Origin of the sequence: Chelativorans sp. J32, from assembly GCF_000518985.1 — a bacterium.
In the GTDB taxonomy this organism is placed as follows: Bacteria; Pseudomonadota; Alphaproteobacteria; order Rhizobiales; family Rhizobiaceae; genus Chelativorans.
On record NZ_JAEQ01000009.1, the window covers coordinates 1 to 57,671 of the forward strand.

The window sequence follows — 57,671 nt, forward strand, 5'->3', positions numbered from 1 at the left end:
GGACCCGCCGTCGAAAGCGCCTGAAGCCGCAGCGTGATCGCAATCTCGCCGCGGCCTGCCACCGACAGGTTCTCGAAGCGCAGCTGCCGCCCGGCGACCACCGGCGTCACCTCCGCATCACCCACCCGCGCCGAGCCTTCCACATAGCGGAAGCCGGCCGGGATCGTGTCGACCACCGTCAGGCCCGAGGCCAGGGAGCCGGCATTGTTGGTCACGCGGATGGTGAACGGCGCCTGCTCGCCGCGCCGGATGAAGCGAAGATTCGCAACCTTCGTCACCGTGATGTCGCTCACCGCGACAGGCAGGGCCAGAAGCGCAACCGCCTCTTCCGATTCCACCTGCGTGCCCGTGACGCGCGTGCCATTGCGTAACCGATGGCGCTCGCAATATTCTCCACCCCTCCTTCGATGCCGGCGCCGTTATCGATATCGACCTGGCTAAGCGCGTAGGTCGCAGTGAAGATCTGTTCGGCGCCCGGATTGATGGTGGCACTTTCCGGCACAAAACCAGACAGGCTGTTCGCGGCCGGCCGCTTGCCGAATGTGGGGCCGCCATCCTGCGGCGAGACATCCGTCAGCGGGATGTTGCCGGTATTCCTGACGCGGATCTGATAGGTGATCCTGTCTCCCACGCTCGCCGAGCCGTCGCCATCCAGGTCCTGATAAGAGCCCGTTTTCTCCGCCTCGAGGGCGGGCCTTTGCGGCTCGATAAGCGCGCAAGCTTCGGAAGGGCAGTCCGGCTCCGGCCCCCCCGGCTCCCTGGCGATATTGCGCAGCGGCTGGTCCGGATTGAGCGTGTCGGCGACCCTTGCCGAGACGGTGAGGACGAGCACGCCCGGCGCACCGCCGGCACGGGCGGGAACCTGGAGGCCGGACCAATCGACGGTACCGCCACCCGGAGTTCCCCCGGAATGGACGCCTCCCAGATCGGCGCTTTCAAAGACAAGATCCTCGCTCAGCACATCCTGGACGGCATAGCTGTCGGTGAAGCCGCCTTCGTTGGTCAGCGTGATCTCATAGGTGAGCGTCTCGCCGATCTCGGCGACATTGTCGGTCGGCCCGCTCTCGTCGATAAGCCTCTTGGCGATGCTGACGTCCGGTGGCAGGACCTCGTGGCTTGTCGAGCAGGTCGTGCATGCCGGACCGGGATCGCCCCCGCCCGCGGCGATGATGCTGTTGGAAAGCGTGCCAATCGCCTTCTCATCCACTCCGGCCGTATAAGACACAGTGTAAGTGCCCGCAGGCGTGCCTGCCGGAAGCGTGAAGGTGCGGGTCTGGCCGCTGCCGCCTGCGGTGAATGTCCCGGCATCGGTGACAGCTTGAAAGATCAGCCCGTCGCCCAGCGTATCCGTCAGCACGAGATCTGCGGTGGTGGCCGAGCCCGTGACGGTGACGCTAAGCGTGTAGGTGATCGTCTCGCCCGCTCCGATCTGGGTGCCGTCGGCCGGATCTGCTCTCTTCTCGGCTGCTATCTCGAGGAGAACCGGATGCTCGGTCGAGCAATCCGTACACTCAGGATCGGGATCGCCTCCCCCAGCCGCCGTGACGCTGTTTTCCACCCCTCCTGCCGCCCGCTCGTTCACCGCAGCGGTATAGCTTACCTCATAGGTGCCCGCCGGCGTTCCGGCAGGAAGAGTGAAAGTCCGCTCTTGGCCAGTGCCTCCCGCGGTGAAGGGACCGGCACCGGTGACGCTGCCGAAGGTGAGCCCCTCGCCCAGCGTGTCCGTCAGCACCAGATCGGCGGAGGTGGCAGAGCCCGTTACGGTCGCCGTCAAAGTGTAGGTGACGGTATCGCCCGCCTGAAGCTGGGTCCCGCTGGCCGGGTTGGCCCGCTTTTGCGCGACAATGTCGAGAAGAAGCGGATGCTCGGTCCGGCAGTCCGTGCATTGTGGCGTGCCATTGCCACCACCGCCGGAGGCCGCAACATTGTTTTGGATCGTGGCGGCGGCCTGATCGTTGACGGTCGCCGTATAGCGCACGGTGTAAGTGCCTGCAGGCGTACCCGCCGGCAGGGTAAACACCCGATCCTGGTCGCTGCCCGTCACCACGAAGCTGCCGGGTTCCGTCACCGCACCGAAGGTCAGCCCATCGCCCAGCGTATCCGTCAATACGAGATCTTCCGCAAATGGCCGAACCCGTCAGGGTGGCGGTCAGCGTGTAGGTGATCGCATCACCTGCCTGGACCTGTGTCCCATTGGCCGGATCGGCTGTCTTCTGGACCGCGATGTCCAAGAGAAGCGGATGCTCGGTCGAGCAATCCGTGCATGCTCCTGTACTCACCTGCACGTCGTTGCGGACTGAACCCGCCGCCTGCTCATTGACGATGGCCGTATAACTCACCGCATAAGTACCCGCCGGCGTGCCCGTTGGAAGCGTGAAGCTACGTTGCTGCCCGCTGCCCGCCGCGGTGAAGGAACCCGCATCCGTGACGGAGTCGAAAGTCAGCCCTGCGCCGAGTGTGTCGGTCAGAACCAACGGCTCGGTTGTGGCCGATCCGGTCACGGTCGCTGTCAGAGTATAGGTGATCGTGTTGCCGGCCTGGACTTCGGTGCCACTGGCAGGACTGGAGGTTTTCTGGGTTGCGATGTCCAGATGCAGCGGATGGCGAACGGTGCACTCGGCGCATTCGGGACTGGGATCGCCGCCGCCATTCGTGACGACGACCGAGTTGCCTATTGCTCCACCGGCCTGGTCGTTGATGACCGCCGTATAGGTTACTGAATATATGCCGGCAGGCGTGCCGGCGGGAAGCGTGAAGATGCGTTCCTGTCCGCTGCCACTCGCGGTGAAGGACCCGGCATTGGTGACCGCGCCGAAGGTCAGCCCGGCTTCCAGCGTATCCGTCAGCACTACCTCCTCGGTCGTGGCCGATCCGGTCACCATCGCGGTAAGTGTGTAAGTGATCGTCTGTCCCGCCTCGACCAACGCGCCTTCGGCGGGATCCGAGCTCTTCTCCACCGCGACATCCAGGAGCAGGGGATGCTCGGTCGAGCAGTTCGCGCACTGCGGATCGCTGGCCCCGCCGCCATTCGTCACGGCAACATTGTTGGCGATCGTGCCGGCGGCTTCGTCGTTCACGGTAGCCGTGTAGCTCACCGTGTAGGTGCCCTCCGGTGTTCCCGCGGGAAGCGTGAATATGCGCTGCTGCCCGCTGCCGCCGGCGGTAAACGAGCCCGTATCGGTGACGGATCCGAAGGTGAGCCCGTCACCAAGTGTGTCCGTCAGCACCAGATCGGCGGTCGTGACGGAGCCGCTGACAGTGGCCGTCAGCGTGTAGGTGAGGATATCGCCTGCCTTGACCTGGGTTCCGGCGGCCGGAGTGGAGGTCTTTTGGACGTCTATATCCAGAAGAAGCGGATGCTCGGTCGAACAATTTGCGCAATCCGGGTCCGGATTACCGCCATCCTGCGTGACCGCGACGGAATTGCCTACTGTTGCGGCGGCCTGGTCGTTGACGATGGCCGTGTAACGTATGACGTAACTGCCCGCGGGCGTTCCTGCTGGAAGTGTGAATGTGCGGGTCTGCCCGGTGCCACCTGCGCTGAAGGAGCCCGGTTCCGTGACTGCGTCGAAAGTCAGCCCTGCGCCCAGCGTATCCGTCAGCATCAGATCATCGGTGGTGGCCGACCCGGTCACCGTGGCCGTAAGCGTGTAGGTGATCGTCTGTCCCGCCGCCACCTGGGCCCCGTTGCCCGGGTCGGATGTCTTCGCCACGGCGATTTCCAGCAGGACCGGATGGGTGGTCGAGCAATTTGTGCATTCCGGCTCGGGATCGCCACCGCCTGCCGTCTGGACGGTGTTCGTCACCGTGCCGATCGCATCGGCGTCTACCGTGGCGGTGTATGTGAGCCGGTAAGTTCCAGGAACGGTGTTTTCCGGCAGCGTACAGGTCAGAACCTGGCCGCTCGTCGTGCAGCTGAATGGTCCGGGTGCGGTTATCGCGCCGAAGGTGAGGCCGTCGCCGAGCGTATCGGACAAGGTGAGCTCGGAGGTGGTCGCAGACAGGCCCACGGTGGTGTCGATCGTGAAGGTGATCGTCCCGCCCGGCGGCACATCCGTCCCGCTTGCGGGCGTAGCGCTCTTGGCCGTGCTGATGACAGGGGCGGGCTGGATTGTGACGGTGTAGGCCGCACAGTGGTCCGCATCGGTGCAGCTGTCGCCAGGCGTAGGCGCCACGCCGCCGTTGTAGGGATCGCGGCCGCCGCCGACGCTGGCGTGATTGATCGCCTCCCCCAAGGCAGTCTCTGTGATTTCGACCGGCAGATCGATCTGCGAACTGTCGCCTGCCTGGCCGCTGGCCGCGATGAGCTGGCTGGACGTGCAGGTGACGAGCTGGCCGGCAAAGCCGCAGGCCCAGCCATTGCTGTTATGAATGCCGGTCCAGGCGGGCACTATGCCGTCGGGCAGCTGATCCAGAACCGTGATCTCGGCGGGCGGCGGATTGTTGTCTGCGGTGCCGGTGGCGACGGGCGCCTCGTTGGTCACGGTGAGATTGTAGATTGCGCCGCTCTCGCCCACCCGCCATGAATCATTCTGGGCATTGCTCCCCTTGGTGACCGCAAGGCTCGGGCCGACGATCGTAAGGAAATGATCTTCGACTTCGCCGTCCGGCGCGGTTCCGGTAGGCTGCTGGATCGAAGTCAAATCGTTGGAATAGCGCAAACGCACGACGGAGCCGCCGGCGGTAAGGGTCTGCGGAATGTCCCAGGTAAGGACCGCCTCACCGCCGATGCACTGCGATTGCTGTGATCGCTCATCAGGATCGAAGGCGAGGTTGCGGTTGAAATCGATCCAGCCGAAAATGAAGCCATTTCCCGAGCACAATATCGTCTCAGTCAACTGCTCGCCGGCCTGGAGCACAGTGATGGTGTAATTTTCCGGCCAGGCATCTCCTCGCCACCGCTTTCGCCGCTTGCGTCCGGGCTGTATCGAGATTGTTGTTCGGTGTTGGGCCCCCGCGTTCCGAGATAATCGGTATTGGGCGGCATCAGGCCTCCAGCCTGATAGGAGCTCGTGTTGAGATCGATCTGGCTGCCATTGGCTGGAATATTATCCGACTGAAACTGAAGGTCGGCGACCATGTGCATGACGTCGCCATATTCCTCCACGGCGTCGCCGAAATCGGCATAAGGCGCGAGGAGGCCGATGGCGATGGCCGTGTTGCCGCCGCCCACGATATCGAAATCCATCGAGACGTTCGAAGACGGATTGTTGAACGCCAGGAAGGTAACCGCAGCTGTGTTGTTGTCGTTGCCGGGCCCGAAACGAATGGTCTGGCGGCCGTCCGACTGGGTGCTCTTGACCGCATAATAGGGGCCGGCACCCACATTTTTCTGCATCTCGACCGCAAACCAACGACCATCCGCTGTGGCCTGCACATACTCGGCACCGCTGTTGATCGATTCCGCGTCCGCCATCACCAGGCCTTTCAACGGGAACGGCTGCCCACCAAGCGTGGCAGTACAGTTCACCCTGAAGCTTGCCTGGCCATTGCTGACCATGATGCCGCTGATCAGCTGGTTCGCGCTGCCGGTGCCACCGTAATTATAGAGATTATCCAGGCTGTCGCCGGTCCAATCGCCCGGTCGATAAGACCTCAGCGGATTGCCCGTTATGTTGCTCAAGCCGCATGTGACACCAGATTGATGCCACCGGCAACTGCAATATTTGCGGATGTACTAGAGCCATTGTTGAGGGACTGCCCGGGCGTCCCGAGAGGTCCGCCGCCACCCCAGGTCAGCCACAGCACCTGGTCACGATAAGGACTGGTACCGCCGGTGGCGTATTCGGCTGCATATGCGGGCAGACCCAAGCCTGCGACAAAAAAATCAAACACCAGAGACCAATGGTGAAACGGAGAACCTGCGCGAAACGACAAGTATACGCTATTCGCGGACTCAGAGAGTCGCGAGCAAAAGTTGCCCCGATCATAACAATGCCCCCAGCACCTCACCCCACTACATGAGGTGCGCCGAATCAAATGGTATAGATGGGTGCTTGCTATACGCGCATAAGCTGCAACACAATATCGCGAGCGACATAATCGTGGACAAAGGAGCTATTGGCGCGCGATGACACACTGGGAGGCTGTCTCACACCAGCCGAAGCTATCAAAGCTGTGCAGCCGTCGCCTGGACGACAAAAGCGCCAGCTGCGAGATCTTTTTAGCAGCAAGACAGAAACGCCGCATGACCGAAATGTCGCGCAGAATGTGGAAGATCTGCCTTAAGATGCTTAGCCGTAGAGTTGCTGCCGTCCTCCACGCCGGTGTCGGCAGATGCCTAGCCTGCGGCGCTTCAGCTCGCGGCAAGCTCCTGCAAGCGACGATAAGCGGCCGCAAATCCCTTCAGAGAAATATCCGTTCTGACCGGCTGACCGGTGTTTGCCATCATGAGAACGCGGGCGGTCTCCGCATTTTCAAACTGGCCGATGACGTCGGCCGGCATATCGAGCTCGACCACGCATCCGGTCGGAAAGCAGGTCCGGAATGCTCCACGCACGACTTCCGTCTCGCCTATCTGTATGCGCACGCCCTCCGAGAGGAGCAGCCCGAAGGGAAGAACAAGCGTTGCCTTGGGGGCCGCCTCGGGTTCCTTCGAGATCGCAAAGAGCAGCACGCGCTGGCGCGTTTCCTGCTGAAGCAGTTCCTGCGACATCTGGCAGGCGCGCAGTGTTCTCTCTCCCTGGACCTGGTTGACACACTGCACCGTCCACGCGTCGTAAGTTTCGGAAAGAGTGGTCGGACGTTGCGTAGTGGTCGGACGTTGCATATCGAGCGGCTCCTGCGCAAAGGCATTGGTGATGAGGAAACTACCGACCAGCGCCGGCAATAAACGTCGAATGAGAGTTCTGTGGGTCATGGCTCTTCTTCCTGAGGCAAATGGCGGCACCCGCGAACAGCTTCCGTCCTCCTCTCTTTATCGGATTCGAGGCCATGGCGAGACGAGATAACGCTCCTGCCGAAGAGTTGTCACCAGCGTACGCGGGGACACCTATGATCGCGCTGACCGCACGACTGTCGCCGAGTTCTGGAAATTCGCCTTCATGAAAGCCTCCCATGGACGAATATTTCTCATCGGCGAAGCCGAGGAGCCGCCAATCCCCTCCCCAAGATGCGTCGTTTTGGTTGGCAAACGCAGTATCCCATCCATAGACGCGTCTAGGTCCGGTTCGTGCGGCTGCCGTCGTCCGACAACCTAGATCATTGTCGTGCCGCGAATTCGATCATCGTGCCGGCGCCGAACGAGCTATTGATGCCGCTATCGGCCAGAGGGCCTGCCTCACCGGGCCCGAGCTGATGCCATCACGCCCGCTCTTGGGCCGCAAGCCCGGCGAGCCCCAGGCGGACTACCTCCAGGCCTCGCTCCACGATTGCCGCACGCCATTCCGGCTCGGCAGGGTAATAGGCGTAGAGCATGTTCTTCTTCACCTTGCCCGAGAGCGGATGTTCAGGAGAGCCATAAAGGTGGAGCCAGCCATCCATGCGGACGGCATCACGCACGACCTTCTCCTCGCGTGTGCCGAATTCGAGCCCGACGGGCGTCCAGACCAGCCATGGAGCCGCGCGCTTGTAGCCGTCGAGGATCGAAGCCTCACTGCCTGCATAATCGGTCTTCGGGCTCTTCGTATGCGCCACGTGGCCATACCAGGAGGATGCACGCCGTCCCTCATCGCTGTCAGGAGCTTCGCCGCTCAGGCACTCCCCGACACCGAAGGGACCAAGACCGGTGTGGATGTCGATGAGGCCCGCCCAGGTCGCCTCGGAAAGATGCTCCTTCGCGATACGCTCCACCGTCAGCGCCGACCACGAGGGCTTCAGGCCCCCATAAAAGAGACCGTCGGGATGCTTGTACTGGCCGCGCTTGATTGCCGTCCTGAAGACTTCCTTGCCGTGCGTCTCCTTATACCGCTCCATCACGGCATCGGCTTCGGCCATAGCCTCAGGCGTGATCTCCCGCGGGACGAGCGCGGAGGCGAGATCGTCATAGCCCGGATTGTCCAGCTTGCCCGGGTTCTCCCAATTGAGGAAGTGCCGGTTCAAATCGATATTGTCCTCATTGAAACGGCGGTTCCAGGAAAAACCCCAGGGGTTTATGGCGTGCACCAGGAGAAGCGCCACACCTTCGGGCGGTTGGGGCGCGTTTGAGGAAGCAAGGGCCGCGATCTGTATGGCCGATCCAGTATAGCCTTCAACGCCATGCAAAGCCGATTCCACGACAAGCACCCGGTCGGCATGCTCCGGTCCGATGCGAGCCACATCCGTGAAAAGCGCCTCTCCCTCGGCTCCCCTCAGCGGGTGTGGATAGGAGATAACCGGTGCCCCTCGTGCCTCGCAGGCCGCGAGAAATTTCTGCCGTGCGTCTGCATAGGAATCGGAAAAGAAAGCATTTAAGTTCATGCTGGACACCAAGATCTTCCTTCCGTAATATTTCATGCTTAAAGTAAGTAAGCCGCTCAGGCAACATAATGGGGAGCATCAGATGAGATCAATGGCGCTGCGCGCTGTGTTCGTCCTGGCGGCGAGCGCTGCGATCCACCTTACCTCGTTCTCGGCGTCTGCCTTGGCGGGGCCAAGCGACGATACGCTGCGCGTGCTCATCACACGCGAGACTGATTTCATCGATCCGATCCATACGAACAGCACGGAAACCGATCTATTCGGCGTGCTGGTTTACGACACCCTCATTCATGCAGACCGGGCGACCGGTGAGCACAAGCCATCTCTGGCGGCCAAGTGGACCTGGATTGACGACCGCACGATCGACTTCGAGCTTCGTGAAGGCGTCACCTTCCACAATGGCGAGCCGCTCGATTCCGCGGACGTGGTCTATACGTTTAAGATGCTGATGGACAAGAACAACAAGTTCCGCCAGCAGGAGAACGATTTCGGCAATATCGCCTCGGCAGAGGCAACGGGCGATTATTCGGTCCGCGTCACCTTGCGCGAGCCCGATCCGACATTCGAAAACATGCTGGCTTCACGCATCGTCATCTGGCCGAACGAATACACGAGCGAGCACGGCCACATGATCCATGCGACCAAGCCTGTCGGCACTGGTCCCTATGCGCTCGAAAGCCTGCAGCAGGGCTCCGAATATGTTCTCAAGAAGAATGAGAACTATTTCGCCGGCCCGCGTCCCGCCCCCACGATCGGCCATATCCAGGTGCGCGTCATTCCCGAGGTTCAGACGCAGATTGCCGAACTCATGGCGGGGGCGGCCGACATGGTGCTGTTCATGAGCGCTGCTGATGCGGCGGCCCTCCAGGGTTTCCCAGGCGTCAAGGTCGCGACAGGTCCGGCCACCCGCATGTTCTTCCTCAGCATGAACGCCGCTGGTGGATCTGAAGACAATCCGCTACGCAATGTCGATGTCCGCCGCGCCATCTCTTACGCGATAAACCGGCAGGAGATCGCGACCAATCTCATCAGCCCGGATGCGCCGGTTCTGCACAGCCACTGCAACCCCACGCAGGCGTTTTGCATCACCGACGGCGTACCCGGTTACGAGTTCAACCCGGAAAAGGCACGCGCGCTGCTTCAAGAAGCAGGCTATGCGGACGGCGTTCAGCTCGCCATGATGGCGGAGGTAAGCCTGCGCCCGGTGGCAGAGGCGATCCAAGGCTATCTTGCGAATGTCGGCATTACGATGAGCCTGGACACCTATCCTCTCCCCGCATGGCGCGAAAAATACATCGGTGGCGAGTCCCAGATGAGCATCGTCGGCTGGGGGGGCGGGGCGACCGCAGCGGATGCCAGTTACTCTCTCGGCATCTTCTTCAACCAATCCTCGACGGATTATGCGAAGGACCCGCAAGTCACGGAATGGAACGAGCAAGCCATTCATTCCATGGATCCGGCGAAACGGGAGGAACTCTATCGCCAGAGCTTCTCGCGGATCAACGAACAGGCTTACACGCTTCCCCTTTACGGCTCCGTTGCGACCTATATCTCCGCGGAAACGGTGGAGTTCGAGCCTCCGTTCATGGACTTTCCGGACCTCTCGCTCGCCGGCTGGGCAGGCAACTAGCTGGATGAGCCAGCGGGAACGCGGCATGAGTGAGGGCCGCCTTTCCGGAAGCATGCATGCTGCAGGAGCCCGGCACAGGTCCTGCAGCCAAGCATAGAGCAAGAAACTGCCGATACTGGGCTGCTCGCGCATAATGCTATCCTTTCTACGCAGCAGACTTACCGTCTCCTTTCTGGTCCTCTTGACCGTTTCCCTGGTGGGCTTTGCCCTGCTGCGGCTGTCGGGAGATCTGGCTGCGACCCTTGCCGGCGAGACGGCGACACCAGAACAGATCGAGGAACTGCGTCATAGTCTGGGCCTCGATCGCCCGCTTCTCGTCCAGTATTTTGACTGGCTCTTGAATGCATTGGGCGGAAATCTCGGCGAATCCTTCTTCACCCGCGAGCCGGTTTCACAGCTTTTCCTGGCGCGGGTCGGCACGACGCTGACGCTTGCCGTGGCAGCGCTCATCCTGTCGATCCTCATCAGCCTTCCCCTCGGCGTTTTGGCTGCGATCCGGCCGAACAGCTGGCTGGACCGGCTCGTCTCCGCCATATCTCTCAGCGGGCAGGCTTTGCCGAGCTTCTGGCTGGCTCTGATGATGATCAGTGTCTTCGGCGTCACGCTCCGCTGGCTGCCGATTTCCGGCTCCAGCACGCCGGCGCATTTCATCATGCCGACGGTCGTGCTCGCCATTGGCGCGATCCCGGCGCTTACACGCCTCACGCGCTCCGGCATGCTCGAAGCGCTCGAGCAGGATTACATCCGCACGGCCCGAGCCAAGGGGCTCCTGAATTTTCAGGTCCTGACGAAGCATGCTCTTCTCAATGCACTCCTGCCCATTGTCTCGCTCTCGGCCGTTCAGCTTGGCACGCTCCTTGGCGGCTCGGTGATCGTCGAGTCGGTCTTCGCCATAGACGGGATCGGCCTGCTGACCTACCGGTCGATCCAGAGGGGTGATTTCCCCGTCGTCCAGGCCATGCTTGTCTTCGTCTCCACTTGTTACATCCTGCTCACGCTACTTGCCGATGTGATGAACGCGTGGCTCGACCCGCGCCTGAGGCTCAAATGAGTTTGGACGCCACACCTCTTTCCGAACCCTCGCAGACCGGGCTGCGGCTTCGCCGTGCACTCGGCCATGGCGGGTTCATGGTGGGCGCTGTCATTCTCATCCTTGCTGGGCTCGTTGCACTCCTGGCGCCTCTCATCGCGCCACACGATCCCTTCGCTCAGAACCTGGGGCTGCGCCTTCTTGCGCCGATCTGGAGCGAAGGTGGTTCGGCAGAGCATCTTCTTGGCACCGACCATCTCGGACGGGATTATCTGAGCCGCCTCATCTATGGCACGCAGGTCTCGCTTGTGGTCGGGCTTTCGACCATGCTGATTTCGGGCGTGATCGGCATCACGCTAGGCTTCATCGGCGGCTATTTCGGCGGCCGGGCGGACAACGTGGTCATGTATATCATCAATTCGCGGCTGAGCATGCCCGGCCTCCTTGTGGCTCTCGCCGTCATCGCACTTGTCGGCGGCTCCTTCCTGACGATCGTCCTCGTCCTCGGTTTTCTGTTTTGGGACCGATATGCCGTGGTGGTGCGCACCGCCACACAACAGGTGCGCGACAGCGATTTCGTCGCCTCTGCACGCGTGGCCGGCGCCTCCCCGTTCTGGATCATCTGGAACGAGATCCGCCCGAACGTCATGCACCACATCCTGGTTGTCGCCACGCTCGAAATGGCGCTCGCCGTCCTTGCCGAAGCGAGCCTCTCCTTCCTGGGTCTTGGCATCCGTGCGCCCACCCCCTCCTGGGGCTTGATGATCGCCGAGGCGCGGAACTTCCTCTTCATGAAACCGTACCTTGTTTGGATTCCGGGCATGGCGATCTTCGTCCTTGTGCTCGCAATCAATCTTTTGGGCGACGGACTACGCGACATTACCGCGCCGGAGGGCCGGCGATGACCGCTCTGATCGAGATCGAAAACCTGCGCGTGGATATACCGGGTCCTTCCGGCACGCTTCGGGCCATACGAGGAGTGAGTTTGGCGATCGAACCGGGCGAGGCCTTCTCCATTGTCGGCGAATCCGGTTGCGGAAAATCCCTGACGGCCATGTCGATCCTCGGGCTGCTCCCGCGCAAAGCCATCGTCTCAGCCGAGCGCATGAGGTTCGACGGCAAGGATCTGATGCAGCTTTCTGAGCGTGAGCGCGCCGATATCCGCGGTGCGGAGATCGCCGCCATCTTCCAGGAACCCATGACGGCGCTCAATCCGCTGCTCTCCATCGGCGAACAGATGGCGGAGGTCTTCATGCGCCACGGCAGGGGCGGCAGGAAGGACGCGCTCAAGCGCGCCGGCGAGCTTCTGGAGCGCGTCGGGGTTCTGCCCGTCGACAGGCGCCTGAAGCAGTATCCGCACGAAATGTCGGGCGGCCTGCGCCAGCGGGTGATGATCGCGATGGCGCTGATGTGCAGGCCCAAGCTCCTGCTGGCAGACGAGCCCACCACGGCGCTGGATGTCACGACCCAGGTGGAAATCCTGTCATTGCTCAAGGAACTGCGCGAAGATCTTGGCATGGCGCTGCTCTTAATCACCCACGATCTCGGCGTCGTCGCCCATGTCGCCGACCGCGTTGCCGTCATGTATGCCGGCGAGGTGGTCGAAACAGGTGGCACGCACGACGTGCTGATGAACGCCTCGCATCCCTATACCGCAGCCCTTCTGCGCTGCCTGCCTGAGCAGGCGACGGGCGGCCGACCGCTCGTTCCCATACCAGGAGTCGTTCCGGCGCTCTTTGGCGAGTTGGAGGGTTGCATGTTCCGGAATCGTTGCGCGCTGGAGCGCCGGGAATGCGCGGACCCCATCCCGCTTCAAACGCGGGGCTCCGATCATGCTTATCGTTGCCGGATCCCGCCCTCTCGCATCGGCAGCGAAGTCGCATGACGCCGCTTCTCGAAATTGACCATCTGAGCATGGCTTTCCGCCAGCGGAGCGGCTTTCTTTCCAAGCCTCGGCTGATCCCCGCCGTCATCGACTGCTCTGTATCCGTGAGCAAGGGAGAGGTTCTCGGCATCGTCGGCGAATCCGGCTCCGGCAAATCCACGCTTGCCAAACTGGTGCTGCGCCTGCTGACGCCCGATACAGGCCAAATCCGTATCGATGGGAGCGCTATCGACACCGTTGGCCCGCGGGAATTTGCAGAACTCGTACAGCCGGTTTTCCAAGACCCCTATTCCTCTTTGAACCCGAAGCAGCCGCTTTCGAGCATAATCGCCATGCCGCTCGCTGTGGGCGGTGTTCGCAGGGCAGAGCGGGAAGCGCGGGCACGCGATATGCTCGACCGCGTCGGTCTTCCCGCGCGTCTTTTCCGCAGCTACCCCAACCAGCTTTCGGGCGGCCAGCGCCAGCGTGTCGCCATCGCGCGGGCGCTGGTATCAAGCCCCCGGCTGCTCGTCTGTGACGAGCCCACCTCCGCGCTGGACGTGTCTGTACAGGCACAGATCCTGGAGCTTCTGGACGAGATCAAGCAGAGCTTCGGGCTGACATACCTGTTCATCAGCCACAATCTGGCCGTCGTCGAACGGGTGGCGACGAGGGTCGCGGTGATGTATCGCGGGCGGATCGTCGAACAGGGCCCGTCAGGCTCGTTCTTTTCAACGCCTCGCCATCCCTATTCCCAGATGTTGCTCAACAGCATTCTTCCCCCGGTTGTGGGCCGGCCGCTGCCGAACCTCGCCCCCACTCGGCGCTCTACCATCGCAGAAGACGCGGGAGCGGGTTGCCCGTTTCGCGTCCATTGTCCCATCGCGTCGGAAATCTGCGAGCAGGCTCCCCCGGTGATGAAAACCGGGGACGGGATGCAGGTCGCCTGCCACAAGGCTGCACAACCCTTGACGGAACGCGGCCAGGCCCTCAATCCTATCGGCGGGTGATGTGCTGCGCCTGTTCTGCCCCGACGCCTCGGCTCAACTGCCTTTGACCCGCAGCTTGCCTTCGGCTCCGGGTGCATCCTCGGGCCTACTGCCCGGCCTCCAGCTGAACGTGCCGATCCCGTGGGCCACGAGCTGGTTCTCCGTATCGAAAATGTGGGCCTCGCCGGTATAGATCGTGCGGTTTGCGGAAATCACTTTTCCTACCACTGTCAGCCGGCCGGCGCGCACGGGACGCGTGAACTGGGTGGTGAGCGACAGGGTGACCGCGTAGCGAGTGGGGCTGTCTGGCGGACTGTACAAGCCCGCGCAGCATGCCGCCGCATCGATCATCGTGCACAGCACGCCGCCATGCACATAGCCCACCCGGTTCAAGTGCTGCGGTCCGATATCAAGCTGGCCGACGATCCGATCTGGCGCGGCTTCGGGAAAGGTGAGGCCAATATGCGCGAATATGCCCGTGTCAAAGCCGGTGTCCGGCATCCAGTCTGCCTCGCTCACTGCGTTCCTCCAACGGTCAGCACGATCTTGCCGATCGCCTTCCGGTTCGCAAGCAGCTTGAGCGCTGCGGTTGTTTCCGAAAGATCGAAAACCGAACTGACGAGCGGCTTCAGCTTGCCCTGGGCATGCCACGCAAAGAGCTGCTCGAAATTCTGCCGGTTTACATCCGGGAAGTTCTTCTGGAACGGCCCATAATGCACACCGACAAGCGCGTTCCCCTTCAACAGCATGATATTGGCGGGAATGCGGGGAATGGTTCCGGAGGTGAAACCGATGGTCAAGACGCGCCCTCCCCAACCCGTCGCCCTCAGCGCTTCTTCGAGGAGATCGCCCCCCACCGGGTCGCAAGCAACATCCACGCCCTTGCCGCCCGTCAGCTCTTTCACTCGATCCTTGAGAGAGCAAGAAGCATAATTGACCAGGTGGTCGGCACCGGCAGCGCGCGCGATCTCCAGTTTTTCCGGCGTGCTGGCCGCGGCGATCACGGTCGTGCCAATGGCCTTTCCGATCTCCACCGCGGCCAGCCCGACGCCGCCGCTCGCGCCGAGTACCAGAAGTGTTTCCCCAGGCTGCAGCCCGGCGCGCTGCGTGAGCGCGTGAATGCTCGTACCGTAAGTCGTCGCAAACCCGGCAGCCACGATCGGGTCCATCGAAGCTGGCCGTCGCATAAGCGTTGTCGCCTCCACAATCGCGAACTCGGCGAAGGCTCCGAAAGGAACAGTGCCCAGCACCGCGGTGCCGACCTCAAAGCCGGTCACGCCCTCCCCGGTCGCATCGACCGTGCCGGCAACCTCGCTGCCCGGGGTGAACGGCAAGTCCGGTTTCAGCTGGTACCTGCCCTCGATCAGCAGTGTGTCCGGGAAGTTGACGCCAGCTGCCTGCACCTTTACGCGCACCTGGCCGGGACCGGGCTGCGGGACGTCACATTCCTCGATCGTCAGCAGATCCGGCGGGCCGAACTGCCTGCAGACAACAGCGCGCATGGACGTTTTCTCCTGTTAACGCGACACCGGCCTTCGCATGGAGCTAAACGCGGAAGAATTCACGCGCGTTCTTGTACAACCACTTCTCCTTGACGGCCTCCTTTAGCGGCAGCTTTTGGTATTCCGCCACGAGGTCCTCGAACGGTGCTTTGAAGAGATAGCGGGAGAGTCCCACCATAACCTTGTCCTGCATTAGCGAATTGCCGAACTGCAGGAACTGCTCCCATCCCGAGCCAGGCTGGGCGAAATAGCGTGGGTGATGCCCGGCCGTGTCGACATAGAGGTTGGGGTGCCGACGCAGGAGCGCCACCATGTCGGTGACCCAGGGCCAGCCGGCGAGCCCCGCCACGATCCTGAGTTCGGGAAAGTCAACGGCGATGTCGTCGAGATAGCGTGGGTGGCCGAGATCGTAAGGCCGATCATTGGCGTAGCTCATCGCCGTATAGATGCGGACGGGGATGTCGAGCTCCACGCATTTGGCATAGAGCGGGTAGTAGCGGCGGTCGTTTGCGGGCAGGGAATTGTAAAGCGCGGAGACACGGAGCGCGCCGGCCCCCTCCTCCTTTACCAGCCGCTCCAACTCGCGCACCGCGCGCATGCCGTCCATCGGATTGAGCAACACCCCCATGATAAAGCGACCGGGATAGCGGCGGCTGATCTCGCCGAGCCTGGCATGCGGCGTGCCGATGAGAAAGCCTTTTTCGACGCCGGCCCTATCCATATCGGCAATGAGCCTCGCCAGCCCGCCATCATCGTACGGCGCTTCCTGCTTCTGCTCGCTGCTTGCGGGCTTGCGAAAGACGCGACCATAATTGGCGAAGCCGTACCCCTCCGGGCGCGGCAGCGAGTGCGGAAACGGCGTTCCCGGCCGGCCCTTGGTCATCTCCTCGATCACCGGATCGCTTTCGCTTGCCGGGATGTGCAACTCAAGATCAATCACGCTCACTTGCCGCTCCTTTTTGCTGGCGCGCGGGATCAGGATTTGTGCCGGGGATCCATGGCGTCACGGATGCCGTCACCGACGATGTTGATCGACATCACGACGATGAAGATCGCCAGTCCCGGCCAGAGCGCCATGGTCGGCAGGGTCGGCAGGAACCGCTGCGCCTCGTTGAGCATGCTGCCCCAGGAGGGAGCCGGCGGCCGCTGGCCAAGCCCCAGGAACGAGAGGCTCGCCTCGACGATGATGGCCGTCGCCACCGTCAGCGTCGCCTGCACGAAGAGCGGCGGTATCATGTTCGGCAGCACGTGCTTGAAGGCGATGCGAAGCGGCGAGTTTCCGCCCGCCCGGGCCGCCTCGATATAATCTTCCTTCGATACGGCCAGCGCCGACCCACGAGCCAGCCGCAGGAAGATCGGGATCGCGGCGATGCCGATCGCCAGCATCGCATTGAAAAGGCCGGGACCCAACAACGCCGTGAGCGCGATCGCAAGAACCAGGAAGGGGATTGCCAGCAGCGCATCGGTGAAGCGCATCAGCACGCTATCAAGGAAGCCGCCCACATAGCCGGAAAGCAGGCCGAGCGGGATGCTTATGGCTAGCGCCAGCGCCACTGGCACTACGCCGGCCATAAGCGATGTGCGGGTGCCGTAGATGAGCCGCGAGAGGAGATCACGTCCGAGCTCGTCCGTTCCCATCCAATGGAGGGCGGAGGGAGGTTGGCGTATGGCCAGAAAGTCGGACTTGATCGGATCGTAGGGCGCAATCAGCGGCGCGAAGATGGCAACGAGGCCAAAGACCACAAGGATGCAGAGCGCCACCACGGCCGGCCGATGCTTCAGGAAGCGACGCACGGCGCGGCTGCGGATACGGCTCCCAGACCTCACCGGGGCCGAGTTCAGAACCGCGTCAGTCATTGGCGCCCCTCATCCGCGGGTTGACGATGAAATAGAGGATATCGGCGACGAAGTTGAGCAGGATGAAGATCGTGGCAGTCACCAGCACAACACCCTGCACGACCGCGTATTCTCGGTAGAACACCGCGTCCACGATCAGCTTTCCGAATCCGGGGATGGAGAAGATCTGCTCTGTCAGAATGGCACCGGAAAGCAGCTGCCCGAACTCGATTGTGCTCAGCGTTATGACGGGGATCAGCGCGTTGCGCAGCGCATGCTTGGAGACGACAATGCGCTCCGTCACCCCCTTGGCACGCGCCGTGCGCACATAATCGGACGAGAGTACCTGGAGCATGGCGCCGCGCGTGTGCCGCGTGATCACGCCCGCCACGCCCGTCCCGAGCACGATGGAAGGCATGATGAGCGAAAGGAGATTTTGCTTGAGGTCCTCCCACGGCGGCACGTAGCCCGCCGACGGCAGCAGACCAAGCTGCACCGAGAAGAGTAGGATCAGCATGATGCCGAGCCAGAAATGGGGGATCGAGATACCGGTGAGCGCGAAGATATTCGCCAGGGTCCCGGTGAAGCGGTCCTTGTGCGTGGCGGCAATGATGCCCGTCGGGATGCCGATCGCAAGCGCCACGATCATCGACAGCACGGCCAGTTCCGCTGTCACGGGAAGCTTGGTCAGGATCAGGTCGACCACCTCCACCTTGTTGCGGTAGGATGATCCGAAATCGCCCACGAGCACATTTCCAATCCAACGGAAATACTGGACGTAAAGAGGCTGGTCGAACCCGTATTTCGCCCTCAACTGTTCGACCACAGCGTCATTCGATTCATCGCCCGCCATCGCGACGGCGGGGTCTCCGGGGATGAGCTTCTGCAGCGCGAAGACGATGAGCGAGACGAAGATCAGCGTCGGCACGACCGATCCCAGCCTGCGTAAGATAAAACCACCCAGCCCCATCATCGTCGCTCCCGTTCGACAAGAGATGCCCGGCGGACGAGCGCCCGCCGGGTATGGTCTCAGTTGATCTTCACGCCCTGCAGACGGACCAGGCCGTCCGGATAAAGTGCGAAGCCATCGACATTGGCCCGCGTGGCCGCGAAGAGCTGGCGGTGCCACAGCGAAAGATCCGGCCGGTCATGGTCCTTGATGTCCATGGCCTGCTTGTAGAGTTCCTTGCGCTTGGCGGGATCGAGCTCGGCGCGCGCCGCCTTCAGCAGTTCGTCCACCTGCTCGTTGCAATACCCCATGCGGTTGTTGGGAGCGCCGCAGACATAGAAATTGTAGGTGTTGCCGTCGGGGTCGACGCGGCCGCTCCAGAAGGAGATATAGGCCTCGAAGTTGCCCTGGCGCGCCGCCTCGAGCTGCGTCACGTTCTCGGTCGTGTTGATGACCATGTTGATGCCGGCTTCCGCCATCATGGCCTGCATGACCTGAGCCGGCACCTGGAAGTCGCGGTCCGGACGGACGAGCATTTCGAACGTGAAGTTCTCCTGGCCCGCTTCCTTGAGAAGCTGCTTGGCCCGCTCCACGTCGCGCTTTGGCGTGGGCCTGCTCTCGTCATAGAAATAGCTGCCGGGCGCGATCGACTGACCGCCGGGCGCGTAAAGCCCCTCGAAAGCGACATTCACCAGCGCCTCGCGATCCAACGAAAGATCTATCGCCTCGCGAATGCGCTGGTCCTTCATCTTCTCCGAGCGCGGGCCATTGCCGACATTGAATTGCATATAGCCGTAGCCGATATCGGGAGCCTTCGCGAGCTTGAGCGTGCTGTCGCTCTCGACGCGTTTCACATCGGTCGGAGAAAGCCGCTCGATGATCTCGAACTCGCCCGACTGCAGGTTCGAGAGCCTGACGGTGGGATCGTTGACGGCGAGCATCTCGACTCGGTCGATGTGGATGTTCTCGGCGTCCCAATATTCAGGGAATTTCTCGAAGATGATCCGGCCTTGAGGCACCCTGCTCACGAATTTGAACGGTCCGGCACAGGTGGGCTTGGTCCCGAAATCGGCGCCCAGTTCCTTGGCAACCTTGGGCGAAACCATCATGCCCGCGCGGTCTGCAAGGATGGAGATCAGCGGTGCCGACGGCTCGGCAAGGTTGATGCGCAATGTGACCGGATCCACGACCTCGATAGACGTGATGCCTTCCAGTTCGGCTCGGCGGAACGAGCCCTCGATGGTCATGTTGCGCTCGAAATTGTACTTCACGGCCTCGGAGTCGAGCGGCTCGCCATCGTGGAAAACCAGGTTGGGACGCAGCTTCAGCGTCAGCTGTTTGCCGTCCGGCGACCATTCATAGGATTCGGCCAGCCGAGGCACGATTTTCAGGTCAGATGTGATGTCGAAGAGTTTTTCACAGAAAGTCGTCAGCACCAATCGGGTGACGAAGGCCTGGCTGAGCGCCGGGTCGATCGAGTCGGGGTCGTCGTTAAGCCCGATCCGCACTACGGTTTGCGCAGAGGCCATGCCTCCGCCGAGCAGCAGCGCTGCCGCTGTCAATGTGGCTGCAAGTTTGTAACGCATTTCCACCTCCGGAAATTTTTCTTTGTTCCATTGCGTCCATCGTCATGCCCAGAACGGGTACGAGCCCACTCCGTCTCTCGACCGGCTTGGAGCGGTTCGGCCCACCTGAGATGCGGTGGACCGCCGGTTGAGAAGTCATTTCCGCGCACGCGCTATGCGCCGCCTCCTTAAGTTCCGCCGCCGCACGGCCGCGCTTCATCCTGACCGCGACCCATACGAGCGCACCGCGGCTCCGTCCGCGAACCGGGCCTGAAGCCGTTCCAGGCGTCCACCGGGATCGCCAGGCACGTGGGTCGCGTGATCCCAAGACGGGAGCTCCTGCCAACGGTGGCAAGCCACCAGCCCCTCTCCCGTCGGTACAAGCTTCGGCGCCTCAACCCGGCAGCGATCAAGCGCGAACGGGCAACGCGGGTGGAAATGGCAGCCCTTGGGCGGCGTCAGCGGATTTGGTATGTCTCCTTTGAGCACCGTGCGATGCGGCCGGCGCGTTGCGCTCGGCACCGGCACCACATCGAGCAGCGCCCGCGTGTAGGGATGCCGCGGATGCTCGAAGATACTCTCTGCCTCTCCCATTTCGACGATACGGCCGAGATACATGACCGCCACACGATCGGCCATGTGCCGCACCACCGTAAGGTCGTGCGAGATGAAGAGATAGCTCAGCCCGAATTCCACCTGAATGTCTTCGAGCAGATTGACGATCTGCGCCTGCACGGAGACGTCGAGGGCAGATACCGCTTCGTCGCAGACGATGACTTGCGGATTGACCGCAAGCGCCCGCGCAATGCCGATGCGCTGGCGTTGCCCGCCCGAAAACTCGTGCGGATACCGCTTGGCGCTGGAGGCGGGTAGGCCGACGGTCTCCAGGAGTTCACCAACGCGCTGCTTTGCGGAGGACCCCCGGGCGATGCCATGGATCCGCAGAAGGTCCGCCAGCGTATCCTGCACCGTCATCCGGGGGTTTAGTGAGCCGTAGGGATCCTGAAAGATCATCTGTATCTTGCGGCGGTAAGGGAGTAGCGCCCTCCCCTTCTTCTCCGTCAGCTCCTCGCCTTCCAGACGGATACTGCCGCTCGTCGGTTCAATGAGCCGCATCAACAGGCGTCCAAGCGTCGATTTTCCGCAGCCGCTCTCGCCAACGACGGCTAGCGTTTCCCGCGCATCTACATGAAACGACACGCCGTCGACGGCATGGACCTCCTGTTGCGAGCGTGCGAACGGTCCGCCGAGATGGAAGGTTTTGACGAGGTCCTTGGCCTCAAGCAGCGGTGCGGCGGAAGTGCTCATAAGACCTGATCCAATGGGGCGCGGTAGCAGGCCGTAGAGTGTTGCGGCTCAACGGCGATGAGGGGCGGCTCCGTGCCACAGCAGATTTCAGGCACCATGAAGGGGCAGCGCGGCGCGAAAGGGCATCCAGGTGGCAATGAAAGAAGGTCTGGAACGCGGCCCTTGATCGACACCAACCGCGATTTTCCGCGCGTGGGGATCGCCCCAAGGAGGCCGATCGTATAGGGATGCTCCGGCTTCTCGAAAAGCTGCGCAGCCTTCGCCTGTTCGACGATCCGCCCCGCATACATCACGGCAATATCGTCCGCGATTTCGGAGATGACACCGAGATTGTGGGAGATCAGCATGATCGACATGCCGTATTCGCCCTGGAGCATGCGCAGGAGTTCCAGGATTTGCGCCTGCACCGTCACGTCGAGCGCTGTTGTCGGCTCGTCGGCGATCAGCATGCGCGGCCGGCAGGCAAGCGCGATCGCAATCATGACTCGCTGGCGCATGCCGCCCGACAGCCTGTGCGGATACTCGTCCAGGCGCCGTTCGGGAGCAGCGATCTGAACTTCTTGCAGAAGCTCCAGTGCCCGTGCCCGGGCAACACGCGCCGGGACGTTCTCATGCGTTCGCACGACCTCCGCAATCTGGTCGCCGATCGTGAAGGCGGGATTGAGCGAGCTCATCGGCTCTTGGAAGATCATCGCGATCTCGTTGCCGCAGAGCTTGCGCATCTCCTCCGGCCGTAGTTTCCGCAGATCTCGCCCGGCGAAATGAACCTCGCCTTCGACGATGGTGCCCGGAGGTGGCGGAAGAAGGCCCATGAGAGCGAGCGACGTCACGCTTTTGCCCGAACCGGATTCACCAACAATGCCGAGGCACTGTCCAGGCAGCACATCGAAGCTCACCCCTCGGACGGCCGGGAAAAAGCCATCTTCGGTGGCAAAGGAGACACGCAGGTTCCTCACCGACATCAACGGATCGCCCGGCCGCTCCTCCGCCGCCGCTCCGGCAAGGTTCTCCAGGGGCAGGCTCATCGGCGGGTTCCGGAACGTCTCGTTTCGCATCCGGCTATCTCCAGCTTCGGCTCAGTCTGAGGCAAGCGTTGCCCGGCCGTCGACGGCGACCGCTCCTTCGCCCTTGGCGCGAGCGATGAGAGGATTGACTTCAAGATCGACGAGCCGCGGGCCGAGATCGGCCGCAAGCCAGCTCACGCGCACCAGGACATCGGCGATAGCCTCGATGTCGGCGAGGGGCCGGCCGCGCGCGCCCTTGAGCAGCGGCGACATGCGAAGCTCATCCAGCATCTGCAGCGCGCGGCAGTGGCTTACCGGCGCGATGGAGACGACCACGTCCTTGAGGACTTCGACGGCAACGCCCCCCATCCCGACCAACACGATGGGGCCGAATTGCGGGTCGCGGCGCACGCCGATAAAGATCTCCGCCTCGCCGGAGATCATCTCCTGGACTGAAAATCCCTCAAGGCGAGCCTGCGGAACCTCTCGCCCGATCCGCTCCGTCATGGCTTCAGCCGCGGCCCGTATCTCTTCGGCGCTCCCGAGCCCAACGCGCACGCCGCCGACATCGCTCTTGTGCACGATATCGGGGGAGACCACCTTCAGCACCACGGGAAAGTCAAAATTGGATGCCGCATCGGCAGCGCCATCCGGGGAGGCGGCGAGTGTTTCCCGCGCCACTTTCACCCCGTAGGAGGAAAGCAGTGCCTTCACCTTGCTCTCGGTGTGGTACCCTGCTCCGAGCTTGGCAAGCTCAGCTGCTGCCGGAAGATCCGTCGGCCGCGAGGCAGGTTCCGTCACGCGCTCCAGCGCCCGGTCATAGTCGGCGATCAGCTTGAGCGCCCTCAACCCATCCTCGAAATTTTCGAGATAGACGATCCCTTCCTTACGCACCTCTTCCTTCGGCTTGAGCGCAGCGGCACCAGCGGCAAAGGTCACGATGAAAGGCTTTCCGCTTTCCGTTCCTGCCTTCGCTATCAAGCGCGAGCGATTGGCGTAATCGGGCATGGACGTCAGAGCAGCAATTCCGTAGCCGACATCCGCGTCGTCCATGACGATCTTGGTGATCGTGCCGTCGATCTCGACCGTTTCAGGCACGATGCGGCCACCAAAATCTATCGGATTGTGGGCCTGCGCCGGCAGGAGCATCTTTTCGACTTCCGCTCTTGTCTCTGGAGCGAACCGGGCAAGCCGAAGGCCTTCTTCCGAAAGCCGGTCACTGGCGATCCCAGCGCTGCCGCCGGAAGAAGAGACCACCACCACGCCTTGGCCTCCGCGCCTCCTGCGCATCGAAATATAATGTGCGGCGCGGATCATATCGTCCGGACTGCCTGCCTCGACCACTCCATACTGGCGGCATACGGCGGCAAAGGCTTCATGCGATCCCGCCAAACTTGCCGTATGCGATTGTGCGGCGATGACGCCGGCCTCGGTGCGCCCGGTCTTCACTACAAAGAGCGGCTTGCCGACCGCCTGGCAGCGCGCTGCCGCCCTCCTGAACCGCTCCCCGTCCACCAGCCCCTCGATATAGAGGCAGATTGCGGAGGTCTTCTCGTCCTCGATCATGTATTCGAGGAAATCGCAGATCTCGAGGTCGCTCTGATTGCCGACCGAAACGCCATAGCGCAGGCCGATGCCGTCGGTTTTGGCGCGGTCGAAGATCGATACCATCAACGCGCCGCTCTGACTGACGAGGCCGATCGAGCCGTCACCAAGCGTGTCCGTGTTGAGCACGACAGAGGAGCAGAGCGCCATCTGGTGATGGGGCACGATCAGGCCCATGCAGTTCGGACCGATGATGCGCATGCCGGTCCGGTGCGAGATGCGCACGATCTCTTGCTGGCGCTCGACGCCCTCCGGATCGCCGGATTCGGCAAAGCCGTTCGTTATTATGACGCTGCAGCCCACGCCCGCATCCGCCGCTTCGCGCAGGGAATCGAGGAGCGTCTCCGTCGGGACGGCCATAATCGCCACGTCGGGAGCCGAAGGCACCGCGCCGATCGTCGGATAGGCCTTGCGTTCCGCCACGGTGTCGCGCTTCAGATTGATGGGATAGATATCGCCGGCAAAGCCGTGCCGCGTAAGGAAGTGCATGATGCGGCCGCCGAACTTCGCCACACTGTCGGAGGCGCCGAGCACGGCCACGCTCTGCGGGTGCAGTATCCTGTCGATGGAAATGCGCGACACCGCAGGCTCACCGGTAGAAAAGATCTGGTTCATTGCCAACCCCACTGAATCCCGTAACGGCGCCACATTTTCGAGCGATAGGGAGAGCTCAGGCGTTCCCGCAACCTGCCCCTCATGCTGGAATGCAGGACATGGGAGCCGGGCAGCACGATCTCAGGTCCCCGTGAAGACAGGCGCCCTCTTCTCGGCAAAAGCGCGTCGGCCCTCTTTGTAGTCTTCGGATGCGGAACTGATCTCCGACCAGCGCAGCTCGGCGATGCGTGCTGCCGCAGGCGAGTCCCAATATTGCGCCCGCACCGTTTCCTTGATCGAGCGGAAGACGATGGGCGAACCGGAAGCGAGCCGCTTGGTCACGCGATCAACCTCCGCGTCGAAAGCTTCGTCGGAGGTCACGCTCGTGACCAGCCCGAGGCTGGCAGCGCCCTCGGCATCGATGTCATCGCCGACCATCAGCATGTCCATGCAGCGGTTGCGGCCGATATAGTGGACGAGCCGCGTGAGGCTCATACCCCAGGACGGCACCACGCCCACATAGGCGTCCGCGGTCCTGAACTTGGCGGTGGAGGATGCAAGCCGCACGTCACAGGCCATGGCGATGGCAAAGCCGCCTCCGATGCACCATCCTCGGATCGCGGCGACGACGGGCTTGGGATGCAATTCTATCCTATCGAGCAGCGCCCGGCCAAGCTCGCGAAACTTCACCGGTAGGTCACCGGCCGCGCTGGTGGCTTTCAGATCGGCCCCTGCAGAAAAAGCCCGCTCGCCTGCTCCCGTGAGCAGTATACAGCGTGTCTCCTCGCGTTTCGCAAGGACCTCAAAGAGGTGCAGAAGTTCGTCGAGAAGCTCCGGCGAAACGGCATTCATAGGCGGCCGATCGATGACGATCTTCGACACGCCATCGCCATGGTCCACCCTCAGATTTCGATATTCCATCCACGAGTTCCCCCTTTTTTTGGAAGCGTAACAGAAGGCCCCGCTCTTGCCAAGTTGCTATAGATAGTATTTTATGAAGAGTAGCAGTCAAGGCTGCGGGTCTCAGGCTGGAGCGCCCGCGGCTTCTACATCGCCCCCGGTGCCTATCCGATGTCGCATTAAAACAGCGCATCGCATCGGGCAGCCATTGCGGAGGGCTTCGCATGATCACCGAGGAACGTAACGGCCAGGTCCTGATCCTGACGCTGGACAACCCAGCAAGGCGTAATGCGCTCGGGATGGATATGCGCGTGAGCCTTCAGGCAGCCTTGGAGCGCGCGGAGCCCGATCCGGAGGTGCGGGCGGTCGTGATCAGAGGCGCAGGCGACCATTTCTGCGCCGGGGCCGACATTACGGGCATGAATGTGACGGATGCCGCCGGAGCGCGTGAGCGCTTCCGCATCAGCCACAAGATGGTCCGCACGCTCGTCAAATCCTCAAAGCCAATCGTTGCGGCGATAGAGGGTTGGTGCGTGGGCGCCGGCATCTCGCTGGCGCTCTGTTGCGACACGATCGTGGCCGCCAGCGACGCCCGTTTCATGGCGGGCTTCGGCAAGGTGGGGCTGATGGGCGACTTGGGCATCCTCCATCTCCTTCCCGCCCGCGTCGGCCTGGGCCGAGCAAAGCAGATGGTGCTCTATGGGGAAGCGATGGCTGCGCCTGAAGCCGAGCGCATCGGCCTGGTCGATCGGCTTGCAGAGCCGGGCAAAGCTTTCGAGGACGCGCTTGCCTGTGCGAAAAAGCTTGAAGCAATGGCCAACCTTCCCATTGCCTTCACCAAGGAGTTCTATGCACGTGGCCTCGATGAGAGCCTTGATATCGAGCGCTCCTACCAGCCCACCCTGCTCCTTTCAGAAGACCACAAGGAAGGCAAGGCAGCCTTCATGGAGAAACGCGCACCACGCTTCAAGGGCCGCTGATTCATGCGCGCCATTCTCCTTGCGAACCGCGGGTCATCAGAGGCGGTCGCAGCACGCTTGGCAAGCATGCCGGACATCGAACTCTCCATCTGCGGCAAGCCCGAGGATGTCGTCTGGCTCATCAAGGGTGCCGACGCGCTGATCCTGCAGCAGAGTCTCTATCCCGGGATCGTCGAGCAAGCCGCCTGCGCCAGCCCTGGGCTCCGCTGGATCCAACTCCTGAGTGCTGGCTATGATAGCCTTCTCGACAGCCACCTTCCCCAAGGCGCGATCGTCACCAATGCCGGTCCCAGCCTTGCGCCGGCGGTGGCCGACCATGCGCTGGCGCTGCTCCTGTCGCTTACGAGACGCATCCCGCAGGCGGTGGTGAGCCAGTCGCGCAGCACCTGGGAGCCGCAATCGCTCCGTGGCTCAGTGACGCTGGAAGGCCGGACCGCGCTCATCGTGGGCTTCGGGTCCATCGGTCGCGCGATCGCTATCCGCCTGCGAAGCTTCGGCATGATCGTCTTGGGCGTGAACCGCGGCGGCGCTTTGCGTCCCGAAGCCGACCGGATCTACCCACTGGCCCAACTGGACGAGGCTCTTCCCACCGCTGACGTCATCATGATCGCTCTTCCGCAGTCGCCCTTGACCTTAGGCCTCTTCAGCCGCAGCCGCCTCGAGCGCTGCAAGCCGGGAGCCTATCTTGTCAATGTCGGACGCGGGGCGGTTGTCGATCTTGCCGCCTTGGTTCATGCGCTCACCACCGGCCGACTCGCCGGCGGCGGGCTGGACGTAACCGACCCGGAACCGCTACCGCCCGATCACCCGGCATGGTCCACGCCCGGCCTCCTGATCACTCCTCATACCGGTGGAACAGGCGCGCAGAACGCGCTGGCGGATTTCGTCGCGCGCAACATGGAGGCCTTCCTGAGAGGCAGACGGCTGGAAGGCCAAATCGAGATGGCATGAGCGAGGACGGTCGCGGGGTATCTCGACCGTACGAACGTCCGTCGATACGCCGGGTCAGGCGCTCGTGCCGCAGCCCACGACGGCCTTGATTTCGAGAAACTCCTCAAGGCCATAGATCCCCTTTTCGCGACCGTTGCCGGAGTGCTTATACCCGCCGAAGGGGATCGACGGACCGGGCCTGTTGCCGTTGACATGCACATTGCCGGCCTTGAGGCGCCCGGCCACCCGGCGTGCACGCGCCGGATCAGCCGTGGAAAGATACGCCGCCAGCCCGTATTCACCATCATTGGCAATGCGGATGGCATCTTCCTCATCACGATAAGGCAAAATGACCAGGACAGGCCCGAAGATCTCCTCGCGCGCGATGGTCATCTCCTCCCTGACATCGGCGAAAATCGTCGGGCGCGCATAAAAGCCGCGCTCCAGCCCCTCTGGCCGGCCCGGGCCGCCGGCCACCAGCCGCGCACCTTCCTGAATGCCACCCGCGATCAACCGCTGCACCTTGTCGAATTGGGCGCGACTCGCCAGCGGCCCCATTTCCGTAGAAGGGAGACGCGGATCTCCGACGATGATCCGATTTGCTGCCGCTGCTGCTATCTCGGCAGCCCGGTCGTGCTGGCCCGTGTGGACCAGCATCCGCGTCGGCGCGTTGCAGGTCTGGCCCGAATTGCGCATCAGCATGAGCACGTCCCGGGTCACCACCTCGTCAAGGTCCACATCGTCGAAGATTATGTTGGCCGACTTGCCGCCCAGTTCCTGATGCACCCGCTTCACGGTATTGGCCGCTGACTTGGCAACCTGTATCCCCGCCCTCGTGGAACCTGTGAAGGTGACCATGTCGACGCCTGGATGGCTGGTGATCGCCTGCCCGACGCTCTGCCCATCGCCGTTGACCACGTTGATGACGCCCGGCGGGACGCCGGCCTCATGCGCGATTTCCGCGAAGACAAGCGCACTGATGGGTGAGATTTCGCTTGGCTTCATCACCGAGGTGCAGCCGGCCGCAAGTGCCGCACCCACCTTGCGGGCTATCTGCTGCAGCGGCCAGTTCCACGGTGTGATGACACCGACGACCCCGATCGGCTCCTTGAGGATCAGGGCGCCGTCGAGCTCAGAACAAAACGGATAGTCCAGGAGAAGATCGGCAAAGACCTGCAGCATCTCGATGCAGGGCAGCGTCTGGCTCTCCCGCGCCAGTGACACGGGAGCGCCCATCTCGGCCGAGACCGCCTGCGCCAGATCCTCCCTGCGCCGCTTGAACTGATCGATGACGCTTAAGAGCAGTTCCCGCCTTTGGCGGGGAGAAAAGAGCGAAAACGACTCGACGGCCCTGCCGGCGGCCCCAACTGCGCGGTCGACATCAACTGCACTCCCCATGGCAATCCGCGCGAACACCTCTTCCGTCGAAGGATCGATGACGTCCATCGTCGCCAGCGTCGCCGGCTCGACCCATCGCCCATCAATGTAAAACGTCAGGTATTCCTTCATGGGGCCTCCGGCCTGTCAGCGGGGCTGGCAGATGATGTTCAGTAAGGCTTGCCGCTTCTCGATCTGGACGGCGTGCAGCGCGCGCTCAATCGCTTTCGGTAAATCTTCAGGATCTTCGACCCGCTCGCCATAGCCGCCGGAGGCACGGCAGACCTCTTCGAATGCAGGGAGGCCGTCGAGCATGGTGAGCGCGTTGCGGTTGGAAGCCGAGGCGGCGCCGTCAGGATAGACAGTGAGCGTGGCTGCGCGCACCGCATTCCACATGCCATTGTTCACGACCAGGAAGAGCACGGGCAGCTTGTGCTGGCTCGATGCATAGTGACCGGCAACCGGATTGGAGAAGAGATAGGCTCCATCCCCTTGCACACAGATGACAAGCCGGTCGGGCTCGGCAAGCTTCGCGCCCAGCGCGGTCCCCATGCCCCAGCCAAGCCCGGAGGCCGAACTAGAGCCGAAATAGGTTCCCGCCTCGCGAAATTCGCAGTGGTCCGGCATCAGCGTATATTCGTTGATCGCGATCGCGCTTTCGCCCTTCGCTTCACCCAGACAGTGGCTGACCCAGGCCGGATGGATCGGCCGCGCGCTCCGTAGGGTTGAAAGCGCCTTGGAACGCTTCTCCATCAGCTTGCGCCTTTCCGCCGCCACCCATTCGCGGCGCGGGGCGACGTGTCCCTCCGGCACAATAGCTTCCATTTCGGCGGTGAGCGCATCGAGCATGGCCGCTGTGCCGCTCGTAAGAGCCAGGTCACATTGAAAGCCGCGGATCGGGATGCGCCCGAAAAGCGGGTCGTGGCCTACATGGATGGCCTTGCACCCAGGCTTGAGCGGCGAGCGTTTCGGAACCCAAGGGACGTCGGCCTCCAGAACGAGGATCGCATCCGCCTCGCACACCAATGGACCAGGATCGAATCCAAGATGCATGGAATGGTCGGAGGGGAGCGGCAGATAGCGCGACCTGTGCTGCACCACGGGGATCGCGAAACGCTCGGCAAAGGCGGCAAGCTTGCCGAAAGCTTCGAGGTCGCGTCCGCAATTGCCCGCCACGATCAGCGGCCGCTCCGCCCCGGCCAATATGTTTGCCGCTTCCGCAACGCCTTGCGGATGAGGTTGCGGCGGAAGAGCCGCGACAAGCGGCGGGGGCGCCTCCTCTTTGCCGCTATAAGGCTCGGCCAGCACTTCGCGCGGCAGGGTCAGGTAGACAGGCCCTTGGGGTTCGGACATGGCGATGCTCGCGGCGCGGTCGACCACGGTATCCACCTGATTGCCGCCGCGCAGCTCGTAATCCCACTTGACGAACTCGCGCACCAACGAGGCCTGGTCGAACATCTCCTGGCCCCAGTGGATATAGGAATCGCGCGAGCCGGTCGTATCGTCCTCGTAAAGAGGCGTGCGCCCGGCAGTAAAAAGAATGGGGATGTTCTCGCGGGCCGCATTCATAATTGCGCAGGCCGCGTTCGCCGTGCCGACGCTCACATGCACGAAGACAGCGGGCAATTTGCCGGACACCATGGCATAGCCATGGGCCATCGAAACAGCGAGGTTCTCATGCGTCGCGATTAGTGGCTGGGGCACGTTCGCGCCGCCCCTCTCGCATTTCGCATAAGCCTCGATCAGCGGTGCCGCGTCAGTGCCTGCATTGCCGAAGAGATAAGGTACACCGCGCCTGCCGAGCCGTTGCAGGAAACGTTCCGCGGTGCTGACCATGGCTCTCTCCAGCTTGGAAGCGTGCGGCGATCGCCGCCCACAAATTACTAACTTCCTGACTTCCTATTTTTAATATCTTGTGTCAACCTCGGATCCGGCCGAGGCTTCGCGATTGGCTGGAGCGGGGACGGCACGCCCGCGAACCGGGCGGATATCCATCGCCGGACGGAGAGATCATGAAAATTCAAGACGTCGTATACGCGGTTGGGCGGTCAGGCTTCATGAACAAGGACCTTGCAGCCATCAAGGCTGGCGCCAAACCGAACGGATCGATCTATGACGGCGAACCGGTGCTGCCGGGCTTCAAGCGCGTGATGCAGCCCGGCATCATCATCTCCGTCATGCTGGTGCTCGAGGACGGTTCGGTCGCTTTCGGCGATTGCGCGGATGTGATCCTGACTGGCTTTGCCGGCCGAGATCCCCTCTTCCGCGAAGAAGATCATATCGATTTTCTCCGCAACGAGATGCGTGATTTCCTGGTGGGCAAAGAGCTTTCCGCCTTTCGCCCGCTCGCCGAGGCCGTCGATTCGATGAAGCGGGACGGAAAGCCTCTCCACACCGCGATCCGCTATGGCATTACGCAGGCGATTCTCGACGGCGTGGCGGTTGCCCGTCGCATCACCATGGCGGAGGTGATTGCCAGCGAATATGGCTGCGAAGTCTCGACGAGCCCGATTCCCATCCTCGCATCCATTCACAAGGAGGATCCCGGCCAACTCGATCGCATGGTGCTGAAACGCATCGCGCTTCTGCCACACGCCTCCTTTCAGCTTGTAGAGCGTGACATCGGCCTTTCCGGCGAAAAGCTCGTCGAATATGCGGGGCATCTTTCCAGGCGCATCACTGAAATCCGCGACCCGGATTACAATCCGCGCATTCATCTCGACCTATATGGCACGCTCGGTGAACTCTTCGGCAGCGACCTCGAGCGCCTGACGGACTATCTCGGCACGGTGGCCGAAGCCGCCTCTCCCTACAAGGTCCTCATAGAAACGCCGGTCATCGCCAAGACGCAGGACGCGCAGATCGAGACCTTCATCACCATTCGCAAGCTTCTGAAGCGCAAAGGCATAGACATCGGCATCATTGCCGACGAATGGTGTAACACGCTTGAAGACATCAAGCGCTTCGCTGCGCAAGGCGCCTCCGATTTCGTGCAGATCAAGACACCGGATCTCGGCGGCATCAACAACTCCATCGAAGCCGTACTCGCTTGCCGGAGAAACGGCATGGGCTGTTGCCTCGGGGGCACCGCCAATGAGACGGACAAGTCCGCCCGCATCACCACCAATATAGCGCTGGCCACACAGCCCAACTTCATGCTTTCCAAGCCGGGGCTCGGCGGAGACGAGGCAGTGATGATCCAGACCAACGAAATGGCGCGCACGCTGGCCCTGATCGGGCGCCAGGTACATTAGCCATGGAGTCGGGCAAGGACGCTGTGGGAGCGCCCAGCCAGGCGGCTCGGCCAACGATCAGCGAGCAACTCGCAGGCTTCTGGAGCGGCGTGAGCGCAGACAGCCTGCCGGACGAGGTTTTGGCGGCGGCCAAGCGCTTCATTCTGGATACGCTGGCCTGCTGTGTCGTCGGCGCGCGGACGGAAGCCGTCGAAGCGATCCTGCGCGCGCTGGAAGCAACCGGCGAAAGGATGCAAGGTCCGGCTCGGCTCTGGGGCCGCGACGGCATGTTGCCGGCCGATCGCGCCGCGCTCGTCAACGCCACCGCCGCGCATGCGTTGGAACTCGACGATTTCGGTGGCTGCGGCCATTCCGGCGCCGTGGTCATCCCTTCCGTGTTCGCCGCGGCCGAGCAGACTGGAGCCTCAGGCCGCGATGTGCTCGTTTCTGTGGTGGCGGGCTACGACATCGCGGCGAGGGTGCTGGAAGGTGCCGGTGGCTATCGCCGCCATAACGATCTCGGCTGGCATTCGAGCGGCACATGCGGCAGTTTTGGTGCGGCGGCCGGCGTCGCGAAACTTCTCGGCTTCGACGCTGATCTTTTCGCTTCCGCCCTGGGCATCGCCGGGACCTTCACCGGGGGCACCTGGGCCTTTCTGGCCGACGGCGCGATGACGAAGCGTTTCCACCCGGGCAAGGCCGCCGAAACGGGCGTGTGCGCAGCTTACCTCGCCCAGGCGGGCATGACGGGTCCGCATCACGTTCTCGACGCGCCGTGGGGCGGTTTCTTCTCCACCTATGCGCCGATGATCTCCGAACCGGATTTGGCGGTTGCCGAACTGGGCCAATCTTTTCGCATCCTGCGCTCAGGCATAAAGCCTTATGCCTGCTGCCGCACCATCCATGCGCCGGTCGACAGTCTTTTCCTTCTGATGGAGGCTTTCTCCGCATCCCAGGAAGAGATCGCTGAGATCATCGTCCACGGAAACCAGCAGACCGTTCTCCAGTTCGACCGGATGCACGTGGGCAATCTTCTCGATGCGCAGTTCAGCATGCAATATTGCCTCGCCGTCGCTGCCCTGCGTGGGAAGCTCGACCTCGATCAGTTCGAGCCGCTGCAGACGAACAACCCGGAGGTTTTGCGGCTGATGTCGATCACCCGCATCGTCCCGGACAGGGTCTTGGGCCCTACCGACTATGCCGCCGTCGAACTGGTGCTCAAGGACGGCAGGCGTGGTGAACGGCAAGTCCGTTTTGCAAAGGGGCATGCGGAAAATCCGCTTTCCTCGGAAGAGGTGGAAGCAAAGGCTCGCTCGCTGGTGGAGCCCATTCTCGGTCGGCTCGCAACGGATGACATCATAGACTTCATCGGCGCATTGGAAAGCCTTCCCGACATCCGCCGTCTCTCGCATCTTCTCGTTCCAGGCGACGTGTTGCGCCTCTGACCCGATGAGCCAAGCGCAAGAGCCCGATACGCCAACCCTCGCCGTCGAGCCCATCGGCGCCGCGCCCGCAATGGCGGAAGCCGAAACCTATCTTCCCGTCCCGAGACGCTATTGGGCGACGCTCTGCATCGCCACAAGCTTGATGGTCACCATCCTCGATGCCTCTATGGTGGTGGTCATGCTGCCGCTCATCGCGGAGAGCTATTCGGTCGAACCTTCTCAAGCGATCTGGGTGATGACGACTTATCAGCTGACAATGGCCTGCCTGCTGCTGCAGGCGGCGGCGGTAAGCGAGCGGCTCGGTCATTGGAAAATCTATTGCGGAGGTCTTGCCGTTTTTGCCGCGGCCTCCCTTTTCTGCGCCTTCTCCTCGTCGTTTGCCATGCTGATCGCCGGCCGTGTTCTCCAGGGCATAGGTGCTGCGGCCGTGCACAGCATTTCCATGGCGCTCACACGCTTGAGCTATCCTCGCGCCCTTTTCGGCCGGGCCGCCGGCGTGAACTCTTCCGCCGTCGGTCTTTCCATGGCCGCCGGTCCAAGCGTGGGCGCACTCATTCTTTTGTTCACGGATTGGCGCGGCGTGTTTCTGGTGAGCGCACCGGTGGCGGTTTTCTCTCTTGCGATAGGGCTTGCGGCACTGCCGAGATTCGCGCGCACTGAAATGCGCCTCGATTTCATCTCGGGCGGCATTCTTGCTCTTGCCATGAGCTCACTTCTGCTCACGCTCGGCCAGATGCGCGAAGGAGCGAGCCTGTCGCTCACGACCGCAGGCTTCGGGGTCTCCGTCGTGTTCTTCGCCGCGCTCGCACGTCGCCAGTCGGGCATGGCGAACCCGCTCCTCCCGGTCGACCTGCTGGCAATAAAGGCGGTAGCCCTTTCGCTCGGGGCAAATCTCAGCGTCTTCGCCGCGCAAGGCTTGACGCTGGTGTCGCTGCCCTTCCACCTGTCCACTATCACCGGTCTTTCGCCCGCCATGGTGGGCTTTCTGATCACTCCGTGGCCCGTCGGCGTCGCGCTCGCGGCGATCGCGGCCGGCCGCCTCGCCGACACCCATTCGCCCCGGCTCCTTTGCACAGGCGCCATCGTGGTTCTCCTAACCGGCCTCACACTGCTTTACTGGCTGCCCAGGGAAGCCTCAGCCGGGGACGTCGCCTGGCGCATGTTCGTCTGCGGCGCGGGCTTCGGCCTCTTCAGCACACCCAACAACCGCGCAATGATCCTCAACACGCCGATCTCGCGCACGAGCGCCGGCGGCGCCCTCCTGGCCACGTGCCGCCTGACGGGCCAAGCCCTTGGAGCAGCGCTCGCCTCGCTTGTCTTCAGCCATTGGCAAACGGCGGGCGGAGTTGCAGCGATCGGGGGCGCCATGGGGCTCGCCGCAATGGCCCTGGTGCTCTGCGCATTGCGGCAGACTGAGTAGAGCTTGCGGCGCACAAAGAGGACAAATACCGGCCTTGCGCCAGAAGGAGGAAGAGATGACAACGCTGGCGGCTGAGAAGCCGAAGCGCAAGCCGGGTTTCGGAATGGTGCTCACGCAGGCTTCGGCGGCTCATGCGGTAAGCCATTTCCACATCATGACAGTGCCCGTGCTGATCCCCTTCCTTCCGGATCGCTTTGGATTGAGCTTTGTCGAGATCGGCCTGTCCATCACGGTTTTCAGCCTGGTCTCCCTCGTGGTCCACATTCCGATCGGGTTCATGACGGACAGGTTCGGCGCAAGGCCCATGCTCATCGCCGGGCTTCTGCTCGGCAGCTTGAGCTTCGCCTCGCTTAGCTGGTTTCACACCTATGGATGGCTCCTCGCTGCGATGGCGGCTGCGGGTCTTGCCAATGGCGTCTACCATCCCGCGGGCTATTCGCTGATCGCCGGGCATGTGGACGGAAGCAAAGTCGGCCGCGCCTTCTCGATCTTCACCTTTGTGGGCTTCCTTGGCACGGCCGTCGCTCCCGGCATCCTCTACTGGATCGTGGTGGCGGCAGGCATCGAGTTTGCCTTTCTCGCCTCCGGCGTCCTCGGTGCCGCCGTCGCGCTCTTTCTTTCCTTCGGTCCGGGCGCAGTGACGGACTGCGCTGAACGCGCTCCGCGCGGACACGGCCCCTCCCCCTCGCTGAAGGCGGCGCGCAGTGTCTTCAACCCGGCTGTAGGCTTGATGACGGTGCTCTTCCTGCTTCTTTCGTTGAGCAATGTCGGCATCCACAATTTCTCGGTGACAGCCTTCACCATGGGCTACGATCTCGACATCGGCACAGGAAATTGGGCGCTGACGGGTTTTCTCTTTGCAAGCGCGTTCGGAGTTTTGGCTGGCGGCATCCTGGCGGACCGTACCGCCCGCCACGGCTATATCGCCAGCGGCGCGCTGTTCATCACCGCGCTCCTGACCGCTCTCTTGGCCGGCACGTCCTTTCCAGGTGCAGTCATCTGCGCCATCATGGTGGTCGCAGGCTTCCTCTTCGGCATCATCGCCCCCTCGCGCGACATGCTTGTGCGTGCAGCGGCGCCGATAAATGCCGAGGGCCGGGTGTTCGCCATCGTTTCGACCGGCTTCAATGCCGGCGGGGTGGTCGGGCCCATCCTCTTCGGGGCATTGCTGGACAACAACCAGCCGCATCTCGTCTTCGTGCTCGTGACGATACTGATCCTTTTCGCCGTCGCCTTGTCCTTCGGGCAGGAATTCCTCCGCCGCGTAAATTGATGGGTCATGCCTGCCGCCGTAGGGCATCAACAGCGAGCCGCCGATCTACGGTCTGGCGCCACCTGCCCGCGCCCCGGTTTCCAGAACATACTGGTTGTGATCACCCGCACTCGCCAGATGTAGATCGCCCGTAGCCTGATCGACAAGCAGGTCGAGGAAGGAATTGGCTGCCGGCCGCCATTCAACGTCAGCCGGTACGTTGAGCGTGAGCATGCCTCCAGTGGCGTATTCCGCATGCAGACGTACGGCTTTGCCTGAGGAGTGGGCCGGCTCGTCCACCCGAATGAGGGCCCAGGCGCCGGCATCTCCCCATTTATGTTCGAGCACCTCGTGGGATCCGATTGCCAAGACGCGGAGCCGGCGCAGCGCGCAGCATTCGCCGATGACTGAAGCCATCCGGCCGAACCCGGTGAGAAAAATGGAGCGTCGCCCCTCGGCAGGCGAGATGTCACGGCGCCACCAGCCCGGCGCGTCGAGCACCGGATGGTCGAAATCACCCTCACGGCTCAACCGTGAGATCGCGGTGGCGAGCACGGTGGGCCTTGGTGGAGAATATCGGATGTCGAAGGCACCCGGCTCATAATACCCTTCCTGCCGGACCAGCATCGAGTTCCAGTCGAGGGCGCCCAGCATCGACCAGCAGGTCACCGACCGAACGTCGGCGCCCAGCCTCCGGGCCGTTTCGGCAGCGCGCCACCCCTCAATGAGCCAGCGAAGCTGCTCGTCGCGCGTGCAGCCATTGTGCTGTTCGGTAATGGATATGGGCAACTCGTATCGGTCCCAAATCTCCATGATGCGGGGAAGAACGCCGAGCATTTGTTCCGGCACATGGGCTCGAACCGCGGCAACGTCGACATACACGTCCCTGCCGTTTCCGCCCGGAGGCTCCCCAGGGTAGAGCTCCAGTCTTTCGTCTAGGAACCGGTCGCTGGTGAGGTAATAGTCGAGGCCGATTATATCCGCTGGGCACGGCTCGTCCCGAAGACCAACGAGGTCGCTCGGCTCAATCCCATGATCGAGCAATCTTTGGAAAAACGGGTGACCCCGGTCAACGCGGCCAGCCAGCAGATCCATAGCAAGCCAGCGCCGTTCATTTTCGAACTCCGCCTGGTAGGATAGCTTCGGCGTGGCGAAGACGCGGCCCAGATCTTCGGTCTGCACCAGCTTGGCCGCCGGATTGAGAGCCCTGACGGCCCGCATGGCTGCGGCAACGGCTTTGCATTGCGCGACGACCAACTGCAGAAACGTGGCCTCGTCGGAACTGTGTGGATGCCACAGACCATAGAGCCCGCTGATGCGAGCTGTCGTGAGGGGCTCGTTGATCGGAGTGAACATCTCGATCCACGGATACCGTTCGGCGACGGCACGCGCGTGCAGCGCCAGATGGTGCGGAAAACCGGGATCTAGCAGGTCGGTCCAAAGAGGCCCCGATCCGTGATGCACGAGACCCGCGATGGGTCTGATGCCCGCATCCCGCAGAATGCGGAGGTCGGCATCGGATCGTTCCCAGTTGCGCTGTCCCTGGACGGCCTCGATCTCCTCCCAAAGCACCGGATAGCGCAGGGCTTTGATGCCCGTTGAAGCAATCAGCTGGAGATCATCCCGGCGTATGGTGTAGCCGGTTTCGCGGAGCTGGTTGCGAACCGTGTTTCCAACCCGGACGACGCTGCATTCGAGCCCGCCCCAAATCTCGAGCGGATATCTCACTCGGCAGCTTGCCGCGAAGCGACCCCTCCACTGGAGGCCGGAACCGACTTGTGGATCCTGGCGAAAGTGGCGAGTGCCTGGCCCACCACCTGATCCATATTATAGTAACGGTATGTCGCCAGGCGGCCGACGAACCACACATCCGGCTGCTGAGCCGCCAAGGCTTCATAGCGTTTATAGAGCGCTTCGTTCTCTCCTCTTGGGACCGGATAATAGGGATCGCCGACATCCGTCGGATATTCATAGGTCAGGCTGGTCTGTGGGTGGTTCTGGCCGGTCAGATGCTTGTATTCTGTAATGCGGGTGTAGGCTTCGGTCTGGGGATAATTCACCACCGCGACAGGCTGGAACTGTTCCTGATCCAGGGTGACGTGCTCGAACCGCAGCGAGCGATAAGGCAGCCGCCCCAATCTGAAGTCGAAGAACTCGTCGATCGGGCCGGTATAGATCAGTCTCCTGAACGGGATCTGTCGCTTGATCTCCCGGAAATCCGCCTGAAGCATCATCTTGATCCGGGGATGGGACAGCATGCGCTGGAACATGCGCGTGTATCCACCGGCAGGCATATGCTGGAAACTATCGCCGAAGTAGCGATCATCCCGATTGGTGCGCGTGGGCACGCGAGCCGTAACCGATTTGCTCAACTGGGACGGATCGACCCCCCATTGCTTTCGGGTGTAGCCGCGGAAGAATTTCTCGTAGAGCTCGCGGCCTACGGTGGAAACCACCACATCCTCCGCGGAGCGCACCTCCTCGACCTTTTCCCTGCGTGCGGCGAAAAATTCCTCCAACTGGTCGGAAGTCAGATCGAGCCCGTATAACCGGTTGATCGTGTCCAGATTGATGGGAATGGGCACGAGCATCCCATCCACACGAGCCAGCACCCGATGCTCGTAGAACCTCCAATCCGTAAACTGAGACAGGTAGTCTACGATGGATTGGGCATTGGTGTGGAAGATGTGCGGGCCATACTGATGGATCAGGATGCCGGCGTCGTCATAGCAATCATAGGCGTTCCCGCCGATATGGGGCCGACGATCGATGATCAGAACACTTTCACCCCTTTGCGACGCAATGCGCTCTGCGAGCACGCTGCCCGCAAATCCCGCTCCGACGACGAGCCAGTCGAACATCTCAGGCCCCCTTTTTCAGGGGGAGGGAGTTCTTCATCGCAAGGGCTGCGCTGATATGCCCTGCCATGGCTTCCCAGGTACTATCCCAGGACGTCTTCGCCAGAAAAGCGTCTGCCTTACCCAACCAAGCCTCACGTGGGGTGTTGAGCGCCGAACGAAGTTTGTCTGCGACATCGCTTGCGTCTGCAATGTCCACCAAGCCCTGAGCGCCATAGGTCCGAACCACATCCACGATCGCGGTCGAAACGACTGGGAGCCCTGCCGCAAGGAACTCCGGCGTTTTGGTCGGGCTGATATAGCGGGTGGATTCATTAAGTGCGAAGGGCATCCAGCCCGCGTCCCAATGCGCGAGATAGGCGGGCAGATCGGCATATTGTTTGCCGCCCAGCCAATGAAGATTAGGCGCTTCCGGAAGTGTCGCTGGATCGATCTTGACAACGGGCCCGAGCATCACAAAGTGAATGTCGGGCATGGACGCCGCAGCATGCCGGACGAGTTCCACGTCGAGGCGCTCGTCTATGACGCCGAAGAAGCCCACCCTTGGATGCGGGATGTCGGCCTGATCGGCTGGATCGGCAATCGGTCCGCGAGCCTTTCCGAAGTGGCGCACGTCGATGCTGCTCGGGAACGGATGGACTGACGGATGGTGCGCGCGCTTTGCCTCATAGAGGCTCATGCCGCCCGTGAAGACGAGATCGGCACGGGCGAAGAGTTCCCGTTCCAGCCTGACGAGTTCGGCTGGAGCGTTTTTGAACGCCGATAATTCGTCCATGCAGTCGTAGACGCACAGATCGCCAGCAATGTGCGACGCGAATTGCAACGCCATAGGGGTGTAGAACCAGGCGATGAGGGGTGCGGCGGAGGTTGCGACAATTTCGTCCACGAACCGCTTCTGAACGGCGGACTTGGCTTGCTCGTCAAAGCCTCGCGGGAAGACTGGGGTTCGGATTTCAACTCCGCCCGACGCCCGTTCCGATTTCAGAACGGGACGGGAAACCTGCTCTTCCAAAGGTTCTTCAAAGAACAAAACCCGACTGCCAAGAGCAGCCCTTGTCAAAATATGCTGAGGTCTCTGAAATACGAAATTCCAACGCAGATGAGAAAAGCAGATTATGGTGTTCTTGTTGTTAAGTGGCTTCTGTCTTTCGACTCTTGCAAACGCTTTCATGGAGAATTCCTACCGTTAGATCCGTCCGAACAGTTGAAATCTCTCTGACAGAAGCCGGACGCTTTCGCCAAACCCGCCAAACTGATGGTTGTTCCACTCTGTTGGATATCGCCTGAAAAGACGGGCACCGGCCTGCGACAGCTGTTGCCGACCGGAAACACGGGTAACGGAATTCCATGTGGATGCGCGCCTGCCTACATTTAGGGGTTGAGTGGGCAGTGCAACTCTGAAATGACAAAGACAACGCGGCCGCAGAGCCGCACGGGGACGGCTAAGCCGTCGGGGTTAAAGGTCATGAAAGTCCAATTCGAAACGAACATATTTCCGCTCTTCGATCCGAAGGCTGTCGACGATCTGAAGGACCCCTGTCCTGTCTTTGACGGCAAGCTTTGGCACATGTACGGCTCAAGCGGGACGGTCAGGAGTGAAACGTGGAGCATTCTCCACGCGACCTCTCCAGATCTCTACGGCCCTTGGACAGAGCACCAGCCGATCGTGCTGCCTGTCCAAGGATCAGGCGTCGCCGCTCCGGGCGTCATCTTCGAAGATGGCGTGTTCCACATGTTCATCCAGACGGAATTCATGAAATCCGGCGGGCGGTGCGAGCACGCCGTGTCGAACGATGGTTTCCATTGGGTCGTGCTTCAGCCCGCCTTTTCGGCCCTGCCGGGAACGGATGAGGATGGCATCTACGATCCGCATCCGGCTCTCATCGCCGGCAAGCGCTACATCGTCTATTCGGCGATGCCTCCGTTTTCGAAGGTTCCGCAGCCAGACGTCTATCTCGCGCGCAGCAAGTCGGACAGCTGGTTCGGGCCTTGGGAACGCATGGGCAAGATCCTGGATCACAACGATCTTCCGCATCACAACCCGCGAGATCATCCCGATTACGAGTGGGGCATTGAGGGCGCACAGCTCGTCGAGCTGCCCGATGGGCGGGTGCTGCTAAACGCAACCTGCTTTCTGCCGGACGGCCCCCGCGGCACACGCCAGCGCGTCTTCTTCGCAGTAGCGGATCATGTCGAGGGTCCGTACCGGTCGGTAGGGCCGGTGCTGGATCCCGGCGAACCCGGTGAAAACGGGCACTCCACAGTCCTCATACATGACGGGGAACTGACGCTGTTCTATCAAAGCCGTCGCGTTCTCACGAACCATCGCTGGCGGTACGGAATCGCCAAATGCCGGCTGCAGGAACCCGAGGTGACCCTCGCGAAGGTTGCGTGATCAGCCAAGTCCCTAGCCTGTCAGCGGACCTGCACCCGCCCCGGGTTCGTCCGCTGACTGTGGAGGTAGGCGACCAAGGCGATTTACCTCGTCCACGGCGTCGGCCACTGCCTTCGGGTTCGAGTGATGGACCATGTGGCCGACGCCGTCCAACACTCGGAACGTGGAGCGCCGCAGCTCCGCGTGCAGCCTGCCGGAATGCTTTTTCGGATCGACAATGCGGTCTCCGCGCCCGGCGAGGATCGCAACCGGCAGGCGCAGTTCGCGATAGCGACGGCTGAGCCGCCTTGTCGCTGAGCCTGCTAGACCGAGTTCAATCGCACTTGTCCGGATCTGTGATGGCCGAAGCACCATCCATGGCGGAAAACGCCGGAAATGTTTCGGGACGGGAGCCGGGCCGAAAAGCAGTCTCATGATCAGCGGCCAGACAGCCCGGGCCGTGAGCGGCAGAAAGGTTTGTCTTGCCAGACCGCCGATCACAGGTCTCGCAGCTTGCGATAGCACAGCCATGCCGATCCGCGGCTGGGGATAAAGGAAACCGCTTTCCAGGATCAGCCCACGCACGGCCTGCGGAGACTCAAGCGCCAACGCGATTGCAACCAGCGCTCCCCAGGAATGGCCGAGCACGATTGCTTCCTGCACGCCCATGCGACGAAGGGCCGAATGGATCAGGCGCGCTTGCGCCTCAGGGCGGCAGCAATCGCCAGGGAGTGGATCACTGTAGCCATAGCCCGGGCGATCGAACACGATCACGCGATATCGCGAGGCCACAATAGGCACAACGCCGCTGAGCAGAAAGTCGATGCTCAGAGAAGAATTGCCGTGCAAAACGACGAGCGGCGCCCCGTGCCCAAGCTCGATATAATGGAGCCTGCCCCCGCACACCTCGACGAACCTGCCGATGGGCGGGTTTTCTCGCTCGGCTTTACGGCTGCGGACATTTACGACGGCAGCTGCGGCAGCCGCTACCGCCAAACCCGCCAACCAACGATGTCGCCTCATCACTGGTTGCGGCATCGCTTGGCGTGCCGAGGTTTCACGACCGATATACAAGCTTCAAAGCCGTAGATCGACGGCGCACGATCGGCTGCATCTTCGGCAATATTTGAGCAAGGCATGGGGTTGTTGTTTCATGCAGGTTGAGGAGGCGCGCGCTTCCAACCTCCTGCAGGACGATCCGTTCCCACCAATCCTAGGGATCGCACTGACTTTAAAAGCATATGAACCCACTTTGAAGCTTGCTAAGTTCAGCGCTAAACCGGAGCGAGGGAGTGGAACCAATGTATCGCGCACCCGTAGAGGAGATCGCCTTCGCGCTGAAGCACGTCGCAGGACTGGGTCCAGCCTTGGACGCCGGCCAGTTTGGCGACCTTTCCGAGGACCTTGTCGACGCCATTCTCGCCGAGGCCGGCCGTTTCGCCACGGAAGAGGTCGCACCGCTGCGCCGGGTCGGCGACGAGGAAGGCGCGATGCTCCGGGATGCAGCCGTAACCATGCCGCCCGGCTGGAAGCCCCTCTACCGGCGCTGGATCGAGGGCGGCTGGAACGCACTCTCCGGGCCGGAGGACTTCGGCGGGCAAGCCCTTCCCACCATGCTCAGCGTGGCCACGCTCGAAATGTGGAACTCCGCCTCGATGGCCTTCGGCATCGGCCCCACTCTGACCATGGGCGCTGTCGAAGCGCTGGACAAACATGCCTCCGACGATCTCAAACGGACATATCTCGGAAAGCTCGTGTCCGGCGAATGGATGGGCACGATGAATTTGACGGAGCCTCAGGCTGGCTCCGACCTCAGCGCGCTGAAGACGCGGGCCGAACCTGCCGGCGAGGGTACCTATCGCATTTTCGGCCAGAAGATCTTCATCACCTACGGCGAACATAATCTCACTGACAATATCGTGCACCTCGTCCTGGCGAGGCTGCCGGACGCGCCGGCGGGAACCAAGGGCATCTCGCTTTTCCTGGTGCCCAAATTCCTCGTCAACGAGGACGGCTCGCTCGGACCCCGCAATGATGTTTTCTGCGCGAGCATAGAGCACAAGCTCGGTATCCACGCCTCACCGACATGCACAATGATCTATGGCGACGGCTTTGCGGAGGGGATGGAGCCGGGGGCGATCGGTTGGCTGGTCGGCGAGGAAAACCGCGGGCTCGCCTGCATGTTCACCATGATGAACAACGCCCGGCTGGCGGTCGGAATCCAAGGGGTCTCGGTGGCGGAAGCCGCCTTCCAAAAGGCGTTGGCCTATGCGAAGGAGCGCAGACAGGGCAAAGCGTCGGGCTACTCAGGCGAAGGAATGGCGCCGATAGTCCATCATCCCGATGTGCAGCGGGACCTCGCGACGATGAAAGCGCTAACCCGGGCTGCCAGGGCCATCGCCTATTCCTGTGCGCATGCGATCGACCGGGCGCGCAACGCGGAAGGTGGCGAGGCCCGCTACTGGCAGGAGCGCGCCAATCTGCTGACGCCGGTGGCCAAGGCCTTTTGCACCGATATCGGGGTGCAGGTGGCTTCGATCGGCGTACAGGTGCATGGCGGCATGGGCTATATCGAGGAAACGGGCGCGGCGGCGCTGCTTCGCGATGCCCGCATTGCGCCGATCTATGAGGGTACGAACGGGATTCAGGCGATCGATCTCGTCACACGCAAGCTGCCGCTCTCGGGCGGAGAGCATGTCCGCGGCTATCTGGAGGAGCTCCGCGAGACGCGGCGCGATCTGGGCCTCCTGAACGAAGCCGGTTTCGGCGCGGCGGCGCGGAGACTTGGTGAGGCCATCAACGACCTCTCCGAGGCCACGGCCCATCTTCTCGCGCTCCTGGACAAGGAACAAAACGAGGCGGCTCTTGCCGGCGCCACACCCTATCTGCGTCTGTTCGGGCTTGTGGCGGGCGGAGTTCACCTGGCTCGTGCGGCCCGCGCCGATATGTCTGCCGAACGCATCGGCCTCTGCCGTTTCTATGCGGAAAACCTGCTTACGGAGACGGCAGGCCTGAAGCTCCAGGTCACCGCCGGCGCCGACAGCCTCGCCGGCGCGGCCGCATCGCTCGTCACGAGCTGATGCAGACCGGGATCGGTGTGCTACCAGAGGAGAATTGTAGCGCCTCAGCCTCCTGACGCTCTTCCAGCGGCACCCGCTATATACCGAGTTCGATCTCGCGGCCGGCAGCCTGCAGAATGCCCCAGACATGATCGGCGAAAGAGCGCCAGACCTCGATATGGAAGCGGTGCTGCGTCTCGCGCAGCAATATGATCTGAGCCCTGTCGAAAATCGTTCGGCAACCGCTGCCGACCGGCATCGCACCGACATCGAATGGAACCGCCGATTGTAGCGCCAGAACCGAATCCGAACCTTCGATCTCGATGCCCACCTCACGGTGTCCGACATCGACAAGGCTGTGAATGACCTCCGCATACAGCTCGGCGAAGGCCCCTTCCACTGCCGCCTGCTCGGTCAAGGGAGCGGTTAGATACCATTCGTCCGGGCCGAGGCACACGGCGCGCTTTTCCGCCGACCGGGAGAGGCCCCCGATCTTCGCTGGCAGTTGCAAGCCAAACACCTCCGATGCCTTCGCCAGCTCCGCCGGATCGATCCGAAGACTGAAGCGCGCTGTGTCGGCAGCCGGGCGGATGACGAGCGGCACGGCCGTGTTGACGGCTATCTCGCGGCCGACCAGCGGATGATGTTGGTGCAGCATGATCGTCATCCTAAGGCACTTAGACACTTGTTTTCGGGATCATAGAACACGGTGCCGACAATGTTTGCGGCATGCATCCGGCCGGGCATGGGAATGTGAACCGTCTCCCCCTGGCGCGCTCGGCCACCTTCGATCACGGCCAGCGCAATGGAACGGCCAAGCGTGGCGCTCCAGTAAGAGGAGGTGACATGGCCGACCATCCTCATCGGCACCGACTGGTTCGGATCGAGCACGATCTGCGCCCCCTCCTCCAGTACGGTGTTCGGATCCGCCGTCAGGAGACCGACGAGCTGCTTGCGATTGCCCTTCAGCATGTCCGGCCGCGAGAGCGAACGCTTGCCGACGAAATCCGGCTTGTTCTTGCCGATGGCCCAGCCGAGACCGGCATCGTCGGGCGTGAGCGTGCCGTCCGTGTCCTGGCCGACGATGATATAGCCCTTCTCGGCCCGCAGCACGTGCATTGTCTCGGTGCCGTAGGGGGTGATGCCGTATTGCTGTCCTGCCTCGTAGATCTTTTCCCAGACGGCGCGGCCGTAACGCGCCGGCACATTGACCTCATAGCCGCGCTCGCCGGTGAAGCTCATGCGGAAAAGTCGCGTGGGCACCCCGCAGATGCGACCCTCGGCCACCGACATATGGGGGAAGGCCTCTTCGGAGAGATCGATGCCTTCGATGAGTGGCTCCAGCAGCTTGCGGGCATTCGGCCCGTTGAGCGCGATCACCGCCCATTGTTCGGTGGTGGAGGTGAGCCACACCTTCAAGTCGGGCCATTCGGTCTGCAGATAGTCCTCCATCATGGCGAGCACGCGTGCAGCGCCGCCGGTGGTGGTGGTGACGTGGAAGCGGTCGCTCGTCAGGCGGCCAATAACGCCATCATCGCGGATAAAGCCGTCCTCGCCGAGCAGCACGCCATAGCGGCAGCGCCCAGGCGCAAGCTTGCTCCAGGGATTGGTATACATGCGGTTGAGAAACTCTGCCGCATCCGGACCGACGATCTCGATCTTGCCCAAGGTCGAGGCGTCGAACATGCCGAGCGACTCACGGACAGCATTGCATTCCCGCGCCACGGCGGCACGCATGTCTTCCCCGTTCCGCGGAAAATACCAGGCGCGCCGCCACAGTGACACCGGCTCGAACACCGCCCCATTCTCTTCCGCCCACGCATCGATGGGCGTCTTGCGCGTCACATCGAACAGTGCACCGCGATTATAGCCGGTGAAAGCGCCAAAGCTGGTCGGCGTGTACGGCGGACGGAACGTGGTGAGTCCCACCGAAGGTGCCGCCTTGCCGACGGCGTCCGATGCGATGGCAAGCCCGTTTATGTTGGAAGTCTTGCCCTGATCGGTCGCCATGCCGGTTGTGGTATAGCGTTTGATATGCTCGATGGATTTGAAGCCCTCGCGCACCGCGAGCCTGATGTCCTTTGCCGTAACGTCGTTCTGGAAGTCGACGAATGCCTTGGCCCTGGACGTGTTACGGTCGGTCGGGAGCTCGCGATGGCTAACACCGGCAAGGGCGATCTCGCCCTCGACGGCATAGCTCCGCGCCTCGGTCTTGAAGCCGGCATCGGCGGCAGCCGCCGCACCGGCTTTGGCTCCTTCTTCAAGGGCTGCCGCAAGGCCGAAATTGCCATTCCCCGCACCGGCACAGCGACACGCTTCAGTCTGTTCGCCAGGCAGGAACATCTGCCGCTCCTCGTTCCAGTCGAGCTTGCCCTTTGTGTGCGAGAACAGATGCAGGCTCGGCGTCCAGCCGCCGCTCATCAACAGCGCATCGCAGGCGATGACGCGGGCCCGCCCCACGACCCCGCTGCGGCTCACCGGGTTGGTGCGCACAGAGGAGACACGCAACCTTCCGCTCGTGCCGGTCACGGTCCAACCGGCCAATACCTCGATGCCTAAGGCGGCGGCCCGCTCCTTCAGATGACGGCCAATCTCGGGCCTGGTATCGACGATCGCCCCAACTTTCGCCCCGGCTTGAGCAAGGTCGAACGCCGCCAGCCACGCGCTGTCGTGCGAAGTGACCACGACCGGTCGGTGACCGACCTTGACGCCATAGCGGTTGAGATAGCTGCGCGCAGCACCTGCCAGCATCACCCCCGGCCGATCATTTCCAGCGAAGACGAGCGGCTTCTCTATCGCGCCTTGGGCAAGCACAACTTGCCTGGCGCGCACCTTCCACATCCGCTCCCGCGGCGCGCCTTCCGGCGGGTTGGCGAGATGATCGGTCAGCCGCTGGCAAAGGCCGAGCAAGTTTTGATGGTAATAGCCGATCGCGGTTGTGCGCAGCAGCACCGTCACGTTGCCCAATGCTGCCAGTTCGTTCGTCGCCGCCTCCAGCCATTCCCAACCGGGGCGGCCATCGATCGAAGCGTCCGTTTCCGACAGCAGCGAGCCACCGAGTTCCGCCTGCTCGTCGCAGAGAATGACTTTCGCGCCGCTGCGGCCTGCTTCCAGAGCTGCCGCAAGACCGGCCGGGCCAGCCCCCACCACGAGCACGTCGAAATGGGCGAACCTGCTCGCATAAGTGTCGGGATCGGGCGCGCTCGGCGAAACACCCAGGCCCGCAGCGCTCCGGATAAAGGGTTCGTAGACCTTGTTCCAGAAGGACTTCGGCCACATGAAGGTCTTGTAGTAGAAGCCGGCCGAAAACAGCATATAGAGCGCGTCGTTGACCGCCCCTATATCCCACTTCAGGGACGGCCAGTGGTTCTGGCTGCTGGCCGCCAGTCCGTCGAATATCTCCAGCACGGTGGCTCTTGTGTTGGGCTCGAAACGGCCCGCCCCGCGATGGGTGCCGACGAGCGCGTTCGGCTCTTCCGAGCCTGCCGAGAGGATGCCGCGGGGGCGATGATACTTGAACGAACGGCCGACCAGATGAACGCCATTGGCAAGCAGCGCCGATGCCAGCGTGTCGCCCTGAAAGCCGCTATAGCTCGCGCCGTTGAAGGTGAAGCTCACCGGTTTCGAACGGTCGATACGTCCTCTGCCCGAAATGCGATAGCTGGTCATGACCGTGCATTCTCCAGCTCGCTCAGGCTCGGGCGCGGGAGCCCGGCCTTATAGGTCATCACGAACTTGTCGGTGACGGTGTCTCGCACGGCGTTGAAAAAGCGGGCGCAGCCATGCTGGTGGCGCCAGCGCTCAAAATGGATGCCGCGCGGATTCGAGCGAATGAAGAGGTAGTCACGCCATTGCTCGTCCGTCAGCTTCGATGGCTCGGCCGGGCGCGCGATATGGGCTTCGCCCGCATAGGTGAATTCCAGTTCGGGACGTTCGGCCTCGCAATAGGGGCAGCGGATCAGCAGCATTTGTCCCTCCTCTCAATGCGCGACGGCTGCGGCCGCAGCCTCATCGATGAGCCGGCCCGTGGTGAAGCGCTCCAGCGTGAACGGCGCGTTGACCGGGTGCGGCTCGTCGCGCGCGATCGTGTGGGCGAAGGTATGGGCCGAGCCGGGCGTGGCCTTGAAGCCGCCCGTGCCCCAGCCGCAATTCACGTAGAGGCCGGGCACCGGCGTCTTGCCGATGATCGGTGACCGATCCGGCGTGACATCGACGATGCCGCCCCATTTGCGCAGCATGCGCATCCGCGTGAAGATGGGGAACACCTCGCAGATCGCCGCCACCGTGTGCTCGATCAGCGGTAGCCCGCCGCGCTGGCTGTAAGAGACATATTGGTCCGTGCCCGAGCCTATGACGAGCTCGCCCTTGTCGGACTGCGAGATATAGGCGTGCACCGTGTTCGACATGACGACGCAGGGGAAGACCGGCTTGACGGGTTCGGAGACCAGCGCCTGAAGCGGGAAGCTTTCCAGCGGCAGGCGCACGCCCGCTGTATCCATGACGACGGAGGTGTTCCCCGCTGCCACGACGCCGACCTTCCTGGCCCGAATGAAGCCCTTCGCCGTCTCGACGCCCATGACCCTGCCGGAAGCGTCGCGGCGGATCGCGGTCACCGGGCAGTTCTGGACAATGTCGACGCCGCGGGCAGCGGCGCCGCGCGCGTAACCCCAGGCGACTGCGTCGTGGCGAGCGACCCCGCCGCGCCGCTGCAGCGCCGCTCCCATCACGGGATAGCGGGCATTGGGCGCGATGTTGAGCGGAGGGCAGAATTCCTTGGCCTGTTCGGGCGTCAGCCACTCATTGTCGATGCCGTTCAGCCGGTTGGCATGAATATGGCGCTTGAAGCTCTGGACGTCGTGCACATTGTGGGCCAGCATCATGACCCCGCGCTGCGAGAACATGACATTGTAGTTGAGTTCCTGGCTGAGACCCTCCCATAGCTTCATGGAGTGCTCGTAGATGCCAGCCGATTCGTCGTAGAGATAGTTGGAGCGGATGATGGTTGTGTTGCGACCTGTGTTCCCGCCGCCGAGCCACCCCTTCTCGATGACCGCCACATTGGTGATGCCATGCTCCCGGGCGAGATAATAGGCTGTACCCAGCCCATGTCCGCCGGCGCCGACAATAACGACATCATATTCGGCCTTCGGCTCGGCATCGGGCCATTGCGGCTGCCAGGCCCTGTTGCCGGTAACGGCGTTGCTAACGAGCGACAAAAAAGAGAATCGGGTCATGGCACAGGCCCTGGTCAGGATAATTCGACTATTGCGCAATGAGCGGTCATTGTACAGAATGGACGCGTCAGCGTAATGTTACATTTGCGACATCAATGCAGGAGACCCTATGGAGCACGGTAGCCAGATTGGCCTGTGGCGGCACGAGGAAACGCAGCCGCGGCTATCCGTCGGCTTCATCCTTGCACGCCGCTTCACGCTGTGCGCCTTCGCGAATTTTGTCGACGTGCTGCGGTTGGCCGCCGACGAGGGTGACCGCAGCAGGCGGATCCTCTGCGATTGGACGGTGCTTTCCGATACGATGAACCCTGTCGCATCAAGCTGCGACGTGCTGGTGCAGCCGAATGAGCGCCTGGGGGACCCGAGGAAGTTCGACTATATCGTTGTTGTCGGCGGCCTGATCGACGAGATCCCCAATCTCAGCCCCGAATATACGCGCTATCTACAGCGGGCGGCGGCAGCAGGCGTTCCACTGGTGGGGGTGTGCACCGGAGCGTTCATCCTGCACCGCGCCGGCCTGATGGATGGCTATCGCTGTTGCGTGAGCTGGTTTCACCATGCCGATTTCCTGGAACAGTTCGACGGCCTCAAGCCCGTGTCGGATCAGATCTTCATCGTCGATCGTGATCGTCTGACGTGCTCCGGCGGCGCGAGTTCAGCCCACCTTGCGGCCTATCTGGTCGAGAAGCATGTCGGCCGCGCTCAATCCCGAAAAAGCCTGCACATCATGATCATCGATGATGCGCTGCGGGCGGAGAAACCGCAGCCCGGCATTCCGCTCGACCTCAAGACCGACGATGCGGTGGTGAAAAGAGCGCTGCTCCTTATGCAGCAAAACATGGATGGGCCGTTGTCGATCTCGGAGGTCGCCCGCAGATTGGGCGCAACCCGGCGTGGACTGGAGCGCCGCTTCCAGAATGCCATCGGCATGGCGCCAACACTGGCCTACAGGATCATGCGGCTCGAATATGCAGAGTTCCTGCTGCGCCATACGGAACAGTCCGTGACCGAGATCGCCAATGCGACCGGCTTCTGCGATTCTTCGCATTTCATCCGCGCGTTCCGCGAGCGCAACCGGGTCACACCGGCTGCCTATCGCGCGGCAGCCTGAGGACGGCATCGGCCGGCTACCGACGATCAGCGGATATTCCATCCATAATGGATGATCGGCTCCCCACTGCGGGGATGCACATCTTCCTTGAGGGACATCAAACCCGCCTTCTCGTAAAAGCGGCGAGCCCTTGCGTTTGTCGCCCGCGTGAACAGTGTAAAACCATCTGGCATCGCCGTTATCGCGTGCGCCAGGAGCGCGCGACCCACGCCAGCCCCCAGTGATCGAGGCTCTACGAACAATTGGTCGAGCACCGCTTCACGTGGCTTGATCGCCACAAACCCAAGGATATCGTCCGCGCAAGCCGCGACCGTGACATGCCAACCCGCAGCAAATTCCAGGTCGATCCGTTTTCGCAGCTCATCGAGGGTCGGCATGATGACCGGGCCGACCCCCGGCAAAGAGGCGCTGGTATGCCATACCCTCGCGATCGCATCATGGTCGGATGCTATGGATGACCGGATTTCGTAAGGCTGCAGAGTTGAATTCATGATCCGTTCGTTAGCGAGGCGGCAGGAAAATGCAACCCAATAGCCCTGCTCGCTCATCGGCAGGCCGGCGCGATTGCGCGAGGCGATGTTGTCTACCGGATATGCGGGAGCTCCTCCCACTGGTGGAATGGCGGCGGCGATGGCAATTGCCATTCAAGCGTGGTCGCACCCTCGCCCCATGGATTGGCGCCGGCAATTCGCTTGCGGGCAAACGCTTCGGCGATGCCGAAGAGAAAGATCAGCACTCCGATGGCCGCGAGATAGGCTCCATAGGAGGAGACCATGTTCCACCCGGCATAGGCATCGGGGTAATCGATATAGCGGCGCGGCATGCCCGCAAGGCCAAGGAAATGGTGCGGAAAGAATGCCAGGTTCACTCCGATGAACATGGACCAGAAATGGAGCCGGGCTATCAAAGGCGAATAGAGATACCCCGACATCTTCGGAAACCAGTAGTACCACGCAGCAAAGATGGCGAAGACCGCGGCAAGCGAAAGCACGTAGTGAAAATGTGCGATGACGTAATAGGTGTCATGCACGGCCCGGTCCAACCCGGCATTCGCCAGTTGCACGCCGGTAACCCCTCCGATGGTGAACAGGAATACGAAAGCAACCGCCCATAGCATCGGCACGCGGAAGCTGATCGTCCCGCCCCACATCGTGGCCACCCAGGAGAAGACCTTCACGCCGGTGGGAATGGCGATGACCATGGTCGCAAACGTGAAGTAACGCTGGGTGTCGACCGTCAAGCCGGTCGTGAACATATGATGCGCCCATACCACAAAGCCGATCACCCCGATGGCAACCATGGCATAGGCCATGCCCAGATAGCCGAATATGGGCTTGCGTGAGAAGGTGGATATCACATGGCTGACGATCCCGAATCCGGGGAGGATCATGATGTAGACTTCCGGGTGGCCGAAGAACCAGAACAGATGCTGGAAGAGGATCGGATCGCCACCGCCCGCCGGCACGAAAAAGGTGGTGCCGAAATTGCGGTCCGTCAACAGCATGGTGATGCCGCCCGCCAGAACCGGCAGCGAGAGCAGCAGCAGGAAGGCGGTGATCAGGACCGACCAGGCGAAGAGCGGCATCTTATGCATCGTCATGCCCGGTGCGCGCATGTTGAAAATGGTGGTGATGAAATTGATGGCGCCCAGGATGGACGAGGCGCCGGCAATATGCAGCCCGAGGATGCCCATATCCACAGCCGGCCCGGGATGGCCGACACTCGATAACGGCGGATACATGGTCCAGCCGGTACCCGCGCCATATCCGCCCGGCGCTCCCGGAACGAAGAAGGAAAGCAGCAGCAACAGGAAGGCCGGCGGAAGCAGCCAGAAGGAGATGTTGTTCATACGCGGAAACGCCATATCCGGCGCGCCGATCATGATGGGGATCATCCAATTGCCGAAGCCGCCGATCAGCGCGGGCATCGTCATGAAGAAGATCATGATCAGACCGTGGGCGGTGGTAAAGGAGTTATACATTTCCTTCCCGCCATCGATGGCCGCATCGCCCTGATATCCATAGACCATCGCGGCAAGGCCGTGGAATATCTGGATTCCGGGCTCGGCAAGCTCCCACCGCATCATCACCGAGAGAAAGCCCCCTATGATGCCTGCGATGATCGCAAAGATGAGATAGAGGGTTCCGATATCCTTGTGGTTCGTAGAATATACCCAGCGAACCCAGCCGTGGGGCCGGTGCTCGTGACCTGCATGGACTGCGTCGGTAGCCATTGTTCCTCCCCGGCCCAAAAGGGCACTGAAGAACTGCTGATTGGGCGTGGCCCGGAGGGCCGCTATTGCGCCCTAGCGAACATGAGCCGATGCGCTCTTGTTCCAGGTTCTATGTCGCACGACACAGGCAAGGATGATATAACTCAGCCGGTGGAGGCAGATTATTCGAAAGAGGTAAGGGCGCGGCTCCGATAGAGGCCAGAAGCCAACGAAAGACATCAGCTTGAGGACCTACTACTGCCCTTCCCGCCGCCTCTTCCATGTTTCGTAAAGGTCCGGTCGCGAAGGCAGGCGAACCGGAACATGGCTGATCTCCATCGACTGCTCCGCAAAGGGCTTCGCAAGATCAGCGTAAATGGCTTCGGTGGAGAGGCCGAAAGGAGCCCCATCAGCGTTCGAGTATGCATAGACCACTTTGCCAATTCCAGCGAGCCGCATGGCGGCCATGCACATCGGACAGGGATGGCCGCTCGCATATACACTGCACCCTTCCAAATTTGCCGATCCCAGTTTCTGGCTGGCGGAGCGAATAGCCATCAGTTCCGCATGCGCCGTGGGATCGTTCGTGCTCAGGATCTCGTTCACCCCGGTGGCGACGACCTCGCCGTCCTTCACGACCACTGCGCCGAACGGGCGCCCTCCATTCTCGACATTGGCGTGGGCCAATTCGATGGCCATGCACAGGAACCGGCTCTCGTCCTTCATGATCCTACTCCTGCTCAGAGGGCGATGATATGAGAACGTATATAGGTGAAGGGAGCCACGAGGCTTCCACAGATCCTATCTTCTCCTAACGATCTATCTTCGCGTTTTCAGCTCAATCCAAGCAGCTTCTTGGCGTTTTCCTTGAGAATGCGCGGGCGCACCTCGTCGCGGATCTCGATCTTGGCGAAATCCGAAAGCCAACGGTCGGGCGTGATCGCCGGCCAATCGGATCCGAACAGCATCTTGTCCTTCAAAAGCGTGTTCGCGTACTGCACCAGGATGGGCGGGAAATATTTCGGCGACCACCCCGACATGTCGATATAGACATTGGGTTTGTGCGTGGCGACCGAAAGCGCCTCCTCCTGCCAGGGAAAGGACGGGTGCGCCAGGATGATCGGCATATCGGGAAAGTCCACCGCCACATCGTCGAGATAGATGGGATTGGAAAATTTAAGGCGCATACGCATACCGCCGCGCATGCCTGCGCCCACTCCCGTCTGGCCGGTGTGGAAGAGCGTGATGGCGCCCTCTTCCGCAATCGCCTCATATAGCGGATAGGCCATCCGATCGTTCGGGTAGAATCCCTGCATGGTCGGGTGAAACTTGAAACCTCTTACGCCGAACTCGCGAACCAGGCGGCGCGCTTCACGCGCTCCGGCCCTGCCCTTCGCCGGGTCGATCGAGGCGAAGGGGATCATGATGTCGCTGTTCTCAGCGGCGATCCTCGCCACCTCTTCATTGTCGTAGCGACGGAAGCCGGTCTCCCTCTCCGCATCGACAGGGAAGATCACGCATCCGATCTTGCGCTCCCGGTAATAGGCCGCGGTTTCCTGTACGGTCGGGAGGTGATTATGGGAGACCGGGTTCTTGAAATAGCGAGCCATGCCGGCCTGGAATTCGTCGTAACCATCATCGCGCGGCCCGCAGCATGGCTCTTCCGCATGCGTGTGTATGTCGATGGCGACAAGCTCGTCCGTATTCACAGGCCACTCCCCTTGATGTTCACCAATTTGCGCAGAAGCACCATCAACTGCTCGCGCTCGCTGGCATTCAGCTCAGAACCCACCGTATTTTCAAAGGCGAAAAACCCTTCGGCTGCATCGGCGACCGCCGCCTCGCCCTCCGCTGTAAGCGTCAGTTCCACCCCCCGCCTGTCCTCGTCAGGGATGCGCCGCGCAACCCAGCCGCGTTCTTCCAAGGCTCGAATGAGCTTGGTCATGTGCGCCCTTTTGATCATCAGCCGCTGGCAAAGCAGGCTCTGACGTATACCGGGATTGCACTTGATGACCCAAAGCACGGAGAATTCCCCCGGCTTCAGGCGATCTTCCCCGGGTTGCATGAAATACTGCTGGAACACCTTCAGCTGGGCGATGCGCAGCAAAAAACCCAAAGCACTTTGTAGCTGGTCGAGTTCGACCTGTTCCGCGCTGCGAACCCGCACATCCATTGGAGCGTTCTTTCTATGGCTGCCCCGGCGCCTTGAGACGCGCAGCGCGCTTTTCCAGGAATGCGCGCAACCGCTCTTCCGCCTCGGGGCTGGTGGCCGTGAAGGACGCGATGAACGACTCCACGAAAAGCCCATCCTCCTTGGCCATATCCTGTATCCTCGGCAGCGCGTTGATCACGGCATAGTTCGAGATTTCGGCGTTCCCAGCCGCAGCTTCAGCCAGTTCGTGGGCCTTCTTCCGCGCTTCGCCGGCCTCCACGACATATTGCACCAGATTCCAGCGCTCCGCCTGCTCGGCGGAAACGACACGCCCCGTCAACATCATGTCGGTCATTCGCGCGACACCGGTAAGCCTCGCCACCCGCACCGATCCGCCGCCGCCGACAAAAATGCCCCGCTGCCCTTCCGGCAGGGCAAAAAAGGCCGAACTCTCCGCAACACGGATATGGGTGGAGGCCGCAAGCTCCAGGCCGCCACCGACGACAGCCCCGTGCAGAGCCGATATCCAGGGGATCGTGCCGTGCTCGATGGAAGAAAAGACCGCATGCCAGCGGCGCGAACCACGCACCCCTTCTATCGGCGTCTTTTGTATATGCTCCGCGAGATCGAGCCCGGCGCAGAAATGGTCACCATGCCCGAAGATCACTGCGGCCTTGGCCTCGCGCTCGGCTCTGGCGACGACGTCGGCGATCGCTTCGATGAAGACATCGCTGATCGCGTTGCGCTTTTCGGGTCGATTGAGGCCTATATGAGCGACGTCTCCCTTGATCTCATAGGTGACGAAACTGCCTGACATTGCGGCGGCCATTCCTCAGGAACTCCCGGTTTCCATCTGCAATTAATGATTTACGAAGATAATGTTTCCTTGTAAACAAATTTCGGCCGCGAATGGCGGCGCTTTAAGGTCGAGTGAGTGGCGCTTTGGGAGGAGTCATGACCGCGAACCCGCTTTGTGCCGTCAAGCTGTGGTCCCCCGAACTGGATTGGGAGACCCGCGCGGATGGCACGATATTGGTTTGGCGAAAGGATCCACTCGGAGCTTATCCGCGAAAGCTGAACGAGCGGCTCGTCCACTGGGCAAAAACCGCTCCGCAGCGCACATGGATGGCCGAGCGGGCTGAGGACGGAAACTGGCGGGAGGTTTCCTATGCCGAGGCGCTCGACAAGGTGCGCCGCGTCGGCCAGAGCCTTCTGGACCTTGGCTTGTCCACCGAGCGGCCCCTCGTCATCCTGGCGGAAAACTCGATCGAGCATGCGCTTCTGGCCCTCGGCGCTCAGCATGTTGGCGTGCCTTCGGCGGCCATTTCGCCGGCCTATGTAACCGCCTCAGCCGACTTCCAGAAACTGAAGGAGATCGCTCGACAGATAACGCCCGGCCTCGTCTTTGCGGAGGACGGAGCGGCCTTTCAAAAGGCAGTGGACGCGGCCTTTGGGATTGAAATTCCCTATGTCTCCACCAGGAACCCCGCAAGCGGCCGGGGTAAGACGCTGTTGCTGGATGAGCTCCTTGCGACCGAGCCGGGCCAGGCGGTCAACGCGGCTTTTGATGCGGTCGGACCCGATACGATTGCCAAGTTTCTATTCACCTCAGGTACGACCGGCTCGCCCAAGGCTGTAATCCAGACCCAGCGCATGCTTTGCTCGAACCAGGAAATGGTGGCGGATTGCTATGGTTTCCTGCGGGACGAACCTCCGGTCATTGTCGATTGGGCGCCGTGGAACCACACAGCGAGCGGCAACAAGGTTTTCAATCTTGTCCTCTATAACGGCGGCACCTTCTATATCGACAAGGGAAAGCCCACCCCTGCTCTGATCGGAGAAACCATCCGCAATCTCCGCGAGATTTCTCCCACATGGTATTTCAACGTGCCGGCGGGTTTCGAAATGCTCCTGCAGGCGATGCGGGACGAACGCGAACTGCGCGAGAATTTCTTCCGACAGCTGAAGATGCTTCTTTACGCCGGGGCCGGCATGGCCCAGCACACATGGGACGCTCTGAACGAGCTTTCGGAAGCGACGCTTGGATATCGGGTGCCGCTCGGGACTGGCCTCGGCGCGACGGAAACCTCGCCCTTCGCGCTTTTCTGCACGGAACCGCAGGACAGCCCCGGCAATATCGGGGTGCCCGCGCAGGGCGTGACGGCAAAACTCGTGCCCTTCGACGATAAGTACGAACTGCGTCTGAAAGGCCCGAATGTAACGCCGGGCTATTGGCGCAATCCCGAACTGACCAGACAGGCTTTTGACGAGGAAGGGTTCTACCGGATCGGCGATGCCGTGAAATTCGCCGTTCCCGGCGACCCGCGCCAGGGTTTCTACTTCGCGGGGCGTACGGCGGAAAATTTCAAGCTGCGGACGGGCACCTGGGTAGCCGTGGGGGTGGTGCGCGCGCAGCTCGTCAACCAGTTCGGCGGTCTCATTCGCGACGCCGTCATCACGGGTGAAAATCGACAGGAATTGGGAGCGCTGGCGGTACCGTTCCTCCCCGCGCTGCGGGCACTCGTGCCCGATAGCGCCGTTTCGGACGAAGAGCTGCTCTCGCATCCCACGATCCGTGCGGCAATCGTGGAGCGCCTTGCCGAGCACCAGCGCCAGGCGACCGGCTCCGCCTCCCGCGTCATGCGCATGATGCTCATGGCCGAGCCGCCCCGTTTGGACAAGGGCGAGATCACCGACAAAGGCTCCTTGAACCAGCGCGCCGTGCTCGCCCATCGGGCAGAGCTGGTCGAAGCGCTCTATTCGGACGCTTCCGACGTCATCCTCGTCGAGAGGCATGCCGTGGCATGATCATCAAAGGATCGAGTGCATTGGTCACCGGCGCCGGTTCCGGTCTGGGCAAG

Annotated in this window: 46 protein-coding genes and 2 pseudogenes (1 of these 48 running past the window's edge); 16 read left to right on the forward strand and 32 right to left on the reverse strand. The window is 62.1% G+C overall.

The genetic code is table 11. From position 1 onward, the window contains the following. From CHEJ32_RS24695 to CHEJ32_RS0113095, 6 genes and pseudogenes are all read right to left on the reverse strand, one after another. Positions 1-338 (reverse strand): annotated as a pseudogene (locus CHEJ32_RS24695) (DUF11 domain-containing protein); the annotation flags it as partial. Next, entirely contained in the window at positions 290-2,068 is a 1,779-nt protein-coding gene (locus tag CHEJ32_RS27740) for an isopeptide-forming domain-containing fimbrial protein (protein WP_371179803.1), read from the reverse strand. The gene CHEJ32_RS27740 and the pseudogene CHEJ32_RS24695, both read right to left, overlap by 49 nt. Before the next feature lie 199 nt (positions 2,069-2,267). Next, positions 2,268-4,859, reverse strand: a pseudogene (locus CHEJ32_RS26290) (isopeptide-forming domain-containing fimbrial protein); the annotation flags it as partial. Continuing rightward, positions 4,835-5,623 (reverse strand): CshA/CshB family fibrillar adhesin-related protein, encoded by a 789-nt coding sequence (locus CHEJ32_RS26295; RefSeq protein WP_028034276.1) that lies wholly within the window; start codon positions 5,621-5,623, stop codon positions 4,835-4,837. The pseudogene CHEJ32_RS26290 and the gene CHEJ32_RS26295, both read right to left, overlap by 25 nt. Positions 5,624-6,295: 672 nt before the next feature. Next, positions 6,296-6,859, reverse strand: coding sequence for an invasion associated locus B family protein (locus tag CHEJ32_RS0113090; RefSeq protein WP_028034277.1), 564 nt, complete (start codon positions 6,857-6,859; stop codon positions 6,296-6,298). Positions 6,860-7,302: 443 nt separating this feature from the next. Continuing rightward, complete coding sequence (locus tag CHEJ32_RS0113095) at positions 7,303-8,397, reverse strand: M14 family metallopeptidase (protein ID WP_034658391.1); 1,095 nt, start codon at positions 8,395-8,397, stop codon at positions 7,303-7,305. 82 nt (positions 8,398-8,479) lie between these two features. On the opposite strand from CHEJ32_RS0113095, the gene CHEJ32_RS24705 reads away from it, so the two are divergent. The 5 genes from CHEJ32_RS24705 to CHEJ32_RS24710 all read left to right on the forward strand — a co-directional run bounded on the left by CHEJ32_RS24705 (position 8,480) and on the right by CHEJ32_RS24710 (position 13,931). Next, the gene (locus tag CHEJ32_RS24705) at positions 8,480-10,027 is read left to right on the forward strand and encodes an ABC transporter substrate-binding protein (protein WP_198023864.1); all 1,548 of its coding nucleotides are present in this window, start codon (positions 8,480-8,482) and stop codon (positions 10,025-10,027) included. Between the two features lie 133 nt (positions 10,028-10,160). Further along, on the forward strand, positions 10,161-11,078 hold the full coding sequence (locus CHEJ32_RS0113105) for an ABC transporter permease (protein WP_028034279.1): 918 nt from the start codon (positions 10,161-10,163) through the stop codon (positions 11,076-11,078). Beyond that, entirely contained in the window at positions 11,075-11,962 is an 888-nt protein-coding gene (locus tag CHEJ32_RS0113110; RefSeq protein WP_051469657.1) for an ABC transporter permease, read from the forward strand. Before CHEJ32_RS0113105 ends, CHEJ32_RS0113110 begins: the two co-directional genes overlap by 4 nt. Next, positions 11,959-12,942, forward strand: coding sequence for an ABC transporter ATP-binding protein (locus CHEJ32_RS0113115; protein WP_028034281.1), 984 nt, complete (start codon positions 11,959-11,961; stop codon positions 12,940-12,942). The genes CHEJ32_RS0113110 and CHEJ32_RS0113115 overlap by 4 nt, the downstream gene beginning before the upstream one ends. Beyond that, complete coding sequence (locus tag CHEJ32_RS24710; protein ID WP_034658372.1) at positions 12,939-13,931, forward strand: ABC transporter ATP-binding protein; 993 nt, start codon at positions 12,939-12,941, stop codon at positions 13,929-13,931. Before CHEJ32_RS0113115 ends, CHEJ32_RS24710 begins: the two co-directional genes overlap by 4 nt. A gap of 33 nt (positions 13,932-13,964) precedes the next feature. Here the strand turns inward: CHEJ32_RS24710 and CHEJ32_RS24715 are convergent, their stop codons facing one another. The 10 genes from CHEJ32_RS24715 to CHEJ32_RS0113170 all read right to left on the reverse strand — a co-directional run bounded on the left by CHEJ32_RS24715 (position 13,965) and on the right by CHEJ32_RS0113170 (position 25,194). Beyond that, entirely contained in the window at positions 13,965-14,429 is a 465-nt protein-coding gene (locus CHEJ32_RS24715; protein WP_051469658.1) for a PaaI family thioesterase, read from the reverse strand. Next, entirely contained in the window at positions 14,426-15,412 is a 987-nt protein-coding gene (locus CHEJ32_RS0113130) for an NADPH:quinone oxidoreductase family protein (protein WP_028034282.1), read from the reverse strand. Before CHEJ32_RS0113130 ends, CHEJ32_RS24715 begins: the two co-directional genes overlap by 4 nt. A 43-nt stretch (positions 15,413-15,455) precedes the next feature. Continuing rightward, on the reverse strand, positions 15,456-16,358 hold the full coding sequence (locus tag CHEJ32_RS24720; RefSeq protein ID WP_028034283.1) for an amidohydrolase family protein: 903 nt from the start codon (positions 16,356-16,358) through the stop codon (positions 15,456-15,458). A gap of 29 nt (positions 16,359-16,387) precedes the next feature. Beyond that, positions 16,388-17,269 carry an ABC transporter permease gene (locus tag CHEJ32_RS0113140; protein ID WP_028034284.1) on the reverse strand — a complete coding sequence of 294 codons (882 nt, stop codon included), beginning with the start codon at positions 17,267-17,269 and terminating at the stop codon, positions 16,388-16,390. Next, entirely contained in the window at positions 17,262-18,212 is a 951-nt protein-coding gene (locus tag CHEJ32_RS0113145; protein ID WP_156936703.1) for an ABC transporter permease, read from the reverse strand. Before CHEJ32_RS0113145 ends, CHEJ32_RS0113140 begins: the two co-directional genes overlap by 8 nt. A gap of 65 nt (positions 18,213-18,277) precedes the next feature. Then, complete coding sequence (locus CHEJ32_RS0113150; protein WP_028034286.1) at positions 18,278-19,783, reverse strand: ABC transporter substrate-binding protein; 1,506 nt, start codon at positions 19,781-19,783, stop codon at positions 18,278-18,280. A 195-nt stretch (positions 19,784-19,978) separates the two neighbouring features. Then, entirely contained in the window at positions 19,979-21,070 is a 1,092-nt protein-coding gene (locus tag CHEJ32_RS0113155; RefSeq protein ID WP_028034287.1) for an ABC transporter ATP-binding protein, read from the reverse strand. Next, positions 21,067-22,095 (reverse strand): ABC transporter ATP-binding protein, encoded by a 1,029-nt coding sequence (locus CHEJ32_RS24725; protein ID WP_051469685.1) that lies wholly within the window; start codon positions 22,093-22,095, stop codon positions 21,067-21,069. Before CHEJ32_RS24725 ends, CHEJ32_RS0113155 begins: the two co-directional genes overlap by 4 nt. A 51-nt stretch (positions 22,096-22,146) precedes the next feature. After that, positions 22,147-24,294 carry an acetate--CoA ligase family protein gene (locus CHEJ32_RS0113165; protein WP_051469659.1) on the reverse strand — a complete coding sequence of 716 codons (2,148 nt, stop codon included), beginning with the start codon at positions 24,292-24,294 and terminating at the stop codon, positions 22,147-22,149. Between the two features lie 120 nt (positions 24,295-24,414). Beyond that, positions 24,415-25,194, reverse strand: a complete 780-nt coding sequence (locus CHEJ32_RS0113170) for an enoyl-CoA hydratase/isomerase family protein (protein WP_051469660.1) — start codon at positions 25,192-25,194, stop codon at positions 24,415-24,417. Positions 25,195-25,397: 203 nt separating this feature from the next. Here CHEJ32_RS0113170 and CHEJ32_RS0113175 point away from each other — a divergent pair, with 203 nt between their 5' ends. Both CHEJ32_RS0113175 and CHEJ32_RS24730 read left to right on the forward strand, forming a co-directional pair. Next, the gene (locus CHEJ32_RS0113175; protein WP_028034290.1) at positions 25,398-26,153 is read left to right on the forward strand and encodes an enoyl-CoA hydratase/isomerase family protein; all 756 of its coding nucleotides are present in this window, start codon (positions 25,398-25,400) and stop codon (positions 26,151-26,153) included. Between the two features lie 3 nt (positions 26,154-26,156). After that, the gene (locus CHEJ32_RS24730) at positions 26,157-27,104 is read left to right on the forward strand and encodes a D-2-hydroxyacid dehydrogenase (RefSeq protein ID WP_051469661.1); all 948 of its coding nucleotides are present in this window, start codon (positions 26,157-26,159) and stop codon (positions 27,102-27,104) included. Between the two features lie 54 nt (positions 27,105-27,158). Here CHEJ32_RS24730 and CHEJ32_RS0113185 read toward each other — a convergent pair whose 3' ends face one another. Further along, positions 27,159-28,592, reverse strand: coding sequence for an aldehyde dehydrogenase family protein (locus tag CHEJ32_RS0113185; protein WP_028034291.1), 1,434 nt, complete (start codon positions 28,590-28,592; stop codon positions 27,159-27,161). Positions 28,593-28,607: 15 nt separating this feature from the next. After that, positions 28,608-30,296 (reverse strand): thiamine pyrophosphate-requiring protein, encoded by a 1,689-nt coding sequence (locus tag CHEJ32_RS24735; RefSeq protein ID WP_034658374.1) that lies wholly within the window; start codon positions 30,294-30,296, stop codon positions 28,608-28,610. 176 nt (positions 30,297-30,472) lie between these two features. Between CHEJ32_RS24735 and CHEJ32_RS0113195 the strand changes: the two genes are divergently transcribed. Genes CHEJ32_RS0113195 through CHEJ32_RS0113210 form a run of 4 tightly spaced genes read left to right on the forward strand, consistent with a single transcriptional unit; the run spans position 30,473 to position 35,831 of the window. Beyond that, positions 30,473-31,714 carry a methylaspartate ammonia-lyase gene (locus CHEJ32_RS0113195; RefSeq protein ID WP_028034292.1) on the forward strand — a complete coding sequence of 414 codons (1,242 nt, stop codon included), beginning with the start codon at positions 30,473-30,475 and terminating at the stop codon, positions 31,712-31,714. Positions 31,715-31,716: 2 nt separating this feature from the next. After that, positions 31,717-33,138 (forward strand): MmgE/PrpD family protein, encoded by a 1,422-nt coding sequence (locus tag CHEJ32_RS0113200; RefSeq protein ID WP_051469662.1) that lies wholly within the window; start codon positions 31,717-31,719, stop codon positions 33,136-33,138. 4 nt (positions 33,139-33,142) lie between these two features. Then, positions 33,143-34,558: an MFS transporter gene (locus tag CHEJ32_RS24740; protein WP_084032802.1), complete on the forward strand. Its 1,416-nt coding sequence runs from the start codon at positions 33,143-33,145 to the stop codon at positions 34,556-34,558. 55 nt (positions 34,559-34,613) lie between these two features. Further along, entirely contained in the window at positions 34,614-35,831 is a 1,218-nt protein-coding gene (locus CHEJ32_RS0113210; protein ID WP_156936695.1) for an MFS transporter, read from the forward strand. Between the two features lie 45 nt (positions 35,832-35,876). Here CHEJ32_RS0113210 and CHEJ32_RS24745 read toward each other — a convergent pair whose 3' ends face one another. The 3 genes from CHEJ32_RS24745 to CHEJ32_RS24750 are packed head-to-tail and all read right to left on the reverse strand — an operon-like array spanning position 35,877 to position 39,554. Then, complete coding sequence (locus CHEJ32_RS24745) at positions 35,877-37,538, reverse strand: family 1 glycosylhydrolase (RefSeq protein ID WP_084032803.1); 1,662 nt, start codon at positions 37,536-37,538, stop codon at positions 35,877-35,879. Further along, positions 37,535-38,671 carry a UDP-galactopyranose mutase gene (gene glf / locus CHEJ32_RS0113220; protein WP_028034295.1) on the reverse strand — a complete coding sequence of 379 codons (1,137 nt, stop codon included), beginning with the start codon at positions 38,669-38,671 and terminating at the stop codon, positions 37,535-37,537. The genes CHEJ32_RS24745 and glf overlap by 4 nt, the downstream gene beginning before the upstream one ends. Before the next feature lies 1 nt (position 38,672). Then, complete coding sequence (locus CHEJ32_RS24750) at positions 38,673-39,554, reverse strand: glycosyltransferase (RefSeq protein WP_245261102.1); 882 nt, start codon at positions 39,552-39,554, stop codon at positions 38,673-38,675. Positions 39,555-40,133: 579 nt separating this feature from the next. Between CHEJ32_RS24750 and CHEJ32_RS0113230 the strand changes: the two genes are divergently transcribed. Beyond that, positions 40,134-41,063: a hypothetical protein gene (locus CHEJ32_RS0113230; RefSeq protein ID WP_028034296.1), complete on the forward strand. Its 930-nt coding sequence runs from the start codon at positions 40,134-40,136 to the stop codon at positions 41,061-41,063. Positions 41,064-41,075: 12 nt separating this feature from the next. Here CHEJ32_RS0113230 and CHEJ32_RS24755 read toward each other — a convergent pair whose 3' ends face one another. Beyond that, entirely contained in the window at positions 41,076-42,047 is a 972-nt protein-coding gene (locus CHEJ32_RS24755) for an alpha/beta fold hydrolase (RefSeq protein ID WP_245261104.1), read from the reverse strand. 296 nt (positions 42,048-42,343) lie between these two features. Here CHEJ32_RS24755 and CHEJ32_RS0113240 point away from each other — a divergent pair, with 296 nt between their 5' ends. Continuing rightward, entirely contained in the window at positions 42,344-44,122 is a 1,779-nt protein-coding gene (locus tag CHEJ32_RS0113240; protein ID WP_028034297.1) for an acyl-CoA dehydrogenase, read from the forward strand. 76 nt (positions 44,123-44,198) lie between these two features. Here CHEJ32_RS0113240 and CHEJ32_RS0113245 read toward each other — a convergent pair whose 3' ends face one another. The 4 genes from CHEJ32_RS0113245 to CHEJ32_RS0113260 are packed head-to-tail and all read right to left on the reverse strand — an operon-like array spanning position 44,199 to position 49,335. Further along, positions 44,199-44,759 carry a sarcosine oxidase subunit gamma gene (locus CHEJ32_RS0113245; RefSeq protein ID WP_028034298.1) on the reverse strand — a complete coding sequence of 187 codons (561 nt, stop codon included), beginning with the start codon at positions 44,757-44,759 and terminating at the stop codon, positions 44,199-44,201. 5 nt (positions 44,760-44,764) lie between these two features. Then, positions 44,765-47,770 carry a sarcosine oxidase subunit alpha gene (locus CHEJ32_RS0113250; protein ID WP_028034299.1) on the reverse strand — a complete coding sequence of 1,002 codons (3,006 nt, stop codon included), beginning with the start codon at positions 47,768-47,770 and terminating at the stop codon, positions 44,765-44,767. Continuing rightward, positions 47,767-48,069 carry a sarcosine oxidase subunit delta gene (locus CHEJ32_RS0113255; RefSeq protein ID WP_028034300.1) on the reverse strand — a complete coding sequence of 101 codons (303 nt, stop codon included), beginning with the start codon at positions 48,067-48,069 and terminating at the stop codon, positions 47,767-47,769. The genes CHEJ32_RS0113250 and CHEJ32_RS0113255 overlap by 4 nt, the downstream gene beginning before the upstream one ends. Positions 48,070-48,081: 12 nt before the next feature. Beyond that, complete coding sequence (locus CHEJ32_RS0113260) at positions 48,082-49,335, reverse strand: sarcosine oxidase subunit beta (protein WP_028034301.1); 1,254 nt, start codon at positions 49,333-49,335, stop codon at positions 48,082-48,084. A gap of 109 nt (positions 49,336-49,444) precedes the next feature. Here CHEJ32_RS0113260 and CHEJ32_RS0113265 point away from each other — a divergent pair, with 109 nt between their 5' ends. Beyond that, positions 49,445-50,446 carry a GlxA family transcriptional regulator gene (locus tag CHEJ32_RS0113265; RefSeq protein WP_028034302.1) on the forward strand — a complete coding sequence of 334 codons (1,002 nt, stop codon included), beginning with the start codon at positions 49,445-49,447 and terminating at the stop codon, positions 50,444-50,446. 26 nt (positions 50,447-50,472) lie between these two features. On the opposite strand, the gene CHEJ32_RS26300 is transcribed toward CHEJ32_RS0113265, so the two are convergent. The 6 genes from CHEJ32_RS26300 to CHEJ32_RS0113295 all read right to left on the reverse strand — a co-directional run bounded on the left by CHEJ32_RS26300 (position 50,473) and on the right by CHEJ32_RS0113295 (position 55,639). After that, positions 50,473-51,090, reverse strand: a complete 618-nt coding sequence (locus CHEJ32_RS26300; RefSeq protein WP_084032805.1) for a GNAT family N-acetyltransferase — start codon at positions 51,088-51,090, stop codon at positions 50,473-50,475. Continuing rightward, positions 51,030-52,679, reverse strand: coding sequence for a cytochrome c oxidase subunit I (ctaD, locus tag CHEJ32_RS0113275; protein WP_028034303.1), 1,650 nt, complete (start codon positions 52,677-52,679; stop codon positions 51,030-51,032). The genes CHEJ32_RS26300 and ctaD overlap by 61 nt, the downstream gene beginning before the upstream one ends. A gap of 234 nt (positions 52,680-52,913) precedes the next feature. Continuing rightward, entirely contained in the window at positions 52,914-53,384 is a 471-nt protein-coding gene (locus tag CHEJ32_RS0113280) for a nucleoside deaminase (protein WP_028034304.1), read from the reverse strand. A 107-nt stretch (positions 53,385-53,491) separates the two neighbouring features. Beyond that, a complete protein-coding gene (locus CHEJ32_RS0113285) occupies positions 53,492-54,367 on the reverse strand; it encodes an amidohydrolase family protein (RefSeq protein WP_028034305.1) in 876 nt (291 codons plus the stop codon). After that, the gene (locus CHEJ32_RS0113290) at positions 54,364-54,831 is read right to left on the reverse strand and encodes a MarR family winged helix-turn-helix transcriptional regulator (protein WP_028034306.1); all 468 of its coding nucleotides are present in this window, start codon (positions 54,829-54,831) and stop codon (positions 54,364-54,366) included. The genes CHEJ32_RS0113285 and CHEJ32_RS0113290 overlap by 4 nt, the downstream gene beginning before the upstream one ends. 13 nt (positions 54,832-54,844) lie before the next feature. Beyond that, positions 54,845-55,639, reverse strand: coding sequence for a crotonase/enoyl-CoA hydratase family protein (locus CHEJ32_RS0113295; RefSeq protein ID WP_028034307.1), 795 nt, complete (start codon positions 55,637-55,639; stop codon positions 54,845-54,847). Between the two features lie 125 nt (positions 55,640-55,764). Between CHEJ32_RS0113295 and CHEJ32_RS0113300 the strand changes: the two genes are divergently transcribed. After that, complete coding sequence (locus CHEJ32_RS0113300) at positions 55,765-57,618, forward strand: feruloyl-CoA synthase (RefSeq protein WP_028034308.1); 1,854 nt, start codon at positions 55,765-55,767, stop codon at positions 57,616-57,618. Beyond that, positions 57,615-57,671 carry the 5' portion of an SDR family NAD(P)-dependent oxidoreductase gene (locus CHEJ32_RS0113305; RefSeq protein WP_028034309.1) on the forward strand. The gene runs 705 nt beyond the window's last position, so only the first 57 of its 762 coding nucleotides appear in the window; the start codon lies at positions 57,615-57,617; its stop codon lies off the right edge, out of view. Before CHEJ32_RS0113300 ends, CHEJ32_RS0113305 begins: the two co-directional genes overlap by 4 nt.

Bases quoted from the DNA above. Each gene is read 5' to 3' on its own strand.
- CHEJ32_RS0113090 (WP_028034277.1), bottom strand. From the start codon at position 6,859: ATGACCCACAGAACTCTCATTCGACGTTTATTGCCGGCGCTGGTCGGT.
- CHEJ32_RS0113095 (WP_034658391.1), bottom strand. From the start codon at position 8,397: ATGAACTTAAATGCTTTCTTTTCCGATTCCTATGCAGACGCACGGCAG.
- CHEJ32_RS24705 (WP_198023864.1), top strand. From the start codon at position 8,480: ATGAGATCAATGGCGCTGCGCGCTGTGTTCGTCCTGGCGGCGAGCGCT.
- CHEJ32_RS0113105 (WP_028034279.1), top strand. From the start codon at position 10,161: ATGCTATCCTTTCTACGCAGCAGACTTACCGTCTCCTTTCTGGTCCTC.
- CHEJ32_RS0113110 (WP_051469657.1), top strand. From the start codon at position 11,075: ATGAGTTTGGACGCCACACCTCTTTCCGAACCCTCGCAGACCGGGCTG.
- CHEJ32_RS0113115 (WP_028034281.1), top strand. From the start codon at position 11,959: ATGACCGCTCTGATCGAGATCGAAAACCTGCGCGTGGATATACCGGGT.
- CHEJ32_RS24710 (WP_034658372.1), top strand. From the start codon at position 12,939: ATGACGCCGCTTCTCGAAATTGACCATCTGAGCATGGCTTTCCGCCAG.
- CHEJ32_RS0113130 (WP_028034282.1), bottom strand. From the start codon at position 15,412: ATGCGCGCTGTTGTCTGCAGGCAGTTCGGCCCGCCGGATCTGCTGACG.
- CHEJ32_RS0113140 (WP_028034284.1), bottom strand. From the start codon at position 17,269: ATGACTGACGCGGTTCTGAACTCGGCCCCGGTGAGGTCTGGGAGCCGT.
- CHEJ32_RS0113150 (WP_028034286.1), bottom strand. From the start codon at position 19,783: ATGCGTTACAAACTTGCAGCCACATTGACAGCGGCAGCGCTGCTGCTC.
- CHEJ32_RS0113155 (WP_028034287.1), bottom strand. From the start codon at position 21,070: ATGAGCACTTCCGCCGCACCGCTGCTTGAGGCCAAGGACCTCGTCAAA.
- CHEJ32_RS24725 (WP_051469685.1), bottom strand. From the start codon at position 22,095: ATGAGCCTGCCCCTGGAGAACCTTGCCGGAGCGGCGGCGGAGGAGCGG.
- CHEJ32_RS0113165 (WP_051469659.1), bottom strand. From the start codon at position 24,294: ATGAACCAGATCTTTTCTACCGGTGAGCCTGCGGTGTCGCGCATTTCC.
- CHEJ32_RS0113170 (WP_051469660.1), bottom strand. From the start codon at position 25,194: ATGGAATATCGAAATCTGAGGGTGGACCATGGCGATGGCGTGTCGAAG.
- CHEJ32_RS0113175 (WP_028034290.1), top strand. From the start codon at position 25,398: ATGATCACCGAGGAACGTAACGGCCAGGTCCTGATCCTGACGCTGGAC.
- CHEJ32_RS24730 (WP_051469661.1), top strand. From the start codon at position 26,157: ATGCGCGCCATTCTCCTTGCGAACCGCGGGTCATCAGAGGCGGTCGCA.
- CHEJ32_RS0113185 (WP_028034291.1), bottom strand. From the start codon at position 28,592: ATGAAGGAATACCTGACGTTTTACATTGATGGGCGATGGGTCGAGCCG.
- CHEJ32_RS24735 (WP_034658374.1), bottom strand. From the start codon at position 30,296: ATGGTCAGCACCGCGGAACGTTTCCTGCAACGGCTCGGCAGGCGCGGT.
- CHEJ32_RS0113195 (WP_028034292.1), top strand. From the start codon at position 30,473: ATGAAAATTCAAGACGTCGTATACGCGGTTGGGCGGTCAGGCTTCATG.
- CHEJ32_RS0113200 (WP_051469662.1), top strand. From the start codon at position 31,717: ATGGAGTCGGGCAAGGACGCTGTGGGAGCGCCCAGCCAGGCGGCTCGG.
- CHEJ32_RS24740 (WP_084032802.1), top strand. From the start codon at position 33,143: ATGAGCCAAGCGCAAGAGCCCGATACGCCAACCCTCGCCGTCGAGCCC.
- CHEJ32_RS0113210 (WP_156936695.1), top strand. From the start codon at position 34,614: ATGACAACGCTGGCGGCTGAGAAGCCGAAGCGCAAGCCGGGTTTCGGA.
- glf (WP_028034295.1), bottom strand. From the start codon at position 38,671: ATGTTCGACTGGCTCGTCGTCGGAGCGGGATTTGCGGGCAGCGTGCTC.
- CHEJ32_RS0113230 (WP_028034296.1), top strand. From the start codon at position 40,134: ATGAAAGTCCAATTCGAAACGAACATATTTCCGCTCTTCGATCCGAAG.
- CHEJ32_RS0113240 (WP_028034297.1), top strand. From the start codon at position 42,344: ATGTATCGCGCACCCGTAGAGGAGATCGCCTTCGCGCTGAAGCACGTC.
- CHEJ32_RS0113245 (WP_028034298.1), bottom strand. From the start codon at position 44,759: ATGCTGCACCAACATCATCCGCTGGTCGGCCGCGAGATAGCCGTCAAC.
- CHEJ32_RS0113250 (WP_028034299.1), bottom strand. From the start codon at position 47,770: ATGACCAGCTATCGCATTTCGGGCAGAGGACGTATCGACCGTTCGAAA.
- CHEJ32_RS0113255 (WP_028034300.1), bottom strand. From the start codon at position 48,069: ATGCTGCTGATCCGCTGCCCCTATTGCGAGGCCGAACGTCCCGAACTG.
- CHEJ32_RS0113260 (WP_028034301.1), bottom strand. From the start codon at position 49,335: ATGACCCGATTCTCTTTTTTGTCGCTCGTTAGCAACGCCGTTACCGGC.
- CHEJ32_RS0113265 (WP_028034302.1), top strand. From the start codon at position 49,445: ATGGAGCACGGTAGCCAGATTGGCCTGTGGCGGCACGAGGAAACGCAG.
- CHEJ32_RS26300 (WP_084032805.1), bottom strand. From the start codon at position 51,090: ATGGCAATTGCCATCGCCGCCGCCATTCCACCAGTGGGAGGAGCTCCC.
- ctaD (WP_028034303.1), bottom strand. From the start codon at position 52,679: ATGGCTACCGACGCAGTCCATGCAGGTCACGAGCACCGGCCCCACGGC.
- CHEJ32_RS0113280 (WP_028034304.1), bottom strand. From the start codon at position 53,384: ATGAAGGACGAGAGCCGGTTCCTGTGCATGGCCATCGAATTGGCCCAC.
- CHEJ32_RS0113290 (WP_028034306.1), bottom strand. From the start codon at position 54,831: ATGGATGTGCGGGTTCGCAGCGCGGAACAGGTCGAACTCGACCAGCTA.
- CHEJ32_RS0113295 (WP_028034307.1), bottom strand. From the start codon at position 55,639: ATGGCCGCCGCAATGTCAGGCAGTTTCGTCACCTATGAGATCAAGGGA.
- CHEJ32_RS0113300 (WP_028034308.1), top strand. From the start codon at position 55,765: ATGACCGCGAACCCGCTTTGTGCCGTCAAGCTGTGGTCCCCCGAACTG.